The organism is Williamsoniiplasma lucivorax ATCC 49196, from assembly GCF_000518285.1.
GTDB classification, from domain to species: domain Bacteria; phylum Bacillota_I; class Bacilli_A; order Mycoplasmatales; family Mycoplasmataceae; genus Williamsoniiplasma; species Williamsoniiplasma lucivorax.
In genome coordinates, this window is record NZ_JADH01000009.1 from 1 (window position 1) to 55750 (window position 55750).

General features: G+C 30.2%; 46 protein-coding genes and 1 other RNA gene. 9 read left to right on the forward strand and 38 right to left on the reverse strand.

The window, feature by feature from the left end; genetic code table 4:
* Positions 1-223: 223 nt before the first annotated feature.
* The 12 genes from trmB to secG all read right to left on the reverse strand — a co-directional run bounded on the left by trmB (position 224) and on the right by secG (position 14177).
* Entirely contained in the window at positions 224-889 is a 666-nt protein-coding gene (gene trmB, locus P695_RS0102690) for a tRNA (guanosine(46)-N7)-methyltransferase TrmB (RefSeq protein ID WP_028126736.1), read from the reverse strand.
* Between the two features lie 8 nt (positions 890-897).
* Positions 898-2310, reverse strand: a complete 1413-nt coding sequence (gene mgtE, locus P695_RS0102695; RefSeq protein ID WP_028126737.1) for a magnesium transporter — start codon at positions 2308-2310, stop codon at positions 898-900.
* A 184-nt stretch (positions 2311-2494) separates the two neighbouring features.
* Positions 2495-2905: a transfer-messenger RNA gene (gene ssrA, locus P695_RS05995) on the reverse strand.
* 73 nt (positions 2906-2978) lie between these two features.
* A complete protein-coding gene (locus P695_RS0102705) occupies positions 2979-4850 on the reverse strand; it encodes a lipoprotein (RefSeq protein WP_028126738.1) in 1872 nt (623 codons plus the stop codon).
* A gap of 386 nt (positions 4851-5236) precedes the next feature.
* Complete coding sequence (locus P695_RS0102710) at positions 5237-7018, reverse strand: lipoprotein (protein ID WP_028126739.1); 1782 nt, start codon at positions 7016-7018, stop codon at positions 5237-5239.
* Positions 7019-7302: 284 nt separating this feature from the next.
* Entirely contained in the window at positions 7303-9597 is a 2295-nt protein-coding gene (locus P695_RS05460) for a PTS transporter subunit EIIC (protein ID WP_211227792.1), read from the reverse strand.
* A gap of 37 nt (positions 9598-9634) precedes the next feature.
* Positions 9635-9883 (reverse strand): hypothetical protein, encoded by a 249-nt coding sequence (locus tag P695_RS0102720; protein WP_051437362.1) that lies wholly within the window; start codon positions 9881-9883, stop codon positions 9635-9637.
* Positions 9884-9961: 78 nt separating this feature from the next.
* Entirely contained in the window at positions 9962-10450 is a 489-nt protein-coding gene (locus P695_RS0102725; protein WP_028126741.1) for a hypothetical protein, read from the reverse strand.
* Positions 10451-10672: 222 nt separating this feature from the next.
* Complete coding sequence (locus P695_RS0102730; RefSeq protein ID WP_028126742.1) at positions 10673-10972, reverse strand: lipoprotein; 300 nt, start codon at positions 10970-10972, stop codon at positions 10673-10675.
* Between the two features lie 283 nt (positions 10973-11255).
* Positions 11256-11702 carry an SsrA-binding protein SmpB gene (gene smpB, locus P695_RS0102735; RefSeq protein WP_028126743.1) on the reverse strand — a complete coding sequence of 149 codons (447 nt, stop codon included), beginning with the start codon at positions 11700-11702 and terminating at the stop codon, positions 11256-11258.
* Between the two features lie 16 nt (positions 11703-11718).
* Positions 11719-13836 carry a ribonuclease R gene (gene rnr, locus P695_RS0102740; protein WP_028126744.1) on the reverse strand — a complete coding sequence of 706 codons (2118 nt, stop codon included), beginning with the start codon at positions 13834-13836 and terminating at the stop codon, positions 11719-11721.
* Positions 13837-13871: 35 nt separating this feature from the next.
* Positions 13872-14177: a preprotein translocase subunit SecG gene (gene secG, locus P695_RS0102745; protein WP_035026332.1), complete on the reverse strand. Its 306-nt coding sequence runs from the start codon at positions 14175-14177 to the stop codon at positions 13872-13874.
* Positions 14178-14400: 223 nt separating this feature from the next.
* On the opposite strand from secG, the gene P695_RS0102750 reads away from it, so the two are divergent.
* The 3 genes from P695_RS0102750 (at position 14401) to P695_RS0102760 (ending at position 17006) form a co-directional block, all read left to right on the forward strand.
* Positions 14401-15273, forward strand: a complete 873-nt coding sequence (locus P695_RS0102750; protein WP_028126746.1) for an ABC transporter permease — start codon at positions 14401-14403, stop codon at positions 15271-15273.
* Between the two features lie 123 nt (positions 15274-15396).
* The gene (locus P695_RS05465) at positions 15397-16101 is read left to right on the forward strand and encodes an ABC transporter ATP-binding protein (RefSeq protein WP_035026334.1); all 705 of its coding nucleotides are present in this window, start codon (positions 15397-15399) and stop codon (positions 16099-16101) included.
* Positions 16101-17006, forward strand: a complete 906-nt coding sequence (locus tag P695_RS0102760; protein WP_028126747.1) for an ABC-2 transporter permease — start codon at positions 16101-16103, stop codon at positions 17004-17006. The genes P695_RS05465 and P695_RS0102760 overlap by 1 nt, the downstream gene beginning before the upstream one ends.
* A gap of 33 nt (positions 17007-17039) precedes the next feature.
* On the opposite strand, the gene P695_RS0102765 is transcribed toward P695_RS0102760, so the two are convergent.
* From P695_RS0102765 to P695_RS0102795, 7 genes are all read right to left on the reverse strand, one after another.
* Positions 17040-17261, reverse strand: coding sequence for a helix-turn-helix domain-containing protein (locus P695_RS0102765; RefSeq protein ID WP_028126748.1), 222 nt, complete (start codon positions 17259-17261; stop codon positions 17040-17042).
* Positions 17262-17265: 4 nt separating this feature from the next.
* Positions 17266-18201, reverse strand: coding sequence for a DNA-binding protein WhiA (whiA, locus tag P695_RS0102770; protein WP_028126749.1), 936 nt, complete (start codon positions 18199-18201; stop codon positions 17266-17268).
* 18 nt (positions 18202-18219) lie between these two features.
* The gene (locus tag P695_RS05470) at positions 18220-19581 is read right to left on the reverse strand and encodes a prolipoprotein diacylglyceryl transferase family protein (protein ID WP_051437364.1); all 1362 of its coding nucleotides are present in this window, start codon (positions 19579-19581) and stop codon (positions 18220-18222) included.
* A 15-nt stretch (positions 19582-19596) separates the two neighbouring features.
* Positions 19597-20538: an NAD(P)/FAD-dependent oxidoreductase gene (locus P695_RS0102780; protein ID WP_028126750.1), complete on the reverse strand. Its 942-nt coding sequence runs from the start codon at positions 20536-20538 to the stop codon at positions 19597-19599.
* Entirely contained in the window at positions 20522-22030 is a 1509-nt protein-coding gene (locus P695_RS0102785) for a prolipoprotein diacylglyceryl transferase (RefSeq protein ID WP_051437365.1), read from the reverse strand. Before P695_RS0102785 ends, P695_RS0102780 begins: the two co-directional genes overlap by 17 nt.
* Positions 22031-22041: 11 nt before the next feature.
* Positions 22042-22983, reverse strand: a complete 942-nt coding sequence (hprK, locus tag P695_RS0102790; RefSeq protein ID WP_028126752.1) for an HPr(Ser) kinase/phosphatase — start codon at positions 22981-22983, stop codon at positions 22042-22044.
* A 195-nt stretch (positions 22984-23178) separates the two neighbouring features.
* Complete coding sequence (locus P695_RS0102795; protein ID WP_028126753.1) at positions 23179-24132, reverse strand: hypothetical protein; 954 nt, start codon at positions 24130-24132, stop codon at positions 23179-23181.
* A gap of 845 nt (positions 24133-24977) precedes the next feature.
* Here P695_RS0102795 and P695_RS05900 point away from each other — a divergent pair.
* Together P695_RS05900 and P695_RS05905 are read left to right on the forward strand one after the other, a co-directional pair.
* Positions 24978-27566: a BspA family leucine-rich repeat surface protein gene (locus P695_RS05900; protein WP_051437366.1), complete on the forward strand. Its 2589-nt coding sequence runs from the start codon at positions 24978-24980 to the stop codon at positions 27564-27566.
* A gap of 399 nt (positions 27567-27965) precedes the next feature.
* Entirely contained in the window at positions 27966-30452 is a 2487-nt protein-coding gene (locus tag P695_RS05905) for a BspA family leucine-rich repeat surface protein (RefSeq protein ID WP_051437367.1), read from the forward strand.
* A 49-nt stretch (positions 30453-30501) separates the two neighbouring features.
* Here the strand turns inward: P695_RS05905 and P695_RS0102810 are convergent, their stop codons facing one another.
* From P695_RS0102810 to secA, 5 genes are all read right to left on the reverse strand, one after another.
* Positions 30502-31308, reverse strand: a complete 807-nt coding sequence (locus tag P695_RS0102810; RefSeq protein ID WP_028126754.1) for a folate family ECF transporter S component — start codon at positions 31306-31308, stop codon at positions 30502-30504.
* 2 nt (positions 31309-31310) lie between these two features.
* On the reverse strand, positions 31311-32420 hold the full coding sequence (locus tag P695_RS0102815) for a bifunctional folylpolyglutamate synthase/dihydrofolate synthase (RefSeq protein ID WP_028126755.1): 1110 nt from the start codon (positions 32418-32420) through the stop codon (positions 31311-31313).
* Positions 32413-35256: an excinuclease ABC subunit UvrA gene (gene uvrA / locus P695_RS0102820; protein WP_028126756.1), complete on the reverse strand. Its 2844-nt coding sequence runs from the start codon at positions 35254-35256 to the stop codon at positions 32413-32415. Before uvrA ends, P695_RS0102815 begins: the two co-directional genes overlap by 8 nt.
* Before the next feature lie 5 nt (positions 35257-35261).
* A complete protein-coding gene (uvrB, locus tag P695_RS0102825; RefSeq protein ID WP_028126757.1) occupies positions 35262-37256 on the reverse strand; it encodes an excinuclease ABC subunit UvrB in 1995 nt (664 codons plus the stop codon).
* Between the two features lie 64 nt (positions 37257-37320).
* Complete coding sequence (secA, locus tag P695_RS0102830; protein WP_028126758.1) at positions 37321-40203, reverse strand: preprotein translocase subunit SecA; 2883 nt, start codon at positions 40201-40203, stop codon at positions 37321-37323.
* A 68-nt stretch (positions 40204-40271) separates the two neighbouring features.
* Between secA and P695_RS0102835 the strand changes: the two genes are divergently transcribed.
* Together P695_RS0102835 and P695_RS05485 are read left to right on the forward strand one after the other, a co-directional pair.
* Positions 40272-40868 (forward strand): IMPACT family protein, encoded by a 597-nt coding sequence (locus tag P695_RS0102835; protein WP_028126759.1) that lies wholly within the window; start codon positions 40272-40274, stop codon positions 40866-40868.
* Positions 40869-41246: 378 nt separating this feature from the next.
* Positions 41247-42227, forward strand: coding sequence for a 5'-3' exonuclease (locus P695_RS05485; RefSeq protein ID WP_104207567.1), 981 nt, complete (start codon positions 41247-41249; stop codon positions 42225-42227).
* A gap of 62 nt (positions 42228-42289) precedes the next feature.
* Here P695_RS05485 and P695_RS0102845 read toward each other — a convergent pair whose 3' ends face one another.
* Entirely contained in the window at positions 42290-43501 is a 1212-nt protein-coding gene (locus P695_RS0102845; protein ID WP_028126760.1) for a hypothetical protein, read from the reverse strand.
* 7 nt (positions 43502-43508) lie between these two features.
* Between P695_RS0102845 and P695_RS0102850 the strand changes: the two genes are divergently transcribed.
* On the forward strand, positions 43509-44105 hold the full coding sequence (locus P695_RS0102850) for a hypothetical protein (RefSeq protein WP_028126761.1): 597 nt from the start codon (positions 43509-43511) through the stop codon (positions 44103-44105).
* On the opposite strand, the gene P695_RS05490 is transcribed toward P695_RS0102850, so the two are convergent.
* From P695_RS05490 to P695_RS0102915, 13 genes are all read right to left on the reverse strand, one after another.
* Positions 44067-44894 (reverse strand): ATP-binding cassette domain-containing protein, encoded by an 828-nt coding sequence (locus P695_RS05490; RefSeq protein ID WP_051437368.1) that lies wholly within the window; start codon positions 44892-44894, stop codon positions 44067-44069. The genes P695_RS0102850 and P695_RS05490 overlap by 39 nt on opposite strands.
* 458 nt (positions 44895-45352) lie before the next feature.
* Entirely contained in the window at positions 45353-45652 is a 300-nt protein-coding gene (locus tag P695_RS0102860) for a FoF1 ATP synthase subunit delta/epsilon (protein WP_028126762.1), read from the reverse strand.
* A 2-nt stretch (positions 45653-45654) separates the two neighbouring features.
* Positions 45655-47289, reverse strand: a complete 1635-nt coding sequence (gene atpD / locus P695_RS0102865; protein ID WP_240005801.1) for a F0F1 ATP synthase subunit beta — start codon at positions 47287-47289, stop codon at positions 45655-45657.
* A gap of 9 nt (positions 47290-47298) precedes the next feature.
* Entirely contained in the window at positions 47299-48150 is an 852-nt protein-coding gene (gene atpG / locus P695_RS0102870) for an ATP synthase F1 subunit gamma (RefSeq protein WP_028126764.1), read from the reverse strand.
* Entirely contained in the window at positions 48150-49727 is a 1578-nt protein-coding gene (atpA, locus tag P695_RS0102875; protein ID WP_028126765.1) for a F0F1 ATP synthase subunit alpha, read from the reverse strand. Before atpA ends, atpG begins: the two co-directional genes overlap by 1 nt.
* 18 nt (positions 49728-49745) lie before the next feature.
* The gene (locus tag P695_RS0102880) at positions 49746-50297 is read right to left on the reverse strand and encodes a F0F1 ATP synthase subunit delta (protein ID WP_028126766.1); all 552 of its coding nucleotides are present in this window, start codon (positions 50295-50297) and stop codon (positions 49746-49748) included.
* Positions 50298-50300: 3 nt separating this feature from the next.
* A complete protein-coding gene (gene atpF / locus P695_RS0102885) occupies positions 50301-50837 on the reverse strand; it encodes a F0F1 ATP synthase subunit B (protein ID WP_028126767.1) in 537 nt (178 codons plus the stop codon).
* Between the two features lie 25 nt (positions 50838-50862).
* The gene (gene atpE / locus P695_RS0102890; protein ID WP_420855366.1) at positions 50863-51120 is read right to left on the reverse strand and encodes an ATP synthase F0 subunit C; all 258 of its coding nucleotides are present in this window, start codon (positions 51118-51120) and stop codon (positions 50863-50865) included.
* 75 nt (positions 51121-51195) lie between these two features.
* The gene (locus tag P695_RS0102895; protein ID WP_035026337.1) at positions 51196-52053 is read right to left on the reverse strand and encodes a F0F1 ATP synthase subunit A; all 858 of its coding nucleotides are present in this window, start codon (positions 52051-52053) and stop codon (positions 51196-51198) included.
* A 16-nt stretch (positions 52054-52069) separates the two neighbouring features.
* Positions 52070-52483 carry an MG406 family protein gene (locus tag P695_RS06415; RefSeq protein WP_146063646.1) on the reverse strand — a complete coding sequence of 138 codons (414 nt, stop codon included), beginning with the start codon at positions 52481-52483 and terminating at the stop codon, positions 52070-52072.
* 78 nt (positions 52484-52561) lie between these two features.
* Complete coding sequence (gene upp, locus P695_RS0102905) at positions 52562-53185, reverse strand: uracil phosphoribosyltransferase (RefSeq protein ID WP_028126771.1); 624 nt, start codon at positions 53183-53185, stop codon at positions 52562-52564.
* Positions 53186-53694: 509 nt separating this feature from the next.
* Positions 53695-53859, reverse strand: a complete 165-nt coding sequence (locus P695_RS06110; RefSeq protein WP_156922733.1) for a hypothetical protein — start codon at positions 53857-53859, stop codon at positions 53695-53697.
* Positions 53860-54938: 1079 nt separating this feature from the next.
* On the reverse strand, positions 54939-55400 hold the full coding sequence (locus P695_RS0102915) for a hypothetical protein (RefSeq protein WP_146063647.1): 462 nt from the start codon (positions 55398-55400) through the stop codon (positions 54939-54941).
* 62 nt (positions 55401-55462) lie between these two features.
* Here P695_RS0102915 and P695_RS0102920 point away from each other — a divergent pair.
* A partial coding sequence (locus P695_RS0102920; RefSeq protein WP_028126773.1) for a hypothetical protein occupies positions 55463-55750 on the forward strand: 288 nt, incomplete at its 3' end.

A 55750-nucleotide genomic window follows, 5' to 3' on the forward strand; every position in this document is an offset into this window, starting at 1 on the left:
TTTTTTTACTTGACGGTTTCAACGTAGAATACTATCTCTGCTAATATTGTATTTTTTAGCAATAGTAGAAGCATTAGAACTTGATAATTCAGATAATATTTTAATTTTTTCTTCTTTTGTTCATTGTTTTGCCATATAAAAAACATCCTTTCTAAAGTATTTTATTACACAAAAATGTTGTTTTTTTGTGTCTACTTTATTTTAGATGTTCATTAAAGCAAAGTTATTTTTTTAAATTTTGAATGCTTAACATGTTGATGTTTTTATTCATTTGGTGAAACTTAGTTTCATATTCGGTGGGAATGTTGTTCACTAACAATTGCTCATCATCATATAAATCATCAGTTTGCACAATTAATTTTCAGTTGGGGCGTTGGGTGATTTGTTCTAAACTAAAAGCAAATAAGCCATCATTATCAGTTTTGAATTGTAAAATGCCATTTGGTTTTAAAATTTGGGCATAGATATCTAAAAATCCCGTGTAAGTTAATCTTTTTTTAAAGTGTTTAGCTTTTGGTCATGGGTCAGAGAAATTTAAAAAAAGATGATCAACACTATTTTGTTCAAACATTAATAATAAGTTCTCAGCAAACTTGTTTAAAAACTTAAGATTTGTCATCTTTTCTTCACCAAGTGTTTGGATTGCTCTTTTTAAAGCTACTCCCACAACTGTGGTTTCTTTTTCCATTGCAATGTAATTAATGTGCGGATTTTGGATTGCATTAGCAATAATAAATTGTCCTTTACCAGCACCAATTTCTAAATAAATTGGGTTGTTGTTACCAAAAAAGTTTTGCGCATTAATTTTTTTATTTTCATTTCAGTCAATTAAATATTGGGCATGCTTTTTTAAAAAATCATGCGTTCATTGTTTATTTCTTAATCGCATAACAAACCTTAAGCAAAGACTAATCCTAAACCAAAAAAGACTGAAATCGTAATAATATCTAAAACCAAAGTAATGACTGGTCCGCTTGCACTTGCTGGGTCCAATTTAAAAGCTTTAGCAATAATAGGAGACATTGTCCCAATCACACCAGCCACAATAATGGAAATGGCGATTGTGATTGATGAAGTACCAAACACTTCTCAAAATTGCAGATTAATTGTGCCAATTTGGACAATATAAACAATTAAGATACGCACCAGATTAATCACAATTAAAACAGAAGCAATGATGATTGTAATCATTAATTCTTTCACAAGAATTTTTTTAATCTCTTTTTTCTTGATCTCCCCCATTGTCAAGGCTCGGACCATAATTGAAGCAGATTGGGTTCCATATAACCCAACAACCCCGGCGATCACAATTGCCATTGGGGCTAATAAAACAATGCCAACATATGCTTTAGATGTTAAAACCATCTCATTAATATCAGCTAGATATAAATTATAAAAAACTGTGGTTAAAACTTGCGTAATTGTTCCAAAAATTAATAAAAGAACTAATCACAATGTTCTTGATTTAAACATTTTAAAAATGCTTAAATCAAAATAATTGAGTTCATCATGTTTAATTCCGGTCATTTTATTAATGTCTTCAGCAATTTCTTCATCAATCACATCAACAACATCATCAAAAGTAATCATCCCAACCATTTTATTCAAATCATCAACAACTGGAATACAAGCAGCATCATAACGTTTAAAAGTATTTGCTACTTCTTCTTGGTCAGCTTTGGAATTAACATATAAAAGTCTTGTATCCATCACATCTGCAATTTTAGCTTTTGGTTGATTAAAAATTAAATCTTTTAATTGAACAGTCCCTTTTAAATGTTCATATTCATCCAAGACAAATAAAATATCGACAGTTTCAAAATTTTCATGAACTTCGCGCACTTTTTTAATTGCTTTTTCAATCGAATCATCTTCTTTAACACTAATGAAGTTAACACTCATAATCCCGCCAGCTGAATCTTCATCATATTTTAAAATACTGTTAATTTCAGCTCTAGTTTCTGGGGAAACTGCTCTTAGAACTTTTTTAACAATTGTGGCTGGTAATTCATCAATTAATGAGACTAAATCATCACTATATAAATCCTTAACAATCCCTTCAACCTCTTTTGGGGTAAATGAAGTCATAATTAATTTTTGGATTTCTGGATCTAAATAAGAAAAAATTTCGCTTTCTTCTTCTTTGTTTAACATTCTAAAAACACGAATAATTAATTTATCTTCTAACTCTCCTAGAGCTTCGGCAAAATCGGCTTGTTGAGCAGATTTTGCTAAAGTTCTCACAGTATTTAAATTGTTTTGTTGAGCTGCTTGTAATAACTGCTCTTTCAGGTCGGATATTTCGATCATATGTCTCCTTTTAATATATTATATATTAACAAAAAAGAATGCTTTTTGTTTTTTAGTTCAGTTATACCTCACCTTTTGAACAAGAAAATAGCAAGCTATTTTTAAATAAGGTGACAATTAGGCAAGCAATAGGGTTTATCTTAAATAAAAACTCACCAACAAGTGGTGAGGTTATTTTCGATAATGGTGGAGATGGCGAGAATCGAACTCGCGTCCAAAATAGTTCATTAAAAGATTTCTACAGTTTAGTCAATTTTATAACTTATGAACCTTAACTAAAACTAACAAAAAGTTAAAATCCATTCGTGATTTGAATTTCGAGAACAAACAACCACGATATTGTCCTCTATTAAACTTGGGTTATCTGACTAGGTTATGAAGCTTAAAACATAACTAGCGATTGATCTGTATTAACTTAAGTTAATTAAGCAGCAAAAGCTACTGCCCCAGCTGATGCACTTGGCATCATAAAGTTTGCTGGCATATCAAAATTTTCTGATTTTTTTTCTGCGTTTATTTCGCCTAGAAGTATTATGGTCTACCAAACCACTGCTATCTTAAAACAAAGTTATCCTGTCGAAACCAGGACATCCCCGCACTATTATTATAGTGCAAAAAACAAAAACAAATTTATTCTTTTGAAAAGTGATAAATTTGTTTTTGCTTAATTATGAATCAGATCCGGAACTTGTAGATCCACTAGTAGGGGTTTGAGTGGTTGAAGTAGTCTTTGGACGTAAGAATGAGCCATCAATATCAAAGATGAATGCAAAGATTGGAAGTTCGTTTTCCTCATCAGACATAGTTTTTTGAATGGTATGACCACCTTCTTTATCTGTTAATGTATATTCAACTGAAAGTAGCACGATTCTTATTTGTGTGGCAGTTCGAATATTTGCTTCACTCATTTGTACTCATGTTTCACCATCTGTTGTAACTTGCATTTCTGCATTAAATTTATTTAACGTTATTTTAACGTGATCAGCAAAAGTATTGCTTGTATCAACTGCTAAAACTGAACCGATTAAATTAGTCCCTAATAAAGAACCGATTGGTAAGGGGATTTTCAATCCAGAAATTTCTATCTCTTTTTTAGTATCTTGATTAATTGCAGCTAAACCAAAAAGAATTTTAAAGATTTCAGCAGGTTTAAGAAGGCTTTGTAAAGCTGTATATTTTTTACTTCCAACTGTTTTTCCTAGATAATCAAGATCAAATTCCAATTTACGTTTAGTAGTTCCTTTGGTTTCTAAGGCAAAACTAAATTGTAGTGGTTGCCCTTGAGTAATCGACACACCAGCACGGCTTTTTCAACCTTCTAATAGATTGAATAAAATCACTTCTAAATTAGATGCAAAAACAACTGCTTGACTATTGTGTGTGATTCCTGTAAATGCTTCTGCATATCCATCTCGGTTATAAGAAGCTGGTGCAGCTTTTAAATATTTCAATAAATTTAAAGTAAGTTCTTTGTTATTTTGGGTACTGATAAAATTTTTAAAATTAATCAAGGTTGGCATTAAGTTTTTAATTAATTTTTCAACATTAGTTCGGATATCAATTTTAACTGTCATTTCTCCTAACGCTTGACCAGCATTTTGTCGAACTTCTTTAGTAAATGTAATTTCTTTATTTCAATCTGTCCCCGCCATTGTTGTTAATGTTGAAAATAAGCCAGTAATTGCAGCATAATTGGCATCTTGTTGATCAAAAGCAACTGGTAATTGTGATGGAATTGCCAGATTTAATATTGGACCTAATCCCGCTAACATTTCACCAATAGTTGTACCAGAAACCCCAGATATCGGAATTAGGTTGGGTATTTTCAAATTAGAAGCTCTTTTTGTAATTCCTTCTTCTAGTTGGTCGATAAAAGTTTTACTTTGTTTTAAATATTCAGAAGCATAAGGGATGTTTCACCCACCTACTTTAAGATCAACACGATCATATTTCACAGCAACTTGTATTTGCCCAAATGTAATTTCATTATCTTCTAATGCAGCAAAAGTATTTGTTGATGTTGTAATTTCTAATTTATCAATATTTAATTGTGGCATCTTAACTCTTAATCTTGCTTCAATAGCTTTTTTAACTTCATCACCAATTGGTTTTACTGATTGTTCATTTAATGCCACATTAGTCTCAATTAAAATTGGGTCAGCATCATTAATTTTATCTAATTGTCTGGTTAGCCCTTGTCTATTTGCTATTTCTGGGTCAGCAGGAACTGGGTTAACAGGAACAGCTGGGGTGTTAGCAAAAAAGCTATTTTTTGCCGCTATCAAGTTATCTAAAGCTCTAGTAGCCTCATCAATATTTGTGATTTGTTTACATCTTGCAATTAATGCTTTTAATGTCCCGGAATCTTTTTTAGCCCCTGTTCCTTTTTCATAATCTGCAAGCAGTTTCTCAATGTTTTGAATCTCTTTTTTTAATTCTGCAATTTTGTCATTTTTTGCACTCCCATTACAAGCTATGACAGTTGCCACACTACTTGTGACCACGCCGAAGCTTCCTAATAGCATTAATAATTTTTTCATATTCTCTCCTACATATGTACGGTTAAATAAAACCATCGCTATATTAATTAGCAATAGCAAGTTTAAAAAGCAAGAGATTTGACCAAAATTATAAAAAAAACCTCGACTTGAAATTTTATTTTTTTATTTTTTGAGACTTATTCTTTTTTTAAAAATATTTCATATATAATGGCTTAAAATTTTTAATACTGACAAAATTAATTTATTTTGTTTAATACAAAAATAGCAATTTTGTTTTGTATTTTTGGTAGCATTTTTGCTTCAAAAAAGTGGAAGCTATTCTTCCACTTATGTTTTATTTTTACAATAATTTTTGGCAACATTGGACTTCATTTATTATCTTTTTCATCTTTTAAAGAATGATTATTAATGCTGTTGATTTTGCTTTATTTTTTTGGGTTTAAAAATTCACCACTAATATTAAGTTTGAATTCAAAAACATTTCGATCGCTTGGATGCAGAATTTTTTTAATTGGATGTTGACCCTCATTATCTTTTAATGTGTATGCAACTGATTTAACAATAATTCTCATTTCTTCAGCTGTTTGTAAGTTTTCTGGGGTCAATTTTGTTCAGTTTTTATCATGTAAAACTTGAATTTCAGCCTCAAATTTATCTAATGTCATTTGGACATGATCATCAAAATTTGCACTTGTGTCCATTGCTAAAAGCATTTTAATTAAGCTAGAACCTAATAATTTACCAATTGGTAGTTCAAAATCTCTAATTGCGCCACCTAGTAAAGTAGCTTTTACGACACTATTTTCTTGAATTGCAGCTAAACCAAAAATAATTTTAATTAATTCTGATGGTTCAATTAACACGTTAAATGGTATATAGTTTTTGCCTGCAATTGTTTTTTCAAAGAAAGCAAAATTAGCTTCTTGCATACCAACTATGTTTAAGTAAAATTCTAATGGTTGACCTTGAGTGATTTGTTTACCATCCTTGTCTTTTCAACCTTCTAATAAAAAGAATAAAATCGCTTCGAAATTAGATTTAAACTCAACTTTTTTGTCCTTATTATCTTTAATGTTCTCAAACAATTCACCATAGCCATCATCATTGTAAGATGTTGGTTTAGAGACAATATATTTTAATAAATTTGAGATTAAGTCCTTATTTGGTTGATTATTAATAAAGTTTTTAAAATTAATAATTACTGGCATTATGTTGCTAACTATTTTTTCAAGACTTGTTTTTAACATACCTTTAATTATCAATTCCTGTTGGGCACCCATTATAGACAATTGGAAACTTGTGTTTAGTTCTAGTTTGATTTCTTTAGTTCAAATTTCGTTTGCGAAACTTTTTACCATATCAAATAAACCATGCATTGTTTTATAATCAGAATCTTGTTCACTAAAATTGGTTGGAATTTTTGTTGGAATTATTTTATCAACAAGCAAACCAACAAATTTTAAAAATTCGTTAAGAGATTGCCCTCCAACCATTGGAAGTGAATCTGGAATTTTAATGTTACCAGCCTCTTTAAAAATCCCTTGTTCTAATGACTGAATTATATCTTTACCTTGTTTTAAGTATTCAGAAGCATAAGGAAGGCTTCAACCATCAGCTTTAATAACTTCATCATTATATTTAACATCAGCTTTTAGATTTCCAAGGGTGATAACATCATTTCCAAGTTTTGCAAATTGATTTTCCTTAATTGTAATGGTTAATTTTTCAAGGTTTAAATTAGCTATTTTTGCTTTCAAAAATGTTTTTAAGGCTTGAACAACGGCATTATGATTTTGATCTTCCACTTCATTTAAAGCTATCTTAGTTGGAATTAAAAGTGGGTTATTGGCATTAATTGCATTTAATTTTTTACTAATCGCCCCTTTAATAATTTCTGGGTTTTCTGGAACATTAATTGTTTTTAATAATTTTTCTTTAGCAACTTTTAATTCTGCAAGTGCTTTAATTGCTTCTTCATTGTTTTTAATATTTTGAAATTTTTCGATTAATTGTTTGATTTCTTTCAAACCTTTAGCATTTGGTTCTCTACTTTTTTCTTGTTCTTTAATCATTTCCCCAATACTTGCTAATTCTTTTTTTAGTTCATCAACTTTGTCATTTTTTGTACCTTTATCACAAGCTACCACAGTTGCAGCACTACTCGCCACTACTCCTAAACTTCCTAATATCATTAATAATTTTTTCATAAGTCCCTCCTACTTATAATGGCTAGTACCATTGCTTATTACATATCAATAGCAATTATAAAAATCAATAATTTACGCAAAAAAATCAAAAAAAGTTAAGATTTACCCAATTTTTTTTAATTTTTAAGGATTTTTTTAATTTTTTTGAAAAAAAGTAATATATAATGACCTAAACTTTGAGTCAAAAATGAATTGTCTTTTTATCAATTTGTCCACGAAAAAACGCCAGCGCTAAGCTGGCGTTATTCATTAATAAAATCTAGACTTAACTCTTAATTTTATGTTTAGTTAGAATTAATTTTTGTAGCAGTATTTTTAATGAATTCAATAACTTCTTTTTTAGTCATATCACGTAAGTTTACTGTTTTTAATTTAACTCCAGCTTGTTTAGCTTGTTCACGTAAAGCTGAGGCGTGTTTTTGTAATTCGCTTCTTGGTTCAGTAATTTCAGCTGATCCATCAACTTTAGCACGTTCTTTAACATCTAATTTAGCATGTGCTGCAACATCAACTGGTTTTTTATCAGCTAATGTTTTTTCATATTTTTTAAGTAGATCTTGAGCAGCTTGATCTATTTCGGTTTTTGCTTCAGCTTTTTTAGCAACTGGTTTTTTGACAACTGGTTTTTTGACAACTGCTTTTTTAGCAGGTGCTTTTTTAGCAACTGGTTTTTTTGCTTCAGTTTTAGCTTCAGCTTTTTCAGTTACAACTGGTTTTTTAGCTTCAACTTTTGGTTCAGCCGCTTCAGTGATAACTGGTACAACTTCAACTTTTGGTTCAACTTTTTGAACAACCACTTGTTCTTCAACTGCTTTTTGCACAGCAACTTTGATTGGTTCTTCAATTGGTGTGTGGTTTTCTTCAGCTTTTTCTTTAGCAATTAATTTGTCAGCTTTAGCGGCTTTTTTATCTTTAGCAGCTTTTTTACTTTTAACGTCATCTTTAGTAAATAATTTAGCTCCTTCACGACCTGGCACTTCAACTTTTCCGTATCGGACAGCGAAGAAGAAGGCAAAGAAGTAAAGTGGTGCCATAATAACTGCGACCATTAAGATTCCGAATGCTGATTGTCATTTCATTGCTCCTGAGAAGTATGGAACAATTCCAAAGACGATGTAGTCAATGATTCCCCCAGAAACAGTCATTGAAACGTGAGTTTGTAATGCTCCTGCTAGAAGGAATGAAATTGACGCTAACGGCATATGTACTCCATAGAATAATCATGGCGCTAAGAATAGGAATGAGTATTCTAATGGTTCTGTAATTCCTGTTAAGAAACAAGTAAAGGCAGCTGAGAAGTAAATCCCCATAACATTTTTTTGGTTTTCTTCTGGCACAGTTAATCACATTGCGATTCCAGCCATTGGTAGTCCTAATAACATAAATCCAAATTTACCAGATTGGAAACGCCCTAGGTTTAGTCCGATGTTTTCTAATAATGTATAGTTAATTAAGTTTAACCCACCATTAACTTTATACATCATTGTTTGATCCCCGTGAGCACTTAACAAGTCATTACCTACAAGTCCTTGTGTTTTTCAGAAATCAATAATTGTTTGCATAGCTTCACTAGGTTTCATAGCAGCAGTTATGTTTGCATGTTTCGGCATTGTTAAGTATTGAGACACTCATTGTGCATAATTTAATTGTTCTCCACTTAAGAATTCTGGTAATCATGATTTATTTAAAATTGCTAATGCATTAGCATCTCATAATTTCCCAGCAGCAGTTAATTGTTCTTCAATGTTCCCACCAGCATTAGTTCATCATAATGGTGCATAGAACACGTGGTGTAGTCCAAATGGGACTAATGAACGTTCAGCAATTTCAAACACGAATGAATCAACACCATTTGGCAATGTTCCTGTTCATGTTCCAAATGCTGCTAAACCACTACCAATAATTGGTCATGTTAACATGAAAATAAATGATAATGGGATAACCATAAAGAAGGTTACGATTGGTACAAGTTTTTTCCCTTCAAAGAAATTAATTCCTGCAGGTAATTTTTTTTCTTTGAATTTATTGTATGAGAAAGCAGAAAGTGCACCAACAAAAATTCCGGCAAATACTCCTGTATTTAATGAAGTAACCCCTAAGTTTTGGGTAACTAATTTTTCTGGAACTTTCAGTCATTCTGATGATCCATTATAAAATAACAGTGTGTAATATGCTTGAATATCACCATCTTTTGGGTGGTGTGTTAGCAATGCACCTTGCATTGCATTCATAACTAAGAATCCAACAACAGCTGTTAATCCAGCAATTCCTGATTCTTTTGAGTAGGCTAAGGCAACTGACATTGCAAATAGAATTGGTAAGTTTCCAAATGCTACGTCCCCCATTGCTTTAATTGTTGAACCAATATATCACCCAGCTGATAATTCTGGTGTCTTTGAAGCAATTAATGCTCCAATTCCTAAGAATACCCCTGCGATTGGTAATAATGCGATTGGTAACAAGAAGGCTCTACTCATTGTAGATAAAATAGCCATGATTCCTGAACCACGATTTTTCTTTTCGCGGACAGGCTTCGGTTTAGCTACTTTTTCTTTTGTTTTAACGTTTAGTTTTAACATTAAAAAAGTCTCCTTTGTAATTTTTCTATAAAAGAAGTTATTTGGCTAGCATAGAAATTCCGGCAACAACAAGCATAATTCCAAAAACAATCAAAACCAACGGGAAGTTCTTTTTAGTGAATTCCCAAACTGATTTTGATTCTTGATTGTTTATGCGAAAGTTACTCATTCTTTCAGTTTGCTTTTTAATTCAAAAAAACAAACCGATAAAAATAAGTGTTATTAAAATACCGATGACTAATAAAGACAGACCAATGATCTGATTTTGGTTCATAATAGCTAACATCAAAATAATTTCCCTCACCTCTTATTAAAACATTTATCACCCGAAATAAAAATACTTTTTAGAACAAAGTTTAGGTATTTAGGCGTTTTTTTGGAAAAATTTATCGTTAACCTTAATAATATGTTTCCAATGTGTTAAATGTTTATCAATTGACTTATGATCTTCGATTTTTTCTAATACAAAAAATCGTAGATCATCAACTGTTTGATTTGTATATTTTAAATATTGAAGAAGATTATGATCTTGTTCAATATTTTGATTAAACTTGATTAATTCTTCTTTGAAGTTGTGAGTAGCAATTAATTTCATCGGAATGAAATCATCATCAAATGTTCATTTTTTACCAGCAACCATTAATAAAATAATTGGTTGGTCAACATTTTTTAAATGATCAATTTGGTTTAATTTGATCGCATCTCTTTGTCTTAAGTTGGTATATCATTTTTGTTCACGATGAGTTTTTGATAGCTTGGCACGCATTCATAATGATGAAAAAGCAAATCAAAGACTTGAGATAAATGCAAAAATAAATAAGATTACCACAATTAGCCAAACTCATCATTCCATAACATTACCTCTACTTAATCTAATTATATAAAGTTTTAGGTAAATAATAAAAATAAAAAGCTTTCATTTTTAAATTCATGCATTTAAAATTTCTTAATCAATTAGAATTAAAAACTACTTTTAGCTAATTTGCAATTTAGATTTGAAAACTAATCTTATTTTAAAGCATAAAAAAAGATTCATTTTACAATGAATCTTATAATTAAAATCTTGTAGATTTTATTATTTTTTGTCTTCTTCAGTTCCAGGTGTTTCAGGATCTGTGGTTCCACCTTCTGTTTCTGGGTCAGTTCCGTTTTCTTCTCCTTCAGTTCCGTTTCCTTCTCCTTCAGTTCCGTTTCCTTCTCCTTCAGTTCCGTTTCCTTCTCCGTCAGTTCCGTTTCCTTCTCCGTCAGTTCCGTTTCCTTCTCCGTCTGGTTTACCAGTATCTTGTGTTGTTTCTGTTGGACCACAAGCTACAACAGTTGCAGCAGTTCCAGCTACCAGCCCAAATGAACCTAATAATGTTAATAATTTTTTCATTTTATTATCTTCCTTTTCTTTCCTATTCTCTTATTCTTTTAATTAGAATAACCATTTGATTGTCTTATTTTTTTATTTTTTTGTCAAGTCAAAATTTTTCAAAAATGGAAAAATTTTCTAAAAAAAGGGCAAAAAAGGGCATTTTTTAAAGAAAAAATACAAAAAAAATGAAAAATTTTATTTTTAAGCAATAAAATTTTTTCATTTTTGATCGGTCTTTTTTTTGTTCTTTTTTGCAAAATTTTGCTTATAAAAACCTTATTCAATAATGAATAAGGTGCAATTAATATTTATTAGTTTTGATCTTGCGTTCTAAATCACGTTTTTTAATTGTTTCACGTTTATCATAAAGTTTCTTCCCTTTACCTAACCCAATTTCCAGTTTAACTAAACCATCTTTAAAATAGAGTTTTAAAGGAATAAGAGCAAGTTTTTTAAGTTTAACTTCTTCTTCTAATCTTTTAATTTGTTTTCTATGAAGTAAAAGTTTACGGGTGCGATCTTCTTCAATCCCAGCCACATAATTAGCATACTCATATTTTTTAATATGCATATTTAAAATAAAGCACTCATCTTTTCTAATTAAGATAAAACTACCTTCTAAGGAAACATCACGAGCACGAATTGATTTAATTTCAGGACCACTTAAAACTAATCCTGCTTCAATTTTTTCCAGGATTTCATAGTTAAAATAAGCTTTTTTATTTTGTGCAATAATCATTTCACCCATAAAATCCCCCTTTTTATTATTTTACTAGTTCAAAATCAATCGTGCGTTTTTTCAAATCAGCACCAACTAGTTTAACTTTAACTTTTTGCCCCATACGATAGAATGTATTATCAGGTTTAGTTAAAGTATAATGTTTTTCATCATAGACTAACCCATCTCCAAGTGTTGAGATATGGACTAAACCTTCAACCATGTTTTCTAATTGAACAAAGAACCCAAATTTTAAAGCAATGGAAATCGTTCCATCAAAGACTTGACCAACTTTGTTGGTCAAATATTCAACCATACAAACTTTGATAACTTCACGTTCACAATCAACTGATGTTTGTTCTGTGTCGTTAATAATTGGGCAAGCTTTGCTAATGAATTCTTCATTGCGTTCTAAACCAAATTCACGAGTATCATTTTGGATAATATATTGTTTTAAATAACGATGGACCATTAAATCTGAATAACGACGAATCGGCGAAGTAAAGTGAGTATAGCATTTTGATGCTAATCCAAAGTGACCAATATTTTCTAAACCATATTTAGCTTTTTCCATATGTCTTAACAATGATAAATGTAACAATTCATTCTGAATTGGGTCACTAATTTGATTATCAATTTGACGTAAAGTTTTATTTAAATTTTTTGGATCAATCATTTGGGCATTCGTTAATTTAGGATCAATTCCAAATGATTTAATTGTCGCATATCATTCCACCAATTCTTCTTCTTGAGGTTTTTGGTGATTACGGTAAACAAATGGTAATTCTTTTTCAAAAACTAATTCAGCCACTGCTTCATTCGCACTGACCATAAAGTTTTCAATTAGTTTTTCAGATTCACCAGTTTCACGAGCTTTAATTTCCACAACATTAGAGTTTTTGTCCATCACAATTTTAGCTTCACGAACGTCTAAGTTAATCATTCCATTACTTTCTTTAATTTGACCAATTAATAAATGAAGTTCTTTAGCCACATCTAACATCTTAGCCACTTCATCTTGTTTAGTTCAAATTTTGTTAGCAAAATATTCATTAACTTCATGATAAGTTAATCTTGCTTTTGAAATCATAATTGTTTCATAAACTTTTTTGGTCAGCATTTTCCCAGCGTTATCAAATTCCATTTCACAAGCTAGGGCAAACTTTTCAGTATTTGGATTTAAAGAACATAAATCATCACTTAAAATTTTTGGTAACATCGGAATCACTTTATTTGCTAAATATGTGGAATTCCCTCTTGACAATGCTTCATTATCCAGAGGAGTTCTTGGTTTTACATAATGCGAAACATCAGCAATCGCCACAATTAATTTATAACCTTGAGGCGTTTTTTCCACATAAATTGAATCATCTAAATCTTTAGAATCAGCTCCATCAATTGTGACAAGCAAAGTATCAATTAAAGAAGTTTGAGCTCTTCTTTGCATTTCAGCTTTTTCTTGAATGACAGGAATATTAACTTCTTCAGCATTCTTGATTGTTTTAAAATGAAATTCAGTTTTAATATTAAATTCTTCGGCAATCGAAAAAATACGGTCTGCTGCTTTTGTAGAATCACCAATAATTTTTTTTAAACGGACAAATAATTTGCGATCTTTAGCTTCTAAAATTTTTGCTTTAATTAACATGTTTGGTTTTAAATCGAAATCTTTTTTATTGACCATCACTGTTCTTAAGTTAGCTAATGTTAAATCTGTGGGAATAAAGTCTAAAAAACGTCCATCACGAGATTGAACAATTTCCCCAATCACAAATTCTTTATCACGTGTAGCAATTTCAACAATTTGGGCAAAGGTTTTATTATCATTACCATTTTGTAAAACTTTATAAACAACAACATCCCCACTAATCGCTCCATTAGTCATGGTTGGGGGGACAAAATCGTTTTCAGCATCAGGATTAGTCAAATCTGAAACAAACCCAAAACCTTTAGGATTCATTCTTAATGTGCCAGCTTTATAAAATGAATCTTCTAAAAGATAAACATTTTGGGTTTGGGTTTGAATAACTTTAAATTCATGATTTAAATCAATTAAAGCGGTATTTAATTGAGCTAAATCATGAACATTTAATTTGTGGGCTAAATTGTCAAGCGATAGTTGACAATGATTTGTTTTTAAAACTTTTAGAATTTCTTTTTGCATTGGTAAACCTTATTTTTCTACTATAAAATAAAACACTATTTTAAAACAGTGTTTGTTAATATGGAAATGATAATTGTTAAGACAAAGAAAATAATTCCTAGTGACATCATCCAAAGTGACATTGTGCGTTCGAAACCACGTTCTTTAGTGTTAGAAAACAATTCTTCATTACCACCATTAAGGGCACTTAACCCAGTTTGAGATTTTTTATTTTGTAACATCCCAACAATAATCATAATAATCGAGATAATCATCATTAAAATTTCAAAAACAAAAACAATAGTGTTTTCAGTACCCTTGCTTGTTTTACCTGATTCTGCTAAAAGATTTAAAAAGTCCATAAACACTCTCTTTCCTATTCATATTAATAATACTACACCCTCACAAAAAATAATTGGAATAAAAATTATCTTATCAAATCTTTGTCATATTTTTGTTGGTCGGGAAATTTATAAATAGTGTGTTTAATGGTAAAATTAACATTGCTAGTATAAATTTTTAAAATTCATTTAGCTTGTTAGTTTGTTGTTTACCAACAAAAAATTATTAGAAAGAAAAATCATCATGATGCAACATAACTCATTTTTAAAAAATGGAAAAACGATTATTAACACCCATTTAAAAGCCAATCATAAAATTATTGCTTATGAAATTTTGGCTTGGTTTGTGCTTGTGGTAGTTAACTTATTTTTAACACTTTTAAATGATCACATTACTATTATGCCTGTGACTGGAGAAGGTTATAAACAATCACTATCTTATATTTTAGGTTCAATTGTTCTGTCTCCAATTGCAATTGTTGGGTTTTCCATTATTTGTACTTCGATTATTGATTATGTCATTAGAAGAGAAATTCGTGAAGGTTATATCACCTTATGAATGACTTCAAGTATTTCGAGAACTCAAATCATGATGTCGAAGATTATTTTTATTTGATTAGTTAATTTAATGGTGCTAGCTCCAACTATTGTCCCAATTGTGATTTTTTCAGCAATTGCCACTGATGCCCACCTTTATATTGGTGATGTCTTTTTACAATTATTTTTATTTACAATTTACATGTTAATGTTTACTGGGGTTTTTGTTTTATTAAGTACGTTATTAACTGAAAAAGAACGTTTAGATAAGTTTGTCATTGGTGGAGTAATTTTATATGTCGTCGCCACAACGATGATTAATAACTTATCTGAAAGCAAAACTTTTGGGCACTTGCAATGGATGAAATATATTAAATACATTTCTATTCAATCACTCTTAGTCAACGTTTTTGCTTTTGAATTAGTTGTCAGTGACACAGAAAAAAATGTGGTTAAGCTCATCATGCTCAAACCACAAACGTGATGAATTATTACATCAGTTTTCATTAATCTTGGTTTGGGAACTGTGATTACATGATTAACTGTTTGGAATTTTAAACATAAAGAATTTATGATTTAAAATTCCAAATAAAGTGTAATTTGGTGAATCTACAGCTAAAAGTAGTTAAAATCAATTTAAGAAAAATTTAAGCGAAATAATTTTTCTTATTTATTAAAAAGAAGGAGGACTTTAAATTAAATTATGATTCAAATAACAAATTTAACGAAAAAGTACGGAGAAAAAGTCGGAAACTTTGATATTAATCTTTCACTAAAAGAAGGTGAAACTTTAGGAATTGTTGGACCTAATGGAGCTGGTAAAACCACACTAATTAGACAACTACTAGGTTTTATTCATTCAACAAGTGGAAACATTACAATCAATGGCTTTGATCCATGAAAAAAACGGGAAGAAATCATGAAATTCACTGGTTATGTTGCTGGAGAAATTAGTTTATATGATACATTCACCGGTTTACAATATTTAAAATTAGTTGCTAAATTAAAACCAGAAACTGAATGAGATTTTGTGGAAAAATTAATTAAACATTTTGAAATTGATGTGACCAAGAAAATTAAAAAAATGTCAAAAGGGATGAAACAAAAAATCGCCGTCATTGCTGCTGTGATGAATAAACCAAGATTTTTAGTTTTAGATGAACCAACATCTGGGTTAGACCCAGTGATGCAAGACCGTTTTAATGAATTAATTTTTAAATTAAAAAAAGAACATAAAACAACGATCATTATTTGTTCACACATCTTTGAAGAAGTAATCAAGCTTTCAAGCCATATTGGTTTTATTAAAGAAGGAAAATTGATTGAACAGTACGAAGTAGAAGATAAAGATATTGAAAAATTAAATCAAAAATTCCAAAGTATCTTCGGGAAGGCAGATGCTTTATAATGAAATTACAAGGTTTTTTACCAAGCAAAATCAAAATTAATACTCATTTAAAAAATAACTGGGTACCTATTTTAGTATTTGGAATTGTTTGATTAGTCATCACTATTTTTATTATGACTATTACTAAACTAACTTTATCTCATCTGCCCATCACAATTGCCCCAGCCGGACAAGTTGATAATGAATATAAAGTATTAAGTGATCCAATTTCAGATATGCTAGGAACATTTATTTTTGGAATTGTTGGCATTCTTTTCTTTTCAATTGTGACAACAACTATGATTTACCATGTCATTAATAAAGAAATGAAAACCGGAGAAATTAGTTTATGAATGACCGCTCCATTAGCAAGAAGACAAATTATTCTTTCAAAAATTGTTTTTGTTTGAATCGTTGACTTAATTATTTTAACACCATCACTAGTTTTTATTCTTATTTGATCATCACAAGCTATTGATGCCAAACAACATTTTGGTTTTGTAATTTTACAAGCAGTGATGTTTATTTCTTTCTTGTTCTTATTACCAATTATTTTTACAGTAATCTGTGTGGCATTAGTTAATTATGGTCGTTTAAGTAAATTTATCAATGCTGGAATTATTGTTTATATGTTAGCAACTTTTGTTATGATTATGTTAAGTTCAACTAAAGGTCAAATTACTAACCCGCTAAGTTGAATGGGAAATGTTAAATATATCGCCATTCAGTCATTAAATGTTAATATTTTGAACTTTTACCCCCTTACTCTTCAAAACCATTATCTAATCGAAGGTTTTAGAGTGGCAAAAATAAATTTATCACAACTTCCGTGATTCATTAGTGCTTTCTTCATTAATCTTATTTTATGTGCTGGATTGGTTTATTTAACAATTTGAAACTTTAACAAAAAAGATTTAGCTTTATAATTAAAAAACTTGTTTGCAATCAAACAAGTTTTTTTATTCCTCTAAAAGGTCGATTACTTTCACTTCTAATCCTTGTGCTAATTTCACCAAGGATTGCATTGAAAGATTACGTCTCGCACATTCAATTGCTGAAATATAGTTTTTATTTAAACCAGATCGAAATGATAATTCCTCTTGACTAATTTGTTGTTGATGACGAATTTTTTTCACATTGTCAGCAATGATTTCTAAAATATTTGGATGTTCATTTTGCATGTCTTTAAACCTCTGAAATTTTTTCAATTGTTCTAAAAATATTACTTACCCCAGATTTCGTGATTTTATAGCCTTTATTGTGCATTTCTTGTTCTAACTCAACATAAGACATTTCTGGGTTCTCAAGCCTTAAATTAGCTAGTGTTTTAGCTTTATCAGACAATTCGCTGAATAAACCTTTGTGCTTTAATCAATTAATTTGTTTAATTTGTTTTTCGGCAGTGATTAAAGTTTTCGTTTGGTTAGAAATATCAATGTTTTGAATACGATTAATGTTATTTAAAAGGTCACGAGAAATTCTTTCATTTTCAAATGCCATCACAGAAACTGGGGCATCAATTAATTTAATGAAATCAGAAACCATCGAAGATTTTTTAACATAACATAAGAATTTGTTATCACTGCGTTGCAAAATCTTGAAATCAAAAGCATATTTTTTATTTAATAAGTTTTGAAAATAAGTAGCACTGGCTTTTTCTTTAAATTGCACTTCTAAGTGATAATTAATGGTTTCTGGGGAATTGACCGAGCCAATCGCAATAAATAATCCAGCCACATAAGCTCGTAAAAGGTCATCAGTTTTTAAAACTTGAGGATCAATAATTTCAATGATTTTTTGATTCTGTTCATCATAAACTTGGATTTCTTTTAAAAAAGCTTCGACATTACCAACTAAAGTGATTTGAAAAGTTTTTTGTTTTTTTAAAGCTTGTGATTGCACAATCGACACTTCAATTTCACCATGAAACAATTCTTTACACATTGAAAGAATAGTGCGGGCAATGCGATTAGAAATCGTATTTAACCTTAATTTAACTCCTGTGTTAGTGTAAATTAATTCAGCATTATATTTAATAAAACCACAAAGTAGTGTTTGTTTTTGAAGGGGTGTAAAAGAGTGAGAAATAATCTCTTCTTTTACTTCTAAAGCAAATGACATGATTTCTCACCTTTTTTTCTATTTATTTTTAGCTTCTAATTTTTCAAGTTTAGCTTTCGCTTTTTCTTGTTTCAATTTATTTTTATCACTAATAGTTGTTTCGGTTTTTAATACAATATTAGTTGGTGCATTGATCAAGAAATATTCTTTTTCATAAATGTAACCAGTTCTTCTAAAGAGTTGAGGGACCCCAATTTGGGTAATAATCATTCCCAACAACCCAATCAAGGCACTTAACCCAATCAGGGTCAATGACAATGGCATATTGTACATCACAAATAATCCATCTTGAGATCTCGACATCTCTAAAACAAAACGCACAACATTTCAACCAAAGATGAAGGCAAATGCTTCCATCCCCACTTTCGGAATTCAATATTTATCTGGATTATTAGCTTTGATTAAAGCAGTGTTTGTTTTTCATCTTTTTTGCAATTTGGAAGCTGATGATTCCTGAATTGCTTGGCTTGTTAAAATAAATCCTTCTTTTGCTTTTTCATTAACATTTTTATAGTAGGCATTATCCCAAACTTGTGAAAATGTTTTTTTGGTGTCTGATTTTAATCATGGAGCAATAAAGTGTAAACAAGTAAATCCTCAATTAATCACATATTGTCCTGGATGTTTTTTGGCTGGTTTTGGTCCTAATCATTTTCCAATATTAGGGATAATAAAAGTGATGATTATTCAAACAAGCAATAAAGCTAGTGATTCAATTAAGAAAATTGGTTGCATTTGTCAAACTTCACCTGTTGACTTATCCATGGCTAAAGTGTTTTTAAAAAGTCAACCAAATGGTCCATCATATAAGTATTGATAGTGATCAATACTAATTTGACTAATATCAACTGTCTCACCCCCCGAAGATCCAGTTAGCATCCCAACTTGGAATCATTTTGGTCCAGTTAGTTCATGGTTGAAAAAGTTACCTCAACGTCCAATAATTTGACCTAATAAAACGTTTGGTAAAATGGCATCAGTATAAGTTAAAAGCGAAACCTTCGTTTTTCGCCCGATAAAGAATAGGACGGGTAAACCAACAATGATTCCTCCATAAACTCCTCCATGAATTGACATTCCTCCATCTCAAAAAGCAAATAATTTTAAAAATCCAACAAAATCTTCAATTCCTTTATGATCGTAATTTAGTTTTCCAAAAAAACTAGCACCAAATAAAGAGGCAGGAATAATAAAAACAGTTCCAATTGCAATCGCTGAAAGACTTAAACCTTTTTTTCGGAATTTATAGATTGAATAAAGAATGGCAAAGACCATTCCTAAAGTCATTGTGAATGCATAAACATGGAACCCACCATAATCGGCTTTAATATCTGGTGTGGAGACTAATTTTCAATCCTCACCTAATCATTCTTCAAACATCGCATTGCTCCTTTTTTATTTTTTTCTTATATTATACAAGAACTCTAATGCCATTTGTCCTGTAATTGAACCGTCACCAACGGCTGTGGCAATTTGACGAAGTTCTTTTTCACGAACATCCCCAGCTGCAAATAGTCCCGGAATTGGTGTTTCTAGCTTTTCATCAGTCTTGCTGACATAACCTTCTTTATTCACTAATTCTAAACTTTCAACAGCTTTTGTTAAAGGGTTAGCTCCGATATATGGGAAAATTGCACTAACTTCTAAATCACGTTCAACCCCATTCACATCACGAATTGTAATTGATTCAACTTTATCAGTTCCATTAATTTTAGTGGTCACAGTTTGAAATAAAACTTCCACTTTTGGGTTAGCAAGAAAATCTTTTAAAGTTTGGTTATCCACTCGGAAGTAATCTTTACGCACGATAACATATAATTTGCTGACAAATTTAGTAAGGTAAGTTCCTTCTTGAACAGCAGAATAACCTCCCCCAACAACAGCGACAGGTTTGCCTTTATGAAAGGCACCATCACAAACTGCACAATAAGAAACTCCTTTACCATATAATTCTTCTTCACCAGGAATACCTAATTGATTTTCTTTAGTTCCGGTTGCTAAAATGACTGATTTAGCTTCTAAAATTGATCCATCAATACAATGGACTTCAAAATGCTTACCTGTTGGTTTAATATGTTGTGCTTCATTGAAAATGAATTCTGTATTTCATTTCATTGCTTGCTCATACATTTTGCTAGACAAATCTGGTCCTTGGATTGATTCAAAACCAGGATAGTTTTCAATTAAATCAGTTTTAACCATTTTTCCACCCGGGAATTCTTTTTCAATAATGACTGTTTTAGCTCCCCCACGAGCAGCATAAACTGCAGCAGTTAATCCAGCTGGACCTCCTCCGATAATTAAAACTTCAATCATTTCATTAGTATGATTTTTCATATAATCAATGTACCTCTCTATATCGATATGGTGCAATTCATTGCGCCATTATTATAATTGCAATACCTGCAAGTAAGATTAATGCTAGCACCATAAAGTCTAAAATTAAACTGTTCTGAATAAATAACTCTTCTAATTTTCTTTGGGTTTCTAGAACAATTCTAAGAATTAAATAACCAACAATATAACATCCAGTGCTCACTCCAGAACGGATGACTAAATATTGATTTGGATTATGAATTAATTCCAGCTCTCGGCTTGTTGGTTTGCCTTTAAATACTCTTGTTCAATCCCCAATTAGATTATATATCTCTTGTTTCTTGTTTGAAAATTGGATGTCTTCTTCACGTTCTGTTTTTTGCTTTACTTTGACCAAATCAGCATACTTGGCTGATTTGGTGGGTTGATTATTCAATTTATGTTTGTAATCTGTTTTGATTTTTAACATTTTTAATTTGTGGTTAGCTTTCAGTTTTTTTAAATTTTTTAAACCAACCTCTAAGGTGTTTTGCTGTTCAATTTCTTTATTTTCAATTTTGCGAGTCGCCTCTTCACTAGGAACATACCAGTAATATGCTTTGTTTCAAGCTTGATAAAAACCTAATTTAATTTCGATCTCTTCACCAGTTTCGGTTTGCACTTTGACATGTTTATATTTCACTGGTAATTGTGTTTGAACATCAACAAGGTCAGTTTCTTTTAATGTTTTAAATTGTTTGTTATACCAACCAGGATAACCTTTAGGTTGTAAATCTCATGGTTTTGGTTTGGAAAAGATGCGACCAATATTTTCTACACCAAAAGTAATTAGTACTCATATAAAAATGTTGGCCACACTTTCATATAAGAATAGTGGTTGATGGTAAACAATATCTTTCTTTAAGATATCTTTGGCACCATCTGGTAAACTTTCGAGATGATTTCATCAATCCCCAGTCAGATGGAATTCACTTAAATTCGGAAAATAAAATAATTTATTTTTAATTCATTCTGGTAATCAACTAAGTTGTTCATAACTCACTTCTTGACCCATAATTTCGTGATTAAAGAGATTCCCCCAACGACCAATTGCTTGACCAATTAAAATGTTGGGGATAATACAATCAGCATAAACCCACATTGAAATTTGGGTTTTTTTAGAACGAAGATAGAACCAGACAAAGCCAGCAGTCATTCCTAATAACAAACAACCAAATAACGACATTCCTGGTTCTCAAAAGAAAAAGGTGCGGTATCAAACCATGTTCGGAATAAACATTTTTCCAAACAGTGATGCCCCAAGAACTCCTGGGGGGACTGTGATAAAAATAGCTAATTCCAATTCTCGTAAGGGCACACCTTTTTGTTTAAAACGAATAACAGCTAAAAGAATCGTCACAGCCACCCCGATAAACATAAAAACAGGATAGGCTGGAATGACACCAAAAAAAGAGCGCTCAGCACTTGGATCACCATGTTGTGTAAATCAATCTCAATAGGTTGTTCCTAACATATTACCTCTCTCTATTTGTCGTCAATAAAATCTTCCATTCTTTGCCCAACTAATTCGACGACATCTTTGGCTTTACCAGTTTCTTTAATTTTCAATTGTGCGACTGCTGTTTCAATTAAATTAGCAATATTTCTTCCAGCTTTAACTGGGATTTTTAAATATGGAATGTTTTGATCTAAAATGCTCACATTTTTATATTCATTCCCTAAACGGTCTGTATCATCAATTCCGTGTTGACCAAAAGGAATTAATTCTATTTGCATATTAATTTCAGTTTCAGTCATAATTGCTTGATACCCATTAGTTCAAGAAACATCAACAATCCCAATTCCTCTCATTTCAATTAAATTTTGTAAAATCGGATGTGATTTCCCATAAATTTTATTATTTTTATTAATTAAAACAATGCGGTCATCACCAACAAACATATGGTTTCTTTTAATAATATCCATCGTAGTTTCTGATTTACCAATCCCACTAGCTCCAGTAATTAAAATTCCTTTACCAAAGATATTCACTAGAGATGCATGCATCTCTAGTTGAGGAGCAAAATAATCATCATATTCATCAAGAATTTTTTTAGTTAAAGTTGATGTTGAAATATCCATATTTGCAAACAATAATGGAAAATTTAATTTTTGAGCAACAGCAACTAATTGTGGGTCATGAAATTTTTTAGTTACGATAATCCCAGGAATCCCACACTTAATTAATGTTTCATATTTTTCAGTTTTCACAGCATCATCAAATTGCTGCATATAATGAAATTCTTTTGAAGATAGTAGGACAAGACGTCTTAAATTATCTGTCATTGTTTCAAAAAAACCAGCCAATTCTAAACCAGCACGGTTCAAACCATATGATTTGATTTGAGTGTGAGAAATTTTATCTTGACCAGATAAAATTTCTAAATTAAATTTGCTTGCAATATCACATAAAAAAAGTTTTTTCATTTTCGCTCTCTTTTCTTATATAGATTATACTTGGTTTGCGTTCAAAATTGGTTTTTGATATTTTATTTTACACGATTCATAAAACAATGAAAAAGTGATTTTATGGATAAAAAAATCACAAACTTTTGTGAAGTTGTGAATCTTATAATAAGTTTTGCTTGTTCTCAGCATCAATCTTAAACTGCTGATATCTTTTTATTTATTAAGAACATTAGCGATGTTACGCATGTATTTAATGAGTTCTTTTTTAGTCATCCCACGTAAATCGGCATTTTGCATACTTTTATGATTTGGTCCCACTAATGAACGCATTTGATTGGCATGTTTTTGAAGTTCGCTTCTTGGTTCAAGAATGCTGGCCGATCCATCAATTTTAGCTCTTTCTTGAACAGACATTTGACTTTTTTTCAGCATTCTTTCTTCAAACATTTTAAGAATTTTTTCTCTTTCTGCATCTTGAACAGCATTTCTTAATGCTTCTTCATGTTTTACTTGTTCTAGTCTTTCTTTTGCTTCTTGTTGTTTTAATTCAGTTGCATATTTAGCTTCTAGTTTAGCTAAATAATCATATTCATGTTGATAATTATTATTGATTGCTTTGGTTTCTGGTTCAGGAATAACTATCATTTCGGGTACTTTTTTAATTTCTGAATTATTAATTGCTTTGGTTTTTTCTGTTTGGTTAAAATTTGGTTGGGCATTAAAAATAACTTGAATTGGATTGGGATTATTATTTTCACCTTTCATTTCATGGATAACATGTTGATCACGATTATTTTTTGTGAAAAATGAAACAATTAATGCTATCAAAGCCACACCCATTGCTGTGGTTGCCACGATTAAAATAGCATAATTAGCTGCAATGTTATAAACAAAGTTTGTCGGATTAATATTGCTACCATCAAATCACCATTGATCAATAACTACCCAACTAGACCCTAGTCATTTATAAGGAAATGCCGAGCTTAATGATCAACTATTTTCCTTGAGCGGAGAAAACATATTACTAATTGTTCAACTACTGATGTGTGATGTGTCAATGTTTAACCACTTAATAAAAATACCTAGCAAAAGTGCTGCTAAACTGACTACTAAAAATATTCAAAATATTGTTCTTGCTATTTTCTTGTTTTGTTTTGTTTTATTCATTTCTTCATTCCTTCTTCCTCTAAGAATGTTTAGTGCAAACTAGTTACAATCTAAATGTTTTGTTTATTCTCACAATATTTTTTTCTCAACCACTTTATCTAAAATTTTACTGTTTACTGGTTTATAAATATGCTTGATTTTGTTTTAAATTTTATTTAAAACATCTTGTTCATCATTACTCAATTACATGTAATTGATATCAATCATTTGGCTCTACTAATTAATCAAAACCAATCTCACAAACCAATAGTTGTAACACAACTTATAATCATTATTAAATTGATAATACTACTAATAATTTCCTCACCAATCCTCCTACTCTTTGATTATATATTTGGTTGGTGTGGGTCTTAATTAACATTGAAATAGGAGAAAAAAAATAATTGTTGTTATGAAATCAAAATCAATTATGATGATTAGACAATATAATTAGAAACTGGAATATTTAAAATAAATGCTAAACTATAAAATTGGTTGCACCATTTCTTCATGAAACACTTGAATTGAAGAATTCAATTCAGGTATTTTCTTAAATGGCTGTTTAATTCAATTAAGTTTTGGGTTAATTCATTCTCATCTACTAGTAAAAAGTTGGTTTTTTAGGGTAGTATTTGCCAATTAAACCGTTGCCATTTTCAAAACAATTTTAAATTCTTTTTCACTCACTTAATATTAATTCTATATGCGTCATTTTTACATCTTATAAGATTATTTTACCTTTTTAGGTGGCATGACCAATTTTATAATTCAGTTCTTGCAACCCCAATATCTAAATCCCTATTTCTTTGTTAATAAAAAGCAATAACTTTGGATTTTATAATTAATATTGAGGGAGGTTATAAATAATGAAAAAGTTATTAAGCCTATTATCAAGTGTGCTTCTCATTAGTGGAAGTGTCGCAACCGTTGTTGCATGCGGGATTCGTATTGATCCCCAAGATGAAAAAAAAGACATCTCCAGAATCCAAATTACTGATGTAAAAGTGGGTGATCAGGAACAACATGTCTTGTCTAAAATCGGAACCAAAATTAAAACACTTTATTCTCAAGCAGAAATTAATGGCGATTATGTCATTGAGGGTTTAGAACTTTTGGTGACAAATAAAACCATTGAACAAGAAGGAGCAATTAGTGTTGTTGCTATCGGGGACCATTTGGTTGGTGGATTTATTTTAGAAATCAGAGAAAATGATTCAACAACAACCCCGTTGCCACCAAACCCAACTAATCCAGGTCCAAACCATCACAAAGAAGATATCTCTAAAATTTTAATCACTAATGTCTTCAATAATACAAATATAGATCAGGTTAAAAAAATAGTTAGTGAAGCGATCAATAAGAAAGCACAAGGTGCTATTTTTGGTCTTGATTACACAATATCTGGTAATCCACAAAAAAATAGAATTATCACTGTTAAAGCAACAAGTCTAAGTAAATGAATTAAAGGTGCATTTACTATTAATGTTAAAAAATCTGATAAAGAAGATATTTCAAAGGTACAAATTAATGATATTAAAGTTAAAGATTCTAAACAAATTGTTTTAAATAGAATTCAAACTGAAATAAGTCGTTTTTATTCAGAGGCACAAATTAACACTGATTATACAATTGATGGTTTAGATAACTTAGTTCAAGGTGGTGTAGTGGTTGATCAAGGAAGTGTTAATGTTGCAGCTAAAGGTGAACATCTAACTGGTGGATTTGTGTTATGAATTCGTGAATCAAATTCAACAACTGAACCAATTGGTCCAAATCCACCAAGTCCAACTAAATTACAAGATATTTCAGACATTCAAATTATTGGTGTTTTAAACACTACAACCATTAGTGAGGTTGAAGAAAAAGTGGCTGAGAAAATCATAAAAAAATCTCCAAATGCTAAGTTGAACATTGATTATAAAATTGATGGCAATCCACAAGAAAACACCATAATTATGGTTCAAGCAACCACAACAAGTAAATTAATTAAAAATTCATTTACTATTCAAGTTGAAAAAGTTGAAATTGGAACTGATATTAAAGATATCGAACAAGAATTAAAAAAAATATTAAATCCGCAAATTATAGACCCAAGTCAAATAATGAATCATTCTTGAGATAAAACAGAATTGCAAAAAAAAGTACAAGAAAAATATGAAGGTGTGACAGTAGAAATGTTACCAAAAACACAATTAAATAATTTCGAATCTCACCTTGATAATTGAAAATTCGTGGGTAATCGAGAAACAAATAATCAGCTTCCATACTATGGAAGTATTAATATTGAGCATCAATGATCGGCAGATAAAACAGAAAATGTTAGTGTTATTTATGATTGACTTCGCGAACAGATTGGAAAAAAAGATAGTGATTTTTGAAGTGCTAATGATTTACAAGACAAAATTAATAATCAATATGGTAAAGATCAAATAACAATTAGCCATACAGGAGACAATACTGATTTGCACGTTAGAGAATTTAAAGTAATTGGTAATGCGCAAAATAATGAAAATGCAAAATATAGTGGTGAGATTAGAGCATTTCAAGTTTTGGATAGAAATAACCAATCAAAAACAATTTATTTTGATGAAAAGGTAAAGAGCATAAAAGCAAAACAAGGTAGTGCCCCAGAAGGAACTAAAGAAGTTATTCATATTGGGTGAGATGATCTTAAAAAGGGATATCAAATGCCACAAACTATTTTAAGAGTTCCTAATTATATAAGCACTCAAATAATTGATTTAAGTAATATGTTTAGACTAACAAAGGAATTTAATGACAACATTAATTCATGAAATACTGGAAATGTTGAAAATATGGAAAAAATGTTTAATATAGCATATGAATTTAATCAAAATTTAAACAATTGAAATACAAAAAATGTCAAAAAAATGGTTGGGATGTTTGCTGATGCAAGAAAATTTAATGGTCCTATCGGAAATTGAAATACTGAAAATGTCGAAAATATGGCTGAAATGTTTCAAAATGCAGAAGTTTTTAATCAAGATATTTCAACTAAATTATTACCAAATGGTATTAAAGTTTGAGACACTTCAAAAGTAACAGATATGCATCAAATGTTTGAAAATGCAAATTCCTATCGCAATGATTTATCAGAATGAAATGTGAGTGGGGTCACAAATGCTATAACTTTTACTAATGTTGAAGAGTGAAAATGGCAATTAAGACCTAGATTTACAATTAAATCGGTATTTGGTGATGGGGCAACTGTTTTACCTAATTTTTCGAAGAAGCCAAACAAAGAAGATCTGATTAAAGTATTATTATATCTTTATAGAGAAAATGGTTTAATAAGAGAGAGTTTTGAAATAGCCAATATCAGTTATGGCCAACCCAGTGGGACCCCTGATGTAAAAGGTGGAATTGCATATATTGTCGGGGTTGATATGTATATTGGAGAACACGAGGTTATTTTTAATTACCGTATCAAATAATGTTCTTAATATTTCAATTAGTGAATAAAAATGTCGTAAAATTTTGTTTTAAATACTAAATTTATAAATGGAAACATGCTGTTTCCGTTTTTTTAAAATAAATTCGATGAACACGATAATTTACGATAATCACAATCGTTAATAAAGTTATTGTTTCTATTGATTTTAAACTTTAAAAAGCTATATAATATTTATGAGATCAATTCTCAAGAGTAAGGCGAATTATAAAAAAGCATTACAATACTTAACTAGTAGCAAAAACAAAAACTATTAAAATATATAACGTAATTATGAAATTTTAAATTTCTGTTTTTTACATTTATTATAGATGTGTAACACATGTAAATTATTTTTTGGGACAATCTCATTTTAAAACAAAACATATGAAAGGAAAAAATTATGAAAAAATTACTTGTTTTATTAAACGGCATTTTTGTTGCTTCTGTGGGTATTATACCCGTGGTTGGGTTTTCACAAAAAACACCCAACATTACCAATTCTCTAATTAAAGAAGAAAAAATAAATATTAATACACTTTTGGACATTACAGATCTAGGTGACGTAGCTAATGCAGAAATCAATAATTTAGAAAAAATTATTAAAATCAAAAACCCAAATTTAAAAAATGCTTTTTTTAAAATGAACATAACAAGTTCTTCAACTGTTCTTATAAAAGGAATTGATGAATATAGTGGCGAAGTTACTGTAACCTTTAACAATTTAAATCTTCCTAATCCAAATCCAAATGAATTAGATATATCTAAATTAATTGGGATAAAAAATTTAGGTATTATTCCCAATAAGAAAAACTCAACAATTAAAAAGAACATTTTAGTTAAAAACCCTGCTGCTGAAGAAGCTGAATTCTCAATGGAGATTAATGTCAATAAAAAAGAGGTTAAATTAGAAGGTGAAAATAAGTATTTTGGTGAAGTCACAATTAAATTCGATTTACCAAAATCAAAAGTCAATATTAATGAGATTTTGAAAATTGCAGATTTAGGTTCTGTTCCAAATATTGAAAAAAAGACAATTGAAAATTTATTAAATGCTAAAAATCCAGAATTAACAAAAGCTACTTACAATGTTGAAGTTTTGTCACCGAATGCTGCTTTCATTATAGGGTACGGCAATTACACAGGACGTGCAGAAATAAAATTTAACAACTTAAATCTAGACAAACCAGAAGATAATGAACGTGATATTTCTAAATTAATCTTAATAAGAGATTTGGGAGATATACCTAATGCGAAAGACTCAACAATTAAAAAGAACATTTTAGCTAAAAACCCAGGAGCTGAAAAGGCTGAATTCTCAATGGAAAGTTTAAATCGTGCCAGAAAAATGACATTAGAAGGTGAGGGCGAATACTATGGAAAAGTAGATATTAGCTTTAACCCATTATCAGTTTCTCCGAGCCCACAAAAAAATATTAAAGATGTCATTAAAAATCAATATTTAGGAGAAATTGGAGAAGTTAATATTTTAACTATTAGAAATGCAATTTTACAAAATAACCCAGAAGCTGCTAGTGCAACTTTCGACATTGTTTTAATTGATAATACAAGTGCAAAAATAATTGGAAACGGCCTTTATGTTGGAGAAGTGATTGTTAACTTTAAATCTTCACAAGCAGAAAATAATATTGAAAAATTAATTACAAAAACATATATAGGATATTTAAATTTTGCAAAAGACGATGATATTAAAGAAGGAATACTCGATAAAAACCCAGCAGCTGGGAATACAAATTTTGAGATTTATAACATTCAAAGTGATGCATATTCTGGAACTGCTAAAGTTCGAGGTATTAAGCCAAATTATGGTAATGTGATCATTAAATTTGATTTAAAAAAAGATATTAATGAATTAGCACAAACCCTTAAATGAAAAACTGATTTAGGCTTGATTTCAAATCCTACTAGTGAAAGTATTAAACATAAATTTCAAGTTATTAATAATATATTAGAAAATAATAATATTTCATTTGAAATTACAAACATAACCAAAACAAGCGCTATTTTAAAAGGTGTTGGAATTTACAAAGGTCAAATTGAATTAACTTTTATTAATGAAACTATTGAAAATGAAATTCAAAATTTAAAACGTGAATTGCAAAAGTTAGTTTATGAAAAGGAAAATGAATGATGGTATGGATACTCTTTAGAGGCGGCTATTAGAGACAAGGGTATAGCTCCCATGGGTTCTATAAAAGTAACCGAAGGAAGATATAATGAAAAATGAAAAACAAAAGAATTTATTTTTGTTTCAACAGATAATAATATATCTTTAGGTGAATTACGAGTTTTCCAAGTTTTGAATAAGGAAAATCAAACAAATACAATCTTTATTGATCCATTAACTGGCGAAATTAATGGCACTAATAGCATAATTCCTGAGAAGACTAAAATAATTGCTCACATTGGTTCATATAATACAGTAGCACATAAATTACCCAATACAGTTATTGAAGTTCCAAATTATATTATTAAAAAAATAACATCATTAAATTCACTTTTTAAAGATGCTCACGATTTTAATGGTGACATAACATTATGAGACACAAGCAATATTATTTATATGGATTTTATGTTTAACGGATCTTGAAAATTTAATCAAAACATTGGTAAATGGCAAGTTTCTAAAGTAATTAGTATGTCAAACATGTTTAATGATGCTTCTTCATTTAATCAAAACATTTCTCAATGAGAAACTTCAAAAGTAAGAAATATGAATTCAATGTTTAGATATGCTTCTTCATTTAATCAAAATTTAAGTAATTGAAATGTAAAACAAGTAAGCAATGCAAAAGAATTTGCCCTTGGAACTAATTTACAAGGTAATTGACTACCAAAATTTAATTTTGGTGTAACTAAACAAAATTAACTAATATAACAAGGGATAACTTAAATTTATTACTAAAAAGTGATTTTAATTATGATTTAATAATTTCATCACTTTTTTGATGGGCCACGTCTTCAAAGTTTTGTGTTTTCTTTTTATGCCCAATTCTCAGTTTTTTCACTTTACGAAGAATTGATGTTAAATCACCGTGTTTGGCACATCAAACTGTTTGTTCACGATTGCTCACACGAGCAACCAAAAAGTAGGTAACTCTAAATGAAACAATAACCATTGAAGCATATATTGGACATTGAACGATAAAGAGCAACGGTTTTGGAATACCAACACTTCCTGTGATTGAAATTCCACCTAGATATAATCAATAATAATGGAAGAAGCTTCCAACCGAAGTGATTTGCGGGCTTTTTGATAATATTAAAATCGGATTAAAGACCATTAAGTGCAATATTGAACATATCGCCATGTAAACAATTGTTTTAATAATTCATCAACTTGTTTTACGGTCTAAAAAAACCATGGCCCCCATTACACCATACATTACTTTGATAAACATATATCCAGCATTGAATTCTCCAGCTGAATTAATAATAAACCCAGTTAAATCAGCAGCCATAGCGTTAATAATGCCGGCAAGTGGTCCAAAAAGCATTCCTGATAAAAAAATAACAAAATTACCAATCATAAATGATGAGCCCATAATTCTAATGTTGTAACCAATAACATTAGTCAAAACAATACTTAATGCAACAAGCATGCCCATTGCTGAAATATTAAAAATTGTTAATCTCTTATAAGAAAATTTTTCAATAAATACTGCTCCAATAAAGAAGATGACAATTGCTGAAATAGCAATTGTGTTTGTTAATATAAAATACATTTTTACCCCCTATTATAAAATCATTCATAAACTAGTGGAATAAAATACAAACTCCCACAAATTAAAATGTCTTTATCATTGTTTTCGATCAAAAACTGTTTTCAATCCTTCACTTTATTAGCTATATTTATTTGACCTATATCTCAAGATTTTAGATGATCAAAATTAGTAATAAAAACTTTTGTGAAATTTTGCTTTAATAAAGCCAAAATTTCTTGATGATTTTTATGTGAACTGGAACCAAACAAAACAATTGGTTGTCAATTTTGTTTTTGCGTTGTTTGAATTAATTGAGCAATTCCATCCAAATTATGGGCTCCATCAATAACTCATTTGGGTGATGATTTTAATTCTGTATATCTTCCTAAAAAGGGGATTATCGTTAAATCATAATTCTTAATTTCTAAAATCTTTAATGTTTCAAACACCAATCCTTTATTGCCTTGTTGATAATAAATTGGATCAACAAATTTCTTAGCTCAGATAACTTTTATATCTTTAACTTGTAAAATTTTATCAATCGTTTTTTTGTATTTCAAGTTATCAATAGAAATAATTAAAATTGTTTTCGGTTTGACAATACCTAATTTCTGTTTCAAAATGTGTTCCACATCTGCACCTAAAACATCAGTGTGGTCAAGCGAAACCGAAGTTAGTAATGTCATAAGTTGGTCGGACATTAGATTAGTTGAATCCTTAACTCCACCAATTCCAGCTTCAACAACTGCAATATCTACTTTTTGATCATTAAAATAGAGGATCATGATTAAAGTTCAGATTTCAAAAAAAGTTAACTTATATTCTTGAATATCTTCTTCAATCATTGCTAAATATTTTCTTAAATCTTGATCACTAATCATTTCATTATTAATTTGAATTCTTTCATTGTGATAAATAAAAGCTGGCGAAATAAATAAACCAACTTTGGAATATTTTTGTTTTAAATTTTGTGAAAGTAAAAATGAGGTAGAACCTTTACCATTGGTTCCAACCACATTAATTGTGGGAATATTTTTTTCGGGATGATTTCATTTTTTTAATACTTTAGACAAATTGTATTCTTGAGCAAATCGTTCTCTTATTGGAATTAGTTCTTGATCAACTTTAATCATTTAAATACCTCTTTAAATATTCTCCAGTATAAGAATTTTTCACACTAGCAACTTGTTGTGGTGTTCCAGTCGCGACGATTTGCCCACCAAGTGTGCCTCCTCCAGGTCCTAAATCAATAATATAATCAGCCACTTTAATAAAATCTAAATTATGCTCAATAGCAATCACGGTGTTCCCTAAGTTAACTAATTTATTTAAAACTTCAATTAAACGTTTGACATCATCAATATGTAAACCAGTGGTTGGTTCATCTAATAAAAAAACAGTTTTGCCAGTTGCTTTTTTCAATAAGTAAGTTGATAATTTAACTCTTTGAGCTTCTCCTCCACTTAAAGTTGTGGCTGATTGACCAAGACGAATATAGCCTAAACCAACCTCAAAAATAGCTTGTAGTTTTTGCTTGATTTGTGGAATATTAAAGAAGAATAACAACGCTTCTTCAATATTCATATTTAAAACATCATTGATGTTTTTCCCTTTATATTTAACTTGTAAAGTTTCACTATTGTAACGTCGGCCTTCACAAATTTCACAAACTACTTCAACACTTGGCATAAATTGCATTGAGATCGTAATCACACCATCGCCTTGACAATGTTCGCATCTTCCCCCAGGAACATTAAAAGAAAATCTTCCTTTTTTATAACCACGAATTTTTGCTTCATTAGTTTCAGCAAACAAATCACGAATATCATCAAAAACACCAGTATAAGTGGCTGGATTACTACGCGGGGTTTTCCCAATTGGTTCTTGGGAAATATAAATCGCTTTATCGATATTTTCTAAACCTTTAATTTGTTCATATTTCCCAGTTGTAACGACTGTTTTAGAAATATATTTATGAATGCCTTTGTAAATAATATCTTCTAGTAGAGTTGATTTTCCACTACCACTAACCCCAGTTATACAAATAAATTTATTCAAAGGAACAGTCACATTAATATTTTTTAAATTGTTTTCACTAGCTTTAATAATTTCTAATTTTTTGCCATTCCCTCCACGAGCATGTTTGGGCACTGGAATTGTTAATTTGTGCGCTAAATATTGACCAGTAATAGAATGGTCAGCATTTAAAATATCTTGATAAGTTCCATTAAAAACAATTTCTCCACCATGTTCTCCAGAACCAGGACCAATATCAACAATTCAGTCAGCTTGTTTCATTGTATCTTCATCATGTTCGACAACAATCAAAGTATTGCCTAAATCTCTTAAGTGTTTTAAAGTGCTTAATAAACGATCATTATCTTTTTGATGCAAACCAATACTTGGTTCATCTAAAACATATAAAATCCCAGTTAGCTGTGAACCAATTTGTTTGGCTAACCTAATTCGTTGCCCTTCACCACCACTCAAAGTGGTGGCACTTCTTGATAAGTTTAAATAACTTAAACCAACTTCATTTAAAAAACTAATTCGTGAAATAATTTCTTTTAAAACCAATTCCGAGATTTTGATTTGGTTTTCAGTTAATTTAACTTTTAAAATAAAATCTAATTCTTGATCAATTGTCATTTCAGTAAATTCATAAATCGATTTTTCTTCAATTTTAATTGATAAAGCAGTCGGGTTTAATCTCGCTCCTTTACATCCTGTACAAGTAATTGAAGCCATATATTTGGTGTAATATTTTCGTGCATCTTCACTGGTGGTTTCAAAATAACGACGATTAATTAAAGAAGCAATCCCTTCAACATAATCAAATTTATCATAACGATTCCCACTAGCTGAAACCAGCTTAATTTCCAACTCTTCATCACTACCATTTAAAATCACACGCAGTTGTTTTGGTGTTAATTTTTCAATTGGTAGTTCTTGATCAATATAGTAATAATCACATAAAGTTCTAAATCTTTGTCATTCTAAATTATCAGTGCCGACTGTGTTTTTTAAATATAAAATTCCACCTTGTTTAATACTTAAACTTTTATCAGGAATAATTAAATCTGAATCAGCTGATAAATTAACTCCTAACCCATTACAAGTTTCACAAGCTCCAAGAGGAGCATTAAAAGAAAATAGTCTAGGTTCCATTTCTGGAATGGTAAAACCACAAGTACTACATGAATATGATGTGGAAAAAAACTTATCTTCTTTGTGTTTTGTCTTGGGGTAATGTATTTTAATTAATCCATCAGAATATTTAATTGCTAGTTCCATCGCAGCATACATTCTTGAATGAATTTCTTCATCATCACGATAAACAATTCGATCAATCACAATATCAAGATTATGTCTTGTGTTTTTATCTAAATGGATTTCTTCAGTTAATAATTTAATTTCTCCATCAACTTGAACACGAAGAAAACCTTCTTGTTCAAGTTTTTCTAATTCTGTTTTAAAAGTTCCTTTTTTATCACGAGCAATGGGAGCTAAAATATAAATTTGTTCATTTTCTTGAGTACTTTTTTGGACATTCAAAGTAATCTCTTTAATTGAACTAGCATTAATCACACCATGGCCATTAATACAATAAGGTACCCCAATTCTGGCATACAACAAACGTAAATAATCATAAACTTCAGTCACGGTTCCGACAGTTGAACGTGGGTTATGTGATGTGGTTTTTTGGTCAATGGAAATGGAAGGTGATAAACCCTCAATCGAATCTACATCAGGTTTTTCATTCCCGCCCAAAAATTGTCGAGCATAGGCTGAAAGTGATTCGATATATCTTCTTTTACCTTCAGCATAAATTGTGTTAAATGCTAAAGAAGATTTACCAGAACCTGATAAACCAGTAAAAACGATGAACTTTTCTTTAGGAATTTCTAAATCAATATTTTTTAAATTGTTTTCTCGGGCACCTTTAATAATAATTTTATTTTTACTCATTTTTGTTATCCATTCTTTTGTTGTTCTAATTCAATAATTGCATCCCTTAATGTTGCTGCTGTTTCAAAATCTAGTTCTTTTGCGGCTTGTAACATTTCAGTTCTAATTTGATCAATTGTTTGTTGAATCAATTCTTTTTTAGTTTTCACAGTTTTAACTGTATTAATTTTTTTCATAATTTTCAATGCTTTATCAGTTAAAACTGTGTCAGCTAAACTCTTGGTGATTGTTTTTGGTGTAATATTGTTTTCTATATTATACGCTTCTTGAATTGTTCTTCTACGATTAGTCTCATCAATTGCTTGTTTCATGGCATCAGAAATTGTATCAGCATAAAAAATAACTAAACCATTAACATTACGAGCAGCTCGACCAGTTGTTTGAATCAGTGATCTGGCATTTCTTAAGAACCCTTGTTTATCAGCATCAAGAATGCAGACTAAACTGACTTCTGGTAAATCTAAACCTTCTCTTAAAAGGTTAACTCCAATGATGCAATCATAAACCCCTTTTCTTAAATCATTTAAGATTTCACTACGTTCCAAGGTTTTTAATTCTGAATGCAAGTAAGCAACTTTGACACCACGTTCTTGCATATAATTAGTTAAATCTTCACTCATTCTAATTGTTAAAGTGGTGACGAACACACGTTCGTTATTCGCTTTTCTTTTGGCAATTTCGGCAATAATATCTTCAATTTGACCAACACTTTTTCTCACTTCAATAATTGGGTCTAACAAACCAGTTGGACGAATAATTTGTTGCACAAATTGATTATTGGTTTTCTCTAGTTCAAAATCACCAGGGGTTGCTGATGTATAAATAATTTGGTTTTGCAGTGAGAAAAATTCATCTTGATTTAATGGTCGGTTATCTAAAGCGCTCGGCAGCCTAAAACCATAATCAACAAGAGTTGTTTTTCTTGAACGATCAGTGTTGTACATCCCCTTGATTTGAGAAACCATAATATGTGATTCATCAATAATAGTTAAAAAATCTTTTTGGAAATAATCCAGCAAAGTATAAGGTCTTTGCCCTGGTTCACGAAAATCTAATTGTGCTGAATAGTTTTCAATCCCTGAGGTAAAACCAAATTCTGCTAATGATTCAAGATCATATTTTGTTCGTTGTTCCAAACGTTCAGCTTCTAATAATAAACCTTTTTCAACAAAGTAGTGTAATCTCTCATCTAGTTCTTTTTTGATATTTTGAATTGCCTTTTTCAACTTATCTTTCGGAGTCACATAAGCTTGGGCAGGATAAACTGTGATGGTTCTCGTTTTATTAATCACAGCACCAGTTAGTGTGTCTAAAATATCAATCATTTCGATTTCATTATCAAACATCGAAAGTCGAAACATCATGTTCGCAGTTCAACCAGGGACAATTTTAATAATGTCACCTTTAGCACTAAAAGTCCCGGGAGCATTTTCGATTTCATTTCTTGTGTAACCAGTTTGCACTAAAAAAGATAATAAATCACGTTTAGAAATTTGTTGATTTAGATTTAATTCAAAAAATGCATCAGCATAATCAACTGGATTTTGGCTAGCATAAATCGCGGCAACTGAGGCTACAACAATTGTGTCGTTGCGAGTGACTAGTGCATTCATTGCACTTAGTCTCATCATATCTAATTCAATGTTTTGACGAGCATCTTTATCAATATAAAGGTCTTTCGAAGGAATATAAGCTTCGGGTTGAAAAAAGTCAAAGTTCGAAACAAAATACTCAACACGATTGTTGGGAAATAATTCTTTAAATTCATAATAAAGCTGCATCGCCAATGTTTTATTGTGTGCCAGAACTAATGTTTGACGATTAACTTGATTAATCACATTAGCAATCGTAAAAGTTTTTCCAGTTCCAGTTGCACCAAGTAAAACTTGGTGCTTTTTGTTTACTTGCAAACCAGCAACTAATTGCTCAATTGCTTTTGGTTGGTCACCAGCTGGTTGATGTTTGGAAATTAATTCGAATTTTTGATTTTGTTTAAACATTACACTTTCTCCTTTCTAAAATTCAAAATTGACTAGAAATATTTCCTAGTCAAGATATAGAAGGTTAACCTAACCTAGTTTTACTAATCACATCTTCTTTTTCAGATTGTTTTTTCTTAGTTCTAACTTTTTTAGCAGTTGGTGGTCGGTCATCATCACCATCAGCTCGCATGATTGCCATTTGTTTAGCAACATTAGTTAAAATTTCTTTAACAAAATTTAAACTCATAATCACTTCTTCAGTTTTTGGTTCATCCGGATTGGCCATCATTTTTTCAAAATTTTCTTCAACTTCTTGGACAGTCATTTTATTAAAGTCTTTGATGTTGATTGCTTTCGCCATTTCTTCAATTTGGGTTTGCGTAATTTCGACTTCTTGACGTTTTTGATTAGTATCAAGTTTTTGTCCAGTTCGGCGTTCAATTTCAATTAACAATCCTAATAAAATATCATGGTGTAAAGCTAGTTGTTTTTGCACTTCATGATTACCTTCATTCGCTTCCATCAATTCGGTAAATTTCTTATTTAAATCTTCACGATTTAAATGGTCTTTTGTTAAACCATTAGTTTCGAGAATTTGGTCAATATCACGATCAGTGATATGGATTTCTTCTTGTGGTTCTGGTTCAGCATCTTCACGAATCACGATTCGTGATAATTTATCAACAACTTCATAAGCAATTGCAATTTTGGTTTTATTAAACAAGGTTGTGGCTTGTTCAATGTATTCAGCTAAGGGGTTATTTTGGGCATATTGTTGTAAATAAATTCCTGATCGTAATTTTGAAGCAATGTTAATATGTCTAGTTCAATATTCATCAAAAGCATTCAGAATAGTTTGTCTTTCCATTGGAAGAACAACATCTTCTGGAACATCAGCAACTCTATTTTTATAAAATTTCATCATTTCTTCAGCAATTTCTTTTGCTAAAGCAAGATTTTCTTTGTTTTCAAAATCACTAATTTTGAAAACACCATGAGCGACGAAATTGCCATCAAGAGCTTTAAGTAAAGCTTGGGTATCAATGGTTTTTTCACCACGTACAGTTTTTGAATTTTTAATGATTAATTCATAAGCAGTCGTAATTTGGAATTTCTTAATGACTGGTTTTTGGTCTTGAGCAAAAAGAATTTCATCACGTTGTGCATACATTGCTTCACGTTGTTGGGCCAAAATATTATCGTAATCTAAAACATCTTTACGTTGATCGAAGTTCATTCCTTCTAATTTCTTTTGAGCATTAGTGACAGATCTGGTAAACATTCTGGAATCAATGTGGTCATCACCTAAACTTTTTAGTCTTTCTCTTAATTTAGGAGTGGTGAAACGGACCATCATATCATCTTCCATTGAAATATAGAATCTTGATTTTCCAGGATCACCTTGACGTCCAGATCTTCCACGTAATTGGTTATCAATGCGTCGGGCTTCATTTCGTTCCACCCCAAAGACATATAATCCACCTAAACCTTTAACTTCTTCACTTAGTTTAATGTCGGTTCCACGACCAGCCATGTTAGTTGATAAGGTGATTGCTCCCCTTTGACCAGCTTTAGCGACAATTTCAGCTTCTCTTGAATGGTTTTTGGCATTAATCATTTCAAATTTTAAACCAGCTTTTTCTAAATAGTGGGAAATTTGTTCAGATGACTCAACTGAAGTTGTTCCAATCAGAATCGGGTTACCAATTTCGTGAATCATTTTAACATCAGCTACTAATTTTTTTAAAGCTGCATGTTTGGTTCCAAAGGTGAAATCATTTTCATCTTTTCGAATCACTGCACGGTTTGTTGGTGTACAAATCACACGAGTATTATAAATTTTAATAAATTCTTCTTCTTCAGTTTTAGCAGTTCCGGTCATCCCTGAAAGTTTTGCATATAAACGATAAAAGTTTTGGTAAGTAATTGTGGCAAGTGTTGTTGTTTCTTCTTCAATTTCCACGTGTTCTTTAGCTTGTAAAGCTTGTTGAAGGCCATCAGAATATGAACGTCCTTCCATGATTCTTCCTGTAAATTGGTCAATTAAAACAATTTCATTATCACGAACTGTATATTCAACACCTTCTTTAAAAGTAAATTGTGCTTTCAAAGCATTCATAATTAAGTGAAATAATTCAGTATTATTAATATCAAAAAGATTATCTAAAGAGAAGTATTCTTTGGCTTTTTGCATTCCTTGTTCAGTTAAAAAAACTTGTTTTGATTCTAAATCAATATCTAAGTCTTCTTTTAATTTAACTGTGGTAGAAAATTTATCAGCAATTTCATACATGTTTTTACGGTCACTATATCCACCAGAAATAATTAACGGGGTTCTTGCTTCGTCAATTAAAATTGAGTCAGCCTCATCAATAATGGCAAAGTTCAAACCTCTTTGAACTTTGGCACTTGGATCTTGGGCCATGTTATCTCTTAGATAATCAAACCCTAATTCAGAGTTGGTTGTATATGTAACATCTTGGGCATAAGCTTCTTTTTTCATTGATTTAGGTAAATTAGCACCATTCAATCCGACAGTAATTCCTAAAAGGTTATAAACTCTTCCGTTGATTTCACTATCACGTTGAGATAAGTATTCGTTAACAGTCACAATGTGCACACCTTTACCAGTTAAAGCATTTAAGTAAGCTGGAAATAAACCAGTTAAAGTTTTACCTTCCCCAGTTCTCATTTCTGCAATATCTCCACTATTTAAAATAATTGCCCCAATCAATTGCACTCGGTAAGTATTCAATCCTAAAATACGCTTCGCTGCCTCACGAACCACTGCATAAGCTTCCACTAATAAATCATCGATGTCTTCACCATCGCTAATTCTTTGTTTAAATTCTTCAGTTTTAATTTTAAAATCTTCATCGTTTAAAGCTGCCATTTTTGGCTCTAAGGCCAAAATTTGATCAGCAACTTTACCAAAGCGTTTAATTCATCTTTTATCACTTGCCATTATTAATATCTCCAATCATTATTTAATTATAAAATAATTAAGTAAAATATTCATTAAAAGGAGAGACTATGTTGGTGATTAAGAACGATTTTTATACAAATACTTCTGAAATTAAAAAATCTAAATTTATTACAATCATTGGCAAAGTTACTTCTCGAAATGAATTAGACCAATTTTTAAAAACATATTCCCAACAAGATGCCACCCATAATTGTTATGCTTATAAAATTGGGATTACTTTTCCTATCATCGGGATGAGTGACGATCATGAACCAAGTGGGGTGGCTGGTAAGCAAATTTTAAATGTTATTGAAAAAAATAATTTAACCAATCTTTGTATTTTAGTCGTCCGTTATTTTGGGGGCATTAAACTGGGTGCTGGTCCACTAGCTCGTGCTTATAGTCAAGCAGCAAGCAAACCAATCAAAGACATCGAATTAATTGAAATGGTCAAAGGTTTTGCATATCGTGTTGATGTCGGGATTACTGATTTAAAAAATTTAGAAAATTTTTTAAGAAGAGCAAAAATTGAAGTTTTGACTCGTGAATTTGCTGAACATGTCACTTTAAATTTTCATTATCAAAATGACCGACTTTTTGATAATGAAAATTTCAGTTTAATTAATTTAGAAATTATGAGTATTTTCTTACAATCAGCCAACTAAAAAGGTAAAATAAATTCAGATAAGGATTTTAAACCTTATCTATTGATTAGGGGTTTTCTTGTGTATGCCTTTAATTTAAATCAATGAGATTATAGTCTTGTTGAAATATTTAAAGGTAGATACTTTATGTTGGGTATTGAACTTTTAAATAATTTATTATAAGTTGATAAAGTTCACCAATTTAAAGAAGAAAATGACATCTAATGTAGGGGGTCAAAACTATAAATTAGTCTTTAAAACATTAAAGTAATGTTAATTTAGTTATGAGAAAAATGAAAAAAATTTTTCATAATTAAAAATAACAAAGAAGTTTAATTTAGTTAGGAAAGTACTTTCATTTTCAATTAAAGTGATACAATATCATAGTAAGGAAGCAAAATGATAATAGACAATGAACAACGTACGATTTTACTAATCGACGGGTATCATTTATTACATAAAGGATTTTATGGATCATTAAAACGTAAAACTCTTGCCGTTAACAGAGATGGTGTTCCAATTAACGCCATCTACACATTTGTAGCCAAAATAAATAGCTTAATAGAGATGGGAATTTACCACACTATCATAGTGACCTTTGACGTTGGAAATGGATGCTGAAGACGCGACTTATATCCTGAATACAAAGCCAAAAGAAAAGATACTCCAGAGGAATTAATTCCGCAAATGCAAATAATAAGAGAGTTTCTAACAGCAGCAAGAATTCCGTGATATGAAAAAGAAGAATATGAGGGTGATGATGTGATGGGCACAATTGTGAACATTGCATGCAAACTCGGTTATAATGTACACATTCTTTCAAACGATAAAGATACTTTTCAATTAGTAAGCGACAATACAAAAATTATTACAAGAACAAGTAAAAAAGAAAAACCAGAATTTATTGAAACTAGAGATGTTATTGAAAAAATTGGTTGTGAACCAGCACAAGTTCCAGATTTAAAAAGTTTGATGGGAGATTCATCAGACAACATTAAAGGAATTAAGTGCTTACACTACAACACAGCAACAAGCATCTTGAAAAAATATGGCACTATTGAAAATGTGTATAAACACATTGATGAGTTGCCTGCTAATGTAGCACAAAAATTTGTTGAAAATAAAGAACAAATTCTTTTAAACAAAAGAATTGCCACAATCCAAAGAAACTTAAATTTAGGTCGAATTGATCTAAGACCTCTAAAGGTTAACTGATATGGTTATTTAACTTTCTTGAAAAAACACAAGATGTGAGCTTTCACAGGTAGTGCTTTAAAAAAGATTGAAGAAATTAAGAAAAAGGAATTTAAACCTCAAGTAAAAAAAGGCAATGCCGATGCTATTTGAGTCAAAAAATGCCAAAATAAAAATGCTGAATAGCATTTAATAAAGCTAAAAAAGGAGCATTGATTTGCTCCTTTTTTAGCTTTATTTTTAGTTTTTTATTTTTTCATAGTTTTTCTAAAAGTTAAGTAAGAAACCATTATTAAAATAATAAAAATTAATGCATAAACACCAATTGCAAGAAAGGGATTAAAAATTTTACCTTTAATTTCTAATTCAATTGCAAAACCGTCATCGATTGAGTTGAAGATATCACCTTCATCTTTTTTAGGTTTTGCTGTGTTCTTTTTAAGAATAATTTCATCATTTATTCATGGTTGATTCATAGAAGTCATTGCGATTTTATTACCTAAAATATCACCACCATAATAATTACTAGTTAAGATGGTGTCAAACATTGTCCAAGGATTCGCATATAATTGTACTCTGACTTTTTCGTAATATTCATCTAAAGTATATGGGTATGAATTATCTTTATTTTTATTAGGTAACGGTAAATTAATAGGTGAATTAATTGCTTTAATAAATGCTGTTTGATACATTCGAGCACCAATAGAAATATTTACATATTCTAATCATTCATTCTTGTTGTTGGCTTGATTATCAACTTCAAATACTCAATTAGTTCAGTTTTGAATATCATCAATTGGTAATCGTGCATCAAAATTAATAAAAGATTCTTTGACTATTTGGTTAATAATTTCATTAAATTCTTTTATTTCATCCATGTTATATCCTTCTTGATTTTCTATTTTATTAGGAATTTCTTTTATAAGATTATTAAATCCAAATTTAGAATCAAAATTAAAGACAAAAGTTTCATTTGGGCCATGACCAATTTTGTTATAATAAAAACTTTTAGTCCAAGTGTTTTGTCCATAATGGTTAGCAAAATTATAGGGCTCCTTACCTAAATCATGTAGTTTTTTAACATTGTTTAAATATTTTAAAATAGGATTTCTATTGATTTCTTCTTCATTTTCATATTCATACTTAACACCCTGTTTTATAATTCCTTGGGAAAATTCTGTTAACAAACCAGATAAGGCAATAGCATAAATTTCCTTTTGTTCTAGTGTTGTCGGAGTGTCTACTGGAACATACTGACGAACCTTAACAATCGCTTCTGATAAACCAACATAAGATTTCAACATAGTATTTGTGAAACTTTTATGTTCAAGTTTTTCATATTTTTTAGCTAAGTTTCGAACCTTATTTGAAATAAGGAAAGTTTCATGGTCTCTATATGCTTGTGTTGTATAATTTGTTAAACCTGTTTTGTCAGTTATTCTAACCAATTCCGGAACCATTGGCGTGATGACACCCAATAATAATACTAAAGTGGATAAAATTCCTAAAATTACAGTTGAACCAAATGATGAGACAAATGATAAAATTGCTGTTAAAAATAAATCATATAGAAAAACAACAATGAAACCGAGAGATAAGTTGAATAATAATATTTTGAATGGATCAGAAGGTGAAGCTATGGCAAAAATTACTATCATTAAGGAAAAAAATAAGTATCATGACACCGTTCAAACTTTAGAAAGTAAAATTCTTTGAAAAAACATTTGCGTTTTAGAAATACCACTTCTAATTTCTAAACTCATTGTCCCATCTTTTGTGGAATTTGAAAAATATTTAGCAAACACAAATGTATTAATTACAGTTATTTGCAAAATACCAATTACAAATAGAATTATTCTTAGCGCTGAAGGGCTGGCATTCAATGTACTAGAATTACTTTGCAATGAAAATGTAAAAATAACTAATATGACTAAAAAAGTCAAACCGATTACACCAGAACTAATTAATAGAAATTTTGATTTTAGCGTCGATTTAAAGAAATATTTAAAAATTGGTAACTTCATTTTATTTCTCTTCCTCATTTTTCTTAAAAATGTTAACTAGTGCTGAAGCATATGAATCGGCTTGTTCTTTTTTGCTTTCGCCATTCTTTTTTTGAACTTTGTTCAAAACAATGTAATTGTTATATAATTTTTCTAATTTACCATCTTTTTCAAGTGAATAATTATTATCATAAACAACTTTTCCTTCTTTAATTAGAACAACTTTATTAATCAAGTTCTCCATCTCATCAATGATGTGACTTGTGATGATAATACAAATGTTTAATTCTTTAGCTAAAATTCTCAATATATTATGAAATTCAATTCTTGATTCAACATCTAAATTAGCTGTTGGTTCATCCAAAGCAATAATTTCTGGTTTTGTAATTAACACACTTAAAAGTAGAGCTCTTTTTTGCTGTCCGGTCGAAAGATTGGCGAACTTGCTTTTTCTTAATTCTCCTAACTTTAAAAAATCAATAAGTTGTTCTAATTTGTCTTTATATACTTTGTATTTTATCCCTTTTAATTCAGCTGAAAATTTAGCAAATTCAATAATATTAAAATGTTTAGGAAAGTTGTTTTGGTCAGGGAAAAAAGCCATTTTTTTCAAATGCTTATTTGATAAAGGTTCACCCTTAATGAAAATACTCCCATTTTGGATGGCATATTCTCTAAAAAGTGTTTTTAAAAGAGTAGTTTTACCAACTCCATTATTCCCGATTAATCCAACAATATTGTTAGGATTAACTATTGAAAGGGAAATATCTTTAATTCCTCTAGTGTTTTTAAATTGTTTTGCAACATTTTTAAATTCAATTATTGGATCATTATTTTTAGAATAATTCAATTGAACCTACTTTCAGTTGAATCCCTGCATATAATAATTTGTACATTTTTTTGTTCCTTTCTCGAGAGTGTCTCGTGCACTCATTGTGTAATTTTATCTTTTTTACAAAAAAATACATAATTTAAAAATATGACTTTTTTTGATAAAAAAAACAATTTTTGCCCTTAAATTTGGGATTTTGACCAAAAAAATACAAATTTTTCATCAAAAAAAGGATATTGTGTTTCTTATTTGCCAAAATTCTTAAGAATTTTGAAATTAATAAATTTTTTAAATTTTTTAAATTTTTTAAATAAGTTCTTAATCAATATGCCTCGGTGATAAAGATCTTGTTTTTTAGATATTTAATACTTATGAATTAAATATCTAAAAAATAAAAAGGAGGCTGCAGCCTTCTTTTAAAAATCTCTTAAAATTTCTTAAATTAATTTTATTTTATACATTTCAATAACGAAAGGCTAATCAAGATGATCTGGTGTATCGATTCTATTCTTTTGAGCATCAACTAAGTATAAGCTTTCAGTAATGATTTTGCATTGAATACCATCAGTTTTGACAATGCCACGATGGACATGAACATAAGTTGGCACACCTTTCACACGATAGCTTAAAGTTCCAATTTTTAAAGCTGAAACAATTGGGATAATGTTTTGCATAATTCCCATATCACCATCAATGGTTTGAACATTAACAATATCAACTTCTTTATCATTAATAAAGATACCATTTGGGGTCACTATTTTTAATTTGATTCCCATAATTATCCTTTTTGCATTTTGACTTGGGCGTTGAATCTTTCAAAAACTTCATCAATAGTTCCAGCATTCATAAATAACACTTCAGGAATTTCATCACATTCACCATTTAAAATTGATTTAAATGAACGGATTGTGTCAGCAACTTTGACATAAACTCCAGGTCTTCCTGTAAATTTTTCCCCAACAAAGAATGGTTGAGATAAGAAGTTACGGATTTTACGAGCACGGTTAACAATCAACTTGTCTTCTTCACTTAATTCATCCATTCCAAGAATAGCAATAATTGATTGTAATTCTTTGTATTTTTGAAGAGTTGTTTGAACTGTTGTGGCTACATTGTAATGTTCGTCTCCAATCACTCCAGCATCAAGCATTCTTGATGATGATGCTAGTGGGTCAATGGCTGGATAAATTCCTAGTGAGGCAATCCCACGATCAAGCACAATTCTTCCATCTAAGTGGGTGAAGGTTGTTGCTGGGGCTGGATCAGTTAAGTCATCAGCTGGCACATAAACTGCTTGCACTGAAGTAATTGAACCTTTTTTAGTTGAAGTAATACGTTCTTGTAATGCTCCCATTTCAGTTGATAAAGTTGGTTGGTACCCAACAGCTGAAGGCATACGTCCTAATAAGGCTGATACCTCTGATCCTGCTTGAGTAAATCTAAAGATGTTATCAATAAATAATAGAACATCCATATTATCTTCATCACGGAAATGTTCAGCAATTGTTAAACCAGTTAAAGCCACACGCATACGAGCTCCTGGTGGTTCATTCATTTGTCCAAAAACTAATGAAGTTTTGTCTAGAACTCCGGCTTCGATAAATTCATGATACAAGTCATTTCCTTCACGAGTTCTTTCGCCAACTCCAGCAAAGACACTAACTCCATTGTGTGCTTTAGCAATGTTATTAATTAATTCTTGAATCAAGACAGTTTTACCAACTCCTGCCCCACCAAATAAACCAACTTTTCCACCTTTAGCAAACGGCACCATTAAATCAACCACTTTAATTCCTGTTTCTAAAATTTCAGCAGATGTCACCAATTCATCGTATGCTGGTGCATCACGATGAATTGGTTTTCTTGGTGTAATCGGTTCAGGTTTTTCATCAATTGGATGACCTGTCACATTAAACATTCTTCCTAAAACTGCTTTCCCAACTGGTGCTGTGATTGCAGAACCAGTATCAATTACTTCTTGACCTCTAATTAATCCATCAGTTGGTCCCATGGCAATTGTTCTAATTACTTCATCTCCAATATGTTGTTCAACTTCAAGAGTTAATTCAACACCATGATTATTGACAACTAATGCATTGTAAATAGCTGGGATGTCTTTTTCTGAAAATTTAACGTCGACAACTGGTCCTAAAACTTGGACAATTTTTCCAACATTTTTATTTTTGTATTTGTTGGCATCAAAATTTTGGGCAATAATTTTTGCACCATTGCTAGCAACTAATTTTTTAGTAGTAGTTGTTTTGGTTGTTGTTGTTTTAACAGATGCTTCTTTTTTCACAGGAGCTTTTTTAGCTGTTGTTGTTTTTTTAGTTGCCGCTTCTTTTTTGGCAACTGGTTTTTTAGCTTGAACTGGTTTTTTTACTTCGCTAACTTTTGTTGTTGTTTTTGCCATATCTTTCTCCTATTTATCATTTTGAGCATTTGCTCCAGACACAATTTCATTAATCTCTTGAGTAATTGCACCTTGTCTTGCGCGGTTATATTTAATACTTAAATTTTGTACTAAATCACTACCATTGTTTGTTGCATTTTCCATCGCCATTCTTCTTGAGGCTTGCTCTGAAACTTGTGATTCTACAATTGTTCCATATAAAACTGTATTTAAATATAAGTTCACAGTTGTTTCTAAAATTAATTGTGCTGATGGTTCAAATTGAACTTCTGCTTGGATTTTCTTGGTTACCTCTTCATCTTTAATGATCGGGAACAATGTTAATGTTGTTGGTTCAAAAGTAACATTATTGATGAATTTGGTATATGCTAAATTAATTTGATCAAATTCTTTATTAGTGAAAAGTTCCATAATTTGTTGGCCAAGTTTTTGGGCATCAGTACTTGTAAAATTCACATCGACATTAGTTAATGTGTGACGAATAGGAACTTTACGATTTTTATAAAATGAAATTGCCTTACTTCCAATTGCAAAAATTTCATCATTGGGTTTTAATCTTGAAAAAACCATTTTATTAATGTTTGAGTTATACCCACCAGCTAAACCCAAATTGGAATTAATAACAATTCATAATGTTTTTTTAATTTCTTGTCCTGGTTTCAATAAATAAATTGAATCTTTAGTTTGTTTAATGATTTCATTAAACACACTATAAACTTCAGCAACATATTCTTGTGTTTGGACAACTTTTTTACCAACTCTACGTAATTTAGCAGTTGCCACCAATTGCATAGCATTGGTGATTTTACCAATATCTTTAACAGCTTGGATTTCAGCTTTTAAACCACTTAAATTTGCCATTATTTACCTAGTTTATCAAACTCTTCTTGAGTTCCATAGTTGGTTGGTTGGTATTCATGAATTGCTTTAGTTAGTTTAAGAACTACTTGACCAATTTCTTGAGTAATTTGTTTTGTTAATTCATCATCAAAAGCTTGGTTGGTTTCTAATTTTTGTCTTAATTTTGTTGCTTGAGCATCTTTTTTGAAATGTGATAACAATTCGATTTTAAAATCTTGCATATGATTCACACCTAATCATTTGATTAATTTTGTTTTAATTGCTAATAATAAAATCGCTTCATCAACTTGAGCAAGTGGTGAGAATTGTTTTTGTTTTAATATTTCAATAATGCGACTCCCATGATCAAGAGTTGCTTTGGTTGTTTCATCTAAATCTGATCCAAATTTAGCAAACGATTCTAATTCATAGTATTGTGCTAATTCTAATTTTAAAGTTCCAGCAACTTGTTTAATTGATTTGATTTGTGCTGATGAACCAACACGACTAACAGATAATCCAATATTCACCGCCGGACGAACTCCAGCATTAAATAAGTTAGTTGATAAGAAAATTTGCCCATCAGTAATTGAAATCACATTGGTTGGAATATAAGCAGAAATATCTCCTGCTTGTGTTTCAATAATTGGTAGTGCGGTAATTGAACCACCTCCATAATTATCATTTAAACGAGCAGCTCTTTCTAAAAGACGTGAGTGGAGATAGAAAACATCCCCTGGGTACGCTTCACGTCCTGGTGGACGACGTAATAGTAATGACATTTCACGATAAGCAACCGCATGTTTTGATAGGTCGTCATAAACGATTAAAACATCTTCACCATTTTCCATTCACTCTTCAGCAATTGTTACACCTGTATAAGGGGCGATGTATTGTAAAGGTGCACTTGCACTAGCTCCGGCATTAACAATTGTTGTATACGCCATGGCACCATGTGCTTTTAGTTTTTCAACAACTTGAGCAATTGTTGAATCTTTTTGACCGATTGAAACATAAATACATTTCACACCAGTTCCTTTTTGATTGACGATTGTATCAATAGCAATAGCTGTTTTTCCAGTTTGACGATCACCGATAATTAATTCACGTTGACCACGTCCAATTGGGATTGTGGCATCGATTGCTAACAATCCTGTTTCAAGTGGTTGGTCAACTGATTTACGAGCCATAACTCCAGTGGCAATTTTTTCTACTGGACGACTTTTAGTTGTTTTAATTGGACCATTATCATCAATTGGTTGCCCAAGTGCATTCACAACACGTCCAATCATCGCATCACCAACTGGTGTTTCAACAACTTTTTCAGTACGGCGAACAATATCGCCTTCTTTAAGTAGTGAATCATCTCCGACAATCACACAACCAATAGCACCTTCTTCAAGGTTTAAAACCATTCCATAAACATCATTTGGGAAGATCAATAATTCACCCATCATTGCTTTGTCTAAACCATAAATTAAAGCAACACCATCACCAACTGTGACAACTGTTCCTTGTTCAGATTCCACAACTTTTTTTCCGTAATTCTTAATTTGCATTTCAATAATTTCAGAAATTTCTTTAATTTTTAAAGGCATTATAATTGTCCTCTCATTCTACTTTTTACCCAACACTTGGTTTTTAATTTGATCAATTTGACCCTTAATTGAACCATCATAAATGTGGTTGGCAATTGAAATCATTACCCCACCAATTAATTTTGGATCAATCTTATTAACTAAATGAATTTCTTTATCAAATTTTTTAGTTAACTTGGCTTGCATTTCATTAATTTGTTTTTCATCTAATGGTGTGGTTGATCAAGCAACACCAAAAATAATATTTTGTAGGTTAAGTAATTTTTTACGCATGTTTTTTAAAATTCAACGTGCATAACTAAATGTTCCTTCATCACATAATATTTTAAATGCATTGATGAAATATTCATTCACACCGTTTTGGGTGAATGTTTCATCAATAATTTCTTTTTTCTTTTTTTCAAATTCAGGGTTCTGAATTGTTAATATTTTTACAAAATCTTCTTTATCTTTTAAAGCTTCAATAATCACGTTAGATTCCTGTAAGAAGCGATCAACCTGTTTAGTTTGGATCGCAATTCTTTTTAAAGCTTCTCCTCAACTATCAATTACACTTTCGTTTAAAATCATAAGTTATTTTAAGTTCTTGATAAAATCATCAACAATTTTTTTGTTTTTTTCTTCATCAATGTTTTCTTCTAAAATTTTAGAAGCGGCTGACATTGCTGTTTCAATAATTGTTTGTTTGATTTCATCTTGCGCTTTTTCTCTTTCTCGAATAATTGAAGATTTGGCATGATTTTGTAAGTTTGTCGCTTCAATATTGGCAGATTCTAAAATATCAGCTTTTTGTGAATTGGCATCCAAACGAGCATTTTTAATAATAGTTAAAGATTCATTTTTTGCATCTTTTAAAAATTGCTCAGCTTCTTTGCGATCTTTATTTGCTTGAATTTGTTTTTCAACAACCTCATTTAATAATTCATTAATTTTTGCTCGACGAGCATCAACTGCTTTTCTAAATGGTTTGTAAACTAATTTTGATAAAACTAGCACAATCACGATTGTTGCAAGAACGTGCGCAATAAAGTTTGGAATATTAGGGAATAATAAACCAATAACATCTGGGACACCCGCTGTTGTAGCGAGTATCGGATTGATTAGCACCATATTCTTCCTCCTTTAAATTAGTTTTCTATCCACCAACAACGAAAATCAATAGAATGGCAATAACTAGAGCATAAATAGCTCCTGATTCTGCGATTCCAGCGGCAATAATCATTGTTGAAGTAATTTTTGAAGCCATTTCTGGGTTACGACCAATTGCCAAACAAGCTCCTTGTCCAACAACTCCTTGTCCAATTCCGGCTCCTAAAATTCCAATAGCAGCAACTCCAGCTCCAAGGAATCTTAATCCCTCTCCAACACTCATTTCTGCATATAAGTTTGGCATAATAACCAAGAATGAGCTAAATACATTAGCATAAACGTTTGTAATAAAATCTGTTAATAACATTTTGTTCTCCTTTTAAATTGACACAACTTGTGTCTTTTCTTGTTTTGTTTTAAATAATTTTTTATCTGTTTCGATGACATTTCTCTCAATATCAGATGATTCTCCATGTTCACCCATTGCCTCCGATCAATATGACAGCGTCAACATCGTAAAGACAATTGACTGAATTACCGAATCGAACATATCAAAGTATAAGTGGAAGAAAGGTGTGAACAGTGTGGTGAGAATATTGAATCCCGATCAAAAGTAATCTTGTTGTGCTTTTCAATATCCTGGATTGTGGGGATCTCAAATGACATCGATATCTCCTCCACCCCAACTAGCTTGCATGCCTATTCCTAAGGCATAGACAAGACCCATAATAATTGCTCCACCTAATAAGTTCCCAAATAAACGGAAAGAGATGGAAATTAATGGGGTAAATTGAGTGATCAATTCAATTGGGTTAATATATCTTTTCAAATAAGCAAGTTTTTGATATTTGAATCCGAAATAATAAATAAAAATAAATGTCACAAACCCCATTGATAAAGTCACTGTGTAAGAAGTCATGGCTGATTCAATTCCGATTAAGGATGTCATTGATGACACTACAATATAACTAATTAAATATAAAGCATATGGTGTGAGTTTACGATATTTTTTACCCATGATTGAAACAACCATATTTTCAATTGAGCCAACATACATTTCAATTAAAACTAAAAAACCACTTAGGTGCTCACCAACTTTGTGATTACGAATTTTGACATTATAGATAATTGATATAATGCAAATAATCAAAGTTGTTAAAAAAATTGAAAGCAATTGGACTTGAACATCTCACATGCCACCAAATAGATTTGGACCAGCCAAAAAATTCAATTGCATACTATCTCCTTCCTGTTTACAAAATTTCATTTTTAAATAAAGGAATCAAAATGATTGGTGTTAAACCAAGTAAAATTCCTATTCAGTTAAAAATGGGTGTTGGGATTAAAAATCCAATTATTAATGGAGCAGCATATATACCAATTCTTAAAACATAAAAGAAATAGTATAGAAAATAATTCTCTGTGCTAATTAATTTTTTAGTTGCGAAAATCACAACATAAATTCCTATAAAAGCAAAAATTAATCCCAAAGTAAAACCTGTTATTCAATTTCAGCCAATAGTTTTAACTCCAACCAAGATAGTCAAAACTAATGCTACTATTGCCACTAATGTAAAAAGTGAAATATATGGAATTATTTTTCACTTTTTGTTAGTTCACAAATTTCCAACTTTATGAATGAAATTATTCATATACACTCACTCCATTAATCTAATGATACTCCTATGTTTTTAAAAACAAAAAAATAAATAGCATATTACTTCTATTTTCCATAGTTTTTTATTCTACTTAGTACCAAAGATTCGATCCCCAGCATCACCAAGACCTGGAACGATATATCCTTTCTCATCTAATTTTTCATCTAATGCTGCTGCATAGATTTCAATTTCGGGATGAGCTTTTTGTAAAGCCTTAACCCCTTCAGGAGCCGCCACTAAACAAATGAACTTAATTTGTTTAGCACCCCATTTCTTGACAATGTCAATGGCAGTGATGGCACTCCCTCCAGTAGCTAACATTGGATCAACAATTAAAGTATAAGCTTCAGTTATGTCTTTTGTGGTTTTAGCGAAATATTGGTGTGTTTTTAAAGTTTCTTCATCACGATATAAACCAATATGAGCAATACGAGCAGTTGGGATTAATTGTTGAATCCCGCTAACCATTCCTAACCCAGCTCTTAAGATTGGCACAATCACAACTGGCATGTCAATCGTGAAACCATAAGTTTTACCCATCGGTGTATTTATGCTTATTTTGCTTACCGGAATATCACGAGCAATTTCATAAACCATTAGCCCAGCAATTTCATTAAGGTTTTCTCTAAAATCTTTTGTTGAGGTATCTGATTTTCTCATTCTTGTTAGTTTGTCCAAAATTAATGGATGTTTGAATTCTGTAAAAGCCATTTTTTTCTCCTTATTCTGTTTAATCATAAAACAATAAAAACCCAACTACAAACAAATTATTCTTTAAATTTAATTTTATTTTTTAAAATCTTGATTAAGATTTTGGGTCTAAAATTAATAATCAATTTTGTGTTTTTTTAATCATTGCTTTCTTCAAAAAAATAAAAAACTTTAGATGAGGTGAATAAAATTCATGGTATAAAAATAATCAATACCTATAAGCTATATGAATATTACTGCATTGTTTTGATGTTTTAGATCTTAATGGTTAAGAAACAAAAATGAGCCTTTATTTCGTTAAAAGTTGTAAAATAAGTTTTTTTAACTAAAATCTTTTTATCATTGAAATTAATCACCGATTGCAAAATCAAAAATCAAATTAAAACCAAATTAAAACCATAAAAAACCTTATAAAATAAGGGTTAAATGGTGATTGTTCCAAAATTTAATCAATCAAATATCAAATCAAAAACTATCTCTTTATGTCATAATAGCCATTGAAAAACGGACTAAAAAAACATATTTTGTCCAATATCAAAAAAACTTGATATCCTTTTTTTATTGAAATTTTGTTTTTGCATTTCTGTTATTGGTGATCAAAAATGATAGTCCTGGTTTGCATTAAATAATGCTTCTTCATCTTCTTCTCGATTGATTAGTTTAGTTAATGACATCTATTAGCACTAACTAAGGGTGAAACAGATAGATCCACATTTATTTCTTTTCATACCCAGCTTAATCGTCATTTAACCCCCATAAATACGTATTTAAAATACAATGATTCGACATTAATTTAAATTATTGTTAACTAATTACTTATTCTTTGTCTTTTAAAATTTAAGTAACTGCATTTTAATATTTAATAAAGATAGACCATCACTAATGAGTTATTTAAACCCCTAACTCTAGTTTTGGATATTAATTTAACTAAACTTTATACTTATTGAAATGATGAAAGAACAACCTAAATAAGCAAATAAAAACATAGGAATTTAGCTTTAGTATTTTTGTTTTTTCACCCCTTTACTTGCTTCATTTAAGAGTTAGTCTCCAAACCAAAAGATAATCAAAAACCAATCAAAAACCAAAAAAATCACCATAAAATAAGGGTTAAGTGGTGGTTGGTACCAAAAGAAACCAATCAAAAACCAATCAAAAATTAATCTTATAAGTTTTAAATTTAATTCTGAATACTCATAATAAGGATGTTTTTTTAATAATGTGCGCTCTGAAATGCTTAAATATAAGTTATATTCTTAGTTTTTTATTTACTATATTTCACCTGTTTTTATTTAACAAAACATTAGTTTATTGCCTATTTATGAAACATTTTTGCATATCTAGTACTCTATTTATTGATTTCTATTTCCTAGTTTTCAAACCGCTTAATTTTAAAGTGGTGATCTTTAACCCTTAAAAATGTGCTTTATTTTTGACAAATTTTATTTAATTTATTTCAGTTTTTAGTAATTAATTTAATTTTAGACTTTTGTATGTTGGTGAAAAAATTAAACATATAACCAACAAGATAATCAAAAATCAAGTTTCAACCATAAAAACCACCATAAAATAGGGGTTAAATGATGGTTTGTAATCAAATATACCAATCAAAAAATAAACCAAAAATCATTAAAAAGTAAATTTTTAAAAAGAAATCAATGGCTTTTAAACCATTGATTTCTTAAATTAATAAAGATAAATAATCGTAATTTACTGATGAATAAGTTTTTGGTAGTTCACCAATTTACATTCTTTATTCAGTTGTGAAAGTTACAATTACTTCACCTTTGTGAGTTCCTGAATCGGTTTTTACTTTTATTGTTGCAGAATCACCACTTGGATAAGTTTGAATTTCTAAATCACTAGCAAGTAAATCTTTATCAGGGTTTTGATCGATAAATTCCTGAATAATGGTTGCTTTTTGATTATCATTTAATTGTCCCAAATCTAAGTCTAGTCCTGAAATTGTGCTAATAGTTTTACGAACTTGATAATTAACTTGCACACTACCTTTATGAGTGTTTAATGTAGTTTTCACACCAATTGTCGCACTAGTGGTGTCTGGTTCGTTTATGATTTCGATATCACCAATATCAACACCCTTACCTCTGTTTTGTTGAATAAATGCATTAATAATGGTTGCTTTTTGATTATCATTTAATGGACCTAGATCAATAGTTAAATCCTCAGCTTGATTAATATGTTTTTTTAGCACCTCAATAGTAAACACGGAAAAAATAATTCTACACAATCAAAAAAGAAAGTGTGGAATTTTTTATGCCAAAACAACTAACTAAACAACAATGAATTAATGTTATAGAAATATATAAAAAACAGGGAATAAGTGATGCTGTAAAATCATACTTAAAGATAAGAAAACACAACCCAAATTTAAAAGAACTTAGACGTTGAATTAGAAAAAAAGCAAAATTATTAGATAATTTAGGTATGGAAGCATTTAAAAGTAAAAAAGGTTCAGGAAGACTAAATAAAAGAGATGACTCTGATATTCCCCAAATTATTAATGATTTAACAGAAGAACAAAAAAATGAAATTCTTGAACAT